Here is a 57,671-nt window from a genome sequence, read left to right as displayed (position 1 = left end):
CAGATCGATCGACGGTGCGGGTCCGGGTTGCAGGCGGTGCTGTATGCCGCCGGGCAGGTGGCCACGGGCGCGGCCAACGTGGTGATCGCCGGCGGCGCGGAGTCGATGTCCAATGTCGAGCATTACGCCCTCGGCCTGCGGACCGGTGTCCGCCAAGGTGGTATCGCACTGTTGGATCGCCTGGACCGCGCTCGCGAAACCGCCGGCGGCAGTTCGCATCCCATTCCCGGCGGCATGATCGAGACCGCCGAGAACCTGCGCCGCGAATACGGCATCACCCGCGAAGAGCAGGATGAGCTGGCCGTACGCTCACATCACCGCGCGATTGCCGCACACGAATCCGGTCGCTTCGCCGACGAGTTGGTGCCGCTGACCGTGCCGGGCAGACGCAGTGAGCCTGACATCCTGGTCGATCGCGACGAGCACCCTCGGGCGGATATCAGTGTCGAGAAGCTGGCGGCCCTGCGACCCATCCGGGCCAAGATCGATGCCGAATCGACGGTCACCGCCGCCAACGCATCCGGCCAGAACGACGGTGCCGCACTGTGTGTGGTCACCACCGCCACCGACGCGGCCCGGCTGGGTTTGACGCCGATGCTGGCGCTGCGTTCGTGGGCGGTGACCGGCTGCGGCCCCGAAGTCATGGGCATCGGTCCCGTGAATGCCAGCGCAGCGGCGCTGCAGCGTGCCGGACTCACCCTCGACGACATCGACCTCATCGAACTCAACGAGGCCTTCGCCGCGCAGGTGCTGGCAGTGCTGGCCGAGTGGAAGGTCGATCCCCTCGATGAGCGGTTGAATCCGAACGGGTCCGGGATTTCGTTGGGGCATCCGATCGGCGCCACCGGCGCCCGCATTCTGGCGACCGCGGCCTATGAGGCCCGGCGCCGTGATGCGCGCACCGTCCTGGAAACCATGTGCATCGGCGGTGGCCAGGGCTTGGCCGCGGTGTTCGAGGTGGTCCGATGATGGCCACCATCTGTGACACCACTGCCGAGGCAGTGGCCGACATCAAAGACGGCAGCACCGTCCTGATCGGCGGCTTCGGAATGGCGGGCATGCCCGTTGCGCTCATCGACGCGCTGATCGATCATGGCGCAACAGATCTCACCGTCGTGTCGAACAACGCCGGCAACGGCGACACCGGTTTAGCTGCACTGCTTGCCGCCAAACGCGTACGCAAGGTGATCTGCTCGTTCCCCCGGCAGTCCGACTCCTGGGTCTTCGACGGCCTCTACCGCGCCGGCGACATCCAACTCGAGGTCGTACCGCAAGGCACCCTCGCCGAGCGGATGCGCGCCGCCGGCGCCGGCATCGGTGCGTTCTACTGCCCCACCGCAGTGGGGACACCCCTGGCAGAAGGCAAGGAGGAACGCGTGATCGACGGACGCGCCTACATTCTGGAGTATCCCCTGGCTGGTGACGTCGCCCTGATCGGTGCCTACCGTTCCGACCGGATGGGCAACCTGGTGTACCGCAAGACCGCTCGCAACTTCGGGCCCGTGATGGCCACCGCCGTGGCCACCACCATCGTCCAGGTGAACGAAGTGGTCGACACCGGCACCCTCGATCCCGAAACCGTTGTCACTCCCAGCATCTACGTCGACAAGGTGGTGGCAGTATGAGCGCACTGACCAAAGAACAGATGGCCGCCCTCGTCGCGCGTGACATCCCGGCCGGCTCGTATGTCAACCTCGGGATCGGTCAGCCCACCACCGTGGCCGACCACCTTCCGGCCGGCGCCGGCATTGTGTTGCACACCGAAAACGGCATGCTGAACATGGGGCCGGCCGCCGTTGGCGATCAGATCGACCCCGACTTGACCAACGCCGGGAAGATCCCGGTCACCGAGCTTCCCGGAGCCGCGTACTTCCACCACGCCGACTCGTTCGCGATGATGCGCGGCGGCCATCTCGATGTCTGCGTGCTCGGTGCGTTCCAAGTGTCAGCCAAAGGAGATTTGGCCAACTGGCACACCGGCGCTGCCGACGCGATCCCCGCCGTCGGGGGCGCCATGGACCTGGCCATCGGCGCCAAGCAGGTGTTTGTGATGATGACGCTGTTCGCAAAAGATGGCTCGCCGAAGCTGGTTCCGTCGTGCACCTACCCGCTGACCGGCCTCGGCTGCGTCTCCCGCGTCTACACCGATCTGGCGGTTTTCGACATCGCGGCCGACGGCGTGACCATCCGCGACACCTTCAGCATCAGCCGGGCCGAACTCGCCGACCGTCTCGACGTGCCGTTCACCGACGCTTGACACCAGCGTGGAACTCCACCGGTCACAGGATGTCGACGTCCCCGTCGCCGTCGGTGTCGCCGCAGCGAAGTCTGATGTCTTGCAGAGGTTTACGAATGTTCTTCAGCTCAGCGCCAACCTGTGGATTCGCGGTGAAGTACTCGTCGACCTTCGGCTGAATGGTCTCCGGCGACAACCCGTGCAGGCTGGTGAAGAAATCGTTGACCGCCGGATGGGTGAACAGATACGCCGAGGTTGCCGCCGACACACCAGAGCCCACCCCGGCAAGATCGGCAGCGCTGCAGTTCTGCGGTGGCTCGGCGGTCGCCGCTGGGACGAACAACAAGGGCGTGCTGACCGCAGCGGCTCCGACGAAGCCGGCCACCACGCGACGGGCAGTGAGCAACATGGCTGTGAAGCTACACAGACTCCCTCGTTACTCACCTGGGAACGACCTGTGGGCATGCTGTCACCGGCAGTCAGTTGGTGGACGGGTGGTCGGGGTTCGAAGGGTGTGTACCTCCACCATTTGGCGCGTTCCCCCGTGGGGCCTGGGCACGGTGGAACATCGGGTGGCGGTGTGGTCGGTGGCCGGGCCAGGGATCTGGCGGTGAGGCGGCGGCCGGCGGCGTCGCTGACGACGAGTTGGTGGGCGGGCCGGTGATGGTGATGAGACCGCGGTGATGGGCCCGGTGGTGATACGGGCACACCAGGGCCAGGTTCCACAACTCGGTCGGGCCACCGTCTTCCCAATGCTGCAGGTGGTGGGCGTCGCACGCCTGCGGTGCACTCAGGGAACTCGGCAGAGCGCTGCGCCACCGTGGTGAGGGTCTTTGCGGTGCGCGGCGAGACACCGGTTCTGGCGGCCACCAACGACGCGATCTCCACGATCCGGCCGTCGAGGGCATTACGCTGCCCGGTCAACTCCGCCAACGTATCGAACAACACGTCAAGCCGCTGCGCGGGAAACATCCCGGCATCGGCCAAAGGTGTTGCGGAAGACGTGAACCCATCAAGACAGAAGGGTGTGACAAAACCGGGCCCAGAACACAACGGGCCCACACAACACAGCGGACAAGACCGAGGCTAGCGGTCATAGCGATGGTACGTACCGGTCATCGCGCCGTCCGGGTCGAGCCGGCCCAAGATGGCCTCGCTGATGGCGGCCAGTTGCGACACCTGTTCGGGCGTCAACGCGTCGATGACCATGTCCCTGACCGTCGCGGAATGCCCGGGTGCAGCTTCGCGCACTTTGCGCCAGCCCGCCGCCGTCAATCGCGCGTTGGTCACCCGGGCGTCGTCGGGAGAGGGAAACCGTTCGACCAGCCCGCGCTCCTCGAGCCGTTTCACGACGTGCGACAACCGGGGCGGTGTCGCACTGGTATGTGCGGCAAGCTCGCTCATACGCAAGGTCCGCTTCGGCGCCTCGGACAGCATCGCCAACACGAAGTACTCGAAGTGCAGGAGTTCTGCATCCCGGCGCAGCTGCGTGTCGAGAACACCGGGGAGCAACTCCAACACCGACGCCAATCGCACCCATGCCGCCAACTCAGCCTGCGTCAACTCAGCTGTCTTCACCACACCAGTGTGTCATGAAGTTGTAGCTACAACCATTTTCTGCTAGCTTTTAGTTGTAGCTACAACCAACCACGGAGTGCTGAGTCAGATGACCGTCTCACCTGTCCGCCTGAACCACGCAGTGTTGTTCGTCGCCGACGTCGACCGGGCGGTGGACTTCTACACGACGGTGTTCGGCATGGATCTTGTAGTGCGGGAACCTGGGCTCAACGGCGCGTTCCTGCGACTCCCCCGCTCGGGAAATCACCACGACCTCGGACTGTTCGGCATTCCCGGTGCGGTCCGGCCACCGCGACGGTCCGTCGGTCTCTACCACCTGGCGTGGCAACTCGACACCGTCGACGAGTTGGTCGAATTCCGCCGGGTGCTCATCGAAGCCGGTGCCTACACCGGCGAATCGAACCACGGAGCCACCAAGAGCGTCTACGGCGCCGATCCCGACGGCAATCAGTTCGAGATCATGTGGATGCTCCCACGCCAGGAGTGGGGTCAGCATGAGAACTCGGCCGTGGTCGAAAGGCTGGATCTGGCAGCCGAAGTCAAGAATTGGTCAGGCGCCCGCACGGCCGGTGAACTCGTACACCAACCCGCGGGCAGCGCCGCCCGCGCCATTCCCGATTCGAAGGAGAACTGACCTGTGACCACACTCGATACCCGACTGAGCACGTACACACCCACCGCACTGGGGGTGTTCCGCATCGTCTTCGGCCTGCTGTTCCTGTGCCACGCGACGGCGCACCTGTTCGGCTGGCCGGGTGGCCAGGCCGCGGCGTTCGGTCAGTGGCCGTACTTCTACGCGGGCGTGATCGAGTTGGTGACCGGCGTGCTGATCGTCATCGGATTGTTCACCCGCGTCGCAGCGTTCATCGCCTCCGGCACCATGGCGTTCGCCTTCTTCATCGCGCATGTGTCAAAAGGCATTGTCCCGATGGTCAATGGCGGCGAAGCCGCGGTGCTGTACTGCTTTGCGTTCCTGTTCCTCGTCTTCGCCGGAGCCGGAGCATTTGCGCTCGACGCCCGCCGCGGAGCGCAGGTCTAGAACCGCCCAAGGCGGCCCCGAAGTCTGCTCCGGGGCCGCCTTTTTCAGCGCCTAGAGAGTCGCCGGCACGCGCCTACCGGCCAGCAGCGACGCATAACCGGACTGCTCGAGTTCGCGGCAGTAATGCTGGTACACCTGCCCGCCACCCATGTACACCTGGAACTCCTCGCGTTTGCCGGGCACGTTCTCACCCAGGAACCAGGCCTTGGCCTTCTTGCCTTCGGTGTACATCACCGTCGCCTTGCCGGTGCGTTCGGTCTCTTCGGCCCACCACTCCTCGGACTCCGGTGTGGCCTCGAAGGCGTCGACGTCGTTGTCGATTGCCCACTTCAGGGCCCGCTGCAGCCACTGCGCACCCAACTGGATGGGCACCACCAGGTTCGAGTACGGAGTCTGCGGCCCCAGCGACATGAAGAAGTTGGGAAAACCGTGGACGCTGATACCCAGGTTGGACCGCAGCCCGTCGCGGGCCCACCTCTCACGCAACGTGATTCCTTCACGCCCGACGATGTCGATGTTCGTCAAGGTGCCGGTCATGGCGTCGAATCCGGTGGCGAAGATCAGCACGTCCAGCTCGTACTCGGTATCACCGACACGAACTCCGGCCGGCGTGATCGCCGTGATCGGGGTGGACGCGGTGTCGATCAACTGCACATGGTCGAGGTTGAACGCGTCGTAGTAGCCGTGCCCGGTCGGGACCCGTTTGCCGTTGAACGAGTAGGTCTTCGGACTCAGCAGGTCCGCAGTGGCCGGGTCTTTCACGATCTCGCGGATCTTCGATCGGATGAACTCCGAGGCCAGCTCGCTGGCCTCGTGGTTGACGGCCAGGTCATTGAAACACTCGTTGGCGAAGTGGAATCCGCCTTCGTTCCATTTGCTTTCGAAGATTGCGCGACGCTGTTCGGGTGACACCTCCAGCGCGCTGAACTGCGCCGGTTCCATCGCCACGCCGAACGGGTGGTTGGCCGCCTTCTCGTAGATGGCGTCGTAGTTGTCCCGCAGCCACTGCATCTGCTCGTCGGTCACGGGGTCGTTGGTGGTCTCCACCACGAAGTTCGGGGTGCGCTGGAAGACCACGAATTCGTCGACCAGCGGCGCGATTTCGGGCAAGATCTGAATACCGGAGGCGCCCAGGCCGATCAGGCCGACGCGCTTGCCTGCCAGGTCGACGCCCTCGCGCGGCCAGTGGGCGGTGTGGTACTTCGCGCCGGCGAAGCTGTCGATGCCGGGGATGTCCGGATAGATGGCCTGCGACAGCACCCCCATTCCGCTGATCAGGTACTTGGCCACCAGCGGTGCGCCACCGTCGATGTGAACCGTCCAGGTGTTGGTGTCCTCGTCGTAGTGGGCGGACTGCACCCGGGTGTTGAGCCGGATGTCGCGGCGCAGGTCCAATCGGTCGGCGACGAAGTTCAGGTAGGCCAGCACTTCCTGACCGGCGGGATAGCGCTGCGTCCAGGTCCACTCGTCGCGTACCTCCTTCGAGAACGAGAACGAGTAGTAGCTGTATTCACTGTCGGTGCGCACCCCGGGGTAACGGTTACCCAGCCAGGTGCCGCCCACGCCGTCCTGCGCGTCGACGACCAGGGTGTCCAGACCGATCTCGCGGAGGTGGTGCAGGATCGCCAAGCCGGAGAAGCCGGCTCCGATCACGATGGCGTCATGGGTTTCGATGGTCATCAGAACTCCTTGGAGGTTCAGGCGTTGGCGGGTTGGGCGGCGTGCAGGTGAGCACCGGCGGTACGGCGGTCCTGATACCAGGCCGCCATGGTGGCGATCGCACGATCGGCGGCGACCAGTTGACCTGCCTGCAAAGGAAATACATGCTGCTGGCCGGTCGCCACATCGAAGGTGACGTCCACGCCGTCAGCGGTTGCGCGCGTGTGGAGCCGTGTTGCGTCGGCGTACAGCGATTCGATGTCGGCGGCGGTGATGTAGAGGGGCGGGAAGCCGGTGAAGTCGGCGTAGAGCGGATTGACCAGCGGGTCGGTCGGATCTGCACCGCCGGACAGATAGCGGTCGATGTTGCCCTGCAACCCTTCCCTGGTGATCAGGAAATCGGTGGCGTCGTTGGACACCAGCGTCTCCCCGGTGTTCTCCATGTCCAGCCACGGCGAGATGGCCATGACCAGCCCCGGCTTGCGGTGTAACCGCAGCGTGGTGGCGATCGCGATGTTGGCGCCCGCACTGTCACCGACGAAACTGATGTCGGCCGGCGCGATACCCGCGGCGGTCAGACCGTCGAAGACGGCGGTGGCGTCGTCCAGTTGCGCGGGGTACGGATGTTCGGGCGCGCGGCGGAAGTCGGCGACGAAACCCACGGCGCCGCAGGCGGCGGCGACATGGCCGGCGAGTTTGCGATGGCTGGCCGATGACCCGAGCGCGAATCCGCCGCCATGCAGGAACACCAGCACCTGGGTGGGGTCCGCGGTCAGCGGGGTCACCAGAATCCCGGGCACGCCGCCGATCTCGGTGGATTTGTAGGTGACGTCCTCGGGTTCGGCGGTGGCGCGCTGCCAGTCCTCGAACACCCACCGCATCAACCGCAAGGACATCTGCGGGTTGGCGACGAACTCCTCTGTCCATTCGGCATAGATGGCGCCGAGCGGATCGGTGGGCTGACCGGTCATATGCGTCTCCTGAAATCGGTTGACAGCGGCTGTGATCCGCCGCACTGCAGCCAGTCTGTGACGCTGGGAGACACCCGCCGCGAGGTGTCGCAGATTGACACACCGCTGTCTCAGCGTGACGCAGGTCACTGCGGCGGCATCGGCGCGCGCCACGCTGTCCTCACCGCATCCCCTCGATGAGAGAAGCACCCCCATGAACCGTCTGAACGACAAAGTCGCGCTGGTCACCGGCTCGTGCCGCGGCATCGGACACGCCATCGCCGAGGCGTTCGCCCGCGAGGGCGCCACCACCATCGCCACCGGACGCTCGAAGACCGACGAATCCTTCGGGCCCCGGTCACCCGGAATCGACTACCGCCAGCTCGACGTCTCCCAGGAGGACGACTGGTCGACCGTCATCGCTGAGGTGCTGGACCGGTACGGCCGTATCGACGTGTTGGCCAACAACGCCGGCATCATCGCCTACCAGTCACTGCACGAACTCAGCGTGTCCGAGTGGGAGCGCGTCATCGCCACCAACCAGACCGGTACCTGGCTCGGTATGCGTGCCGTCATTCCCCACATGGTGAGCCGGCGCACCGGTTCGATCATCAACGTCTCCTCCATTTGGGGCAATGCCGCCGTCGCGGGCGCGCACGCCTATCACGCCACCAAGGGCGCGGTCCGCAACATGTCCAAGAGCGCGGCGATCAGTTATGCCAAGGACAACGTGCGGGTGAACTCGGTGCATCCGGGCTTCATCAAGACCCCACTGACCGACGCGCAGGAAGTCGAGATCAACGAGTTCGTCGTCGCGCAGACACCGATGGGGCGGGCCGGTCTGCCCGGGGAGATTGCCGACGGCGTGGTGTTCCTGGCTTCCGATGAGGCCAGCTTCATCACCGGGTCGGAGCTGGTGATCGACGGGGGTTACCTGGCGCAGTAGGCGCACCCGGCAGGCTCGTCACCCGGAGATGTTGTAGGTCTTGAGCTTTCGGTGGATCGTCGCGCGCGAGACACCGAGCAGCTCGGCCGCCTTCGAGCGGTTGCCACCGGCCTCCTGTAGCGCTCGCCGGATGGTCTCCATCTCGGTGCGCTCGATCATCGACCACGACCGCCGGGCCCGCAGCGAGTTGGGCAGGTGATCCAGTTGCACCAGCCCGCGGACACCCTCGGAGACCAGTTGTTCGACCAGCGTCCGTAATTCGGTGATGTTGCCCGGCCACCCCGCGGTCTCCAGAGCCCGACGTGCGTCGTCACCGAGTGCCAGGCGAAGGCCTGGGGAGCGTTGTGCCACCAGCGCATTCCACAGGCCGGAGATGTCACCGGAGCGTTCGCGCAGCGGTGGCACCCAGACCATCGCCACCCCCAGCTTGGTCGCCAACGCCTCGGCCTCGGCCTGGTCGGCGGCGGTGGCCGTCAGCAGCACCGAACCGCGGATCATGGTGCGCACTGCCGCGACAGTCTGCGAGTCGAGATGCTCCACCGCACGCACCACCACACGCGGGGCGGTCGAGACGGTCTCGGCAAGCTGACGCAGCCAGGCCTGGTCACCGACGATCTGACGTTGTGCGGTGTGCACCACCTCGACATCGGGCTGCGCCACACCCGGTCGGTACGGGCGGCCCAGTGCCAGGGATGTCTTCCCGCTGCCGGCCTCACCGGCGATCAGCAGCGCGCTGCGCGCGGCGATGTGCCTGCTGACGTGGTGCGCGGCAGCCAGCCACGACTTCGTCTGCCCCACCAGCGCGTCGGCCGTCGTCCTGCCGTGACCGACGGACACCCGCGGCGCCGGACTCAATGTGGCCACCACCCCGGCCGCACCGTCGAGCACGGTCACATCCACAGCTGTTGTACCGATGGACAATTCGGCGGTCAGCCGGGCGTCGTGACGCATACCGGCGCACAGGTGCCCGATCAGATCGACGTCGGACTGGGTGAGTTCGCCGGCCCGCCGGCTACGCATCGTCAACCCGTCGGGCCCGAACGCCACCACCGGCCCGGTGTGTCTGCCCGAGGCGTCGAGGAACGCCGCCAACATGGCCCGTGCGCCTGGTTGCGCAACGTCGAGGACGTGTTGTTGCAGTTGCGAGGCAAGCGAATTCGTCAGCGGAAGCAGCAAGCCGCTGCGCTCGTCGATCTTCGTCGACATCGTCACCGCGGCCAGCAGCTTGCCCGTGATCGGATGCCAGACGGGCGCGCCGGTGCACAGTGCGTTCTGGTAGACGTCGGCGAAATGCTCGGCACCTTCGATGAGCACGCTCTTCCCCGAGGCCAGGGCGGTGCCCACCCCGTTGGTGCCGACGGCATCCTCGGCCAGCACCGCGCCACGGACGGTGCCCAGGCGATCGAGTTGATTCATGGCGGCGGAGTCCTGCGACCACCGCTGCACGATGCGGCCCTGGGCATCGGCGAGCAGCAGGCCCATCCCCGACCCGGCCAGATCCTCCGCGGCGCGGGCCATCGGCGCCTGGAACATCTCCAGTAAATGGTTGTCGAGCAGGTCCTCGTCGACCCGCGGCACGTCACGCACGTTGGCCGGCGCCCCGAGAGCGCTCTTGGACCGCAGCCAGGACTCCAAGAGCTCGGTGGGCACCGCCTGACCTGCATCGGAAGCAGTGAGGAACTGCGCGCGGATCTCCTCTATCCGCGATCCAGTGGGTCTCACCGACACCTATGACTCCTTGCGTCACGCCTTCGACAGCAACCCGAATGCGATCTGGGTCACACAGTACATCCTGGGCCGTCTCCCCCGGGCGATCGCCAACTGTCTCAAAAAGACGCAGTCGTCGGTGGGGTCACATCGGCGTCTTAGCGTGATGTGAGACCGCGGTGGAGTAGCCCGCGGCAGCCACTTCCTCAATCCCTGAAAGACGGAGAACCATGACGACGACTCTGGTCAGCCCTTCCGACACCGCCGCCGTCCACGGTCGCCGGGTCCCCACGGGCTTGTTCATCGACGGACTCTGGCGGCGGGGGGAGACGACGTTCGCCGTGCTCGATCCCGCCACCGGCGCCGAGATCGCGGCGGTTTCCGACGGCACCGCCGACGACGCGCTGGCCGCCCTGGATGCGGCGGCGGCGGCCCAGTCGGCGTGGCGTCACGTGGCCCCACGGGACCGTGCTGAGCTGTTCACTGCCGCCCACCGGCTGCTGCTGTCGCGGGCCGAGGCGTTCGCCGACGTGATGACGGCCGAGAGCGGGAAGCCGCTGGCCGAGTCACGCGCAGAGTTCGCCCTGTCCGCGGAGTTCTTCCTCTGGTACACCGAACAGATCGCGCACCTGCACGGCACGTTCGCACCGGCGTCGCACGGCGGTTACCGCGTGATCACCACCCATCAGCCGGTGGGCCCCGCCCTGTTGATCACGCCGTGGAACTTCCCGATGCTGATGATCGCCCGCAAGGCCGGTGCAGCGCTGGCCGCGGGCTGCCCGGTCATCGTCAAGAGCGCCAAGGAAACTCCGCTGACATGCGCTCTGTTCGTCGAAACTCTGCGCGAGGCAGGGTTTCCCGACGGGGTGGTGAACCTCGTGCACACTTCGTCGTCAGCTGCGGTGTCAGCGGCACTGATGGCCGATGACCGCCTGCGCAAAGTCAGCTTCACCGGATCGACCGGCGTCGGTGCCACCCTGCTGGAGCAGGCGGCTCCTGGCATCATCAACACCTCCATGGAACTCGGCGGTGACGGGCCGTTCATCGTGCTCGACGACGCCGACGTGGAACTCGCGGCACAGCAGGCCGTCGTCTGCAAGTTCCGCAATGCCGGGCAGGCGTGCGTGGCCGCCAACCGGATCATCGTGCACAGCTCCGTCGCGCAACGGTTCACCGACCGCTTCGTCGAACTCACCGAAGCGCTGAACGTCGGCAACGGCTTCGACGACGGCACCGATGTCGGACCGATCATCTCAGCGCGGCAACGTGATTCGGTGGTCGATTTGGTGCAGACCCTACGCGGGACCGGCGCCGAGCTGCTCACCGGCGGTGCGCCACTTCCCGGCGACGGCTACTTCTTCTCCCCCACCGTGTTCCGGGTGCCGGGCCGGCCCGCAGAGCTGTGCAGTCGCGAACTGTTCGCTCCTGTCGCCACCGTCTACGAAGTGGGGTCCACCGCCGAGGCCATCGCCTTCGCCAACGACACCAGCTACGGGCTGGCAGCGTACGTATTCACCAAGGACCTGTCGCGCGCGCTGGCCGTCGGGGAGCGACTGGACTTCGGCATGGTCGGCATCAACCGCGGCATCATGGCCGACCCGGCCGCCGCGTTCGGTGGCGTCAAGGCCTCCGGTCTGGGCCGCGAGGGTGGCCACGATGCCATCTATGACTACCTCGAACCCAAGTACCTCGCCGTGACCGTCAATGAGGAAGAAGGCCTGTCATGACCACCTTCGCCGCGCCGCCCGCGCTGCACACCGCCAACGAGCTCGGCCTCGGGTTGCTTCGTCAGCCGACGATGGTGCTCTTCGGAGCAGGCCAGCGTCGCCAGATCCCGCGCGTCGTGGCGGGAATCGCGACGCGGGTGCTGATGGTGACCGACGCCCGTATGGCCGCCAGCGCCGAATTCGGGTTGCTCGTCCAGGCTTTGGTGGACCACGGGTTGTCGGTGTCGGTTTATGACGGCACCGAACCCGACCTGCCGCGCCGCAATGTCGTCGATATCGTCGAGCGATTCGGCGCCTCGACACCTGAGGCGATCGTCGGGATCGGCGGCGGATCGTGCATGGACCTGGCCAAGGTGGCCTCGGTGGTGCTCACCCACGGCGGCGATGTGCGCGACTACTACGGTCAGTTCCTGGTCCCGGGACCCGGGATCCCGGTGATCACCGTGCCCACCACCGGCGGCACCGGCGCCGAAGTCACCTGCATCTCAGTGGTTTTCGACGAAGACCAGGGCATGAAGGTGGGCGTGGCGAGCCCGCATCTGGAAGCTCACGCCGCCGTCATCGACCCCGAACTGACGCTCACCTGCCCTCCCGGCTTGACCGCGGCCTCCGGCGCGGACGCCCTGTCGCATCTGATCGAGTCGTTCACCGGCCGAGCCAAAAATCCTGACGCCGACCAGCTGGCCACCACCTTGTACGCCGGTAAGAACGTACTGGCCGACGTGTACGCACGCACCGGGCTGGCACTGCTGAACCGGTCACTGCCGGCGGTCGCCGCCGACCCCGGCGACCTTTCGGCCCGGTCGGACACGCTGTTCGGCGCGTACTGCGCCGGGATGGCGATCAATACCGCCGGCACCGCGGGAGCGCATGCCATCCAGTCTCCGATCGGCGCGCTCACCCACACCCCACACGGTTTCGGCATCAGTGCCCTGCTGCCCTACGTCATGCGGTACAACCTGCCCGCCCGGGTGCCGGAATTCGCGGAGATCGGCCGTATCCTCGGGGTGGCCGAGCCGACGGATCCCGAAGAGAGGCAGGCACGGTCGGCGATCGACCGGATCGAGGAGATCCTGTCTGCTCTCGGCGCTCCGCTGGATCTGCGGACCTTGGGTCTGGATCCCGGCGACTTCACCTACGTCGCGCAACAGAGCATGCTGGCCACCCGGCTGACGGCCAACAATCCGCGCACGCTGACGCCGGAGTCGGTGATGTCGATTCTCGAGCACGGTTACGCCGGCGACCGGGGCTGGTGACGACGTGGCTATCGCGGTGCTGGGCGCCGGTTCCATCGGGGTGGCGTTCGCAGTCTTGTTCGCCCGGCAAGGCGTGGAGGTGTCGGTCTACGATCCCGTCGATGCCGCGCTGCCGCGGGCTGCCACGGAGCTGGCAAGTCGGCTGGAACAGTTGGGTGTTGTTTCGCCGCCCTCCGTGCGCTTCACCTCGGACCTCGCGTCTGCGCTCGACCGTGCCCAGTTCGTGCAGGAGTGCGCTCCCGAGCGTCTCGACGTCAAACAGGACTTGTTTCGCCGCGCCGCCGCACTGACGTCGGCTGACGTTCCCCTGGTGAGCTCGAGTTCGGCGATCGTGCCGAGCGCGTTGGCTGCGGGTCTCAGCGCGGACGTCGCCGCGCGGGTTCTTGTCGGGCATCCGGGCAATCCGCCGTATCTGCTGCCGGTGATCGAAGTGGTGCCCTCGCCCGTTTCTTCCGAAATCGTTGTGCAGCAGACGGTCTCGCTGTACCGAGCGGCCGGGATGCGACCGGTGCTGGTGCGCCGCGAGGTGGAGGGCTTCCTGTTCAATCGGCTGCAGGGCGCCTTGTTGCGCGAGGCCTACTGCCTGGTGCGCGACGGGGTGGCGACCGTCGACGACATCGATGAGGTGGTGCGCAGCGGGCTGGGCCGGCGCTGGAGTGTCATCGGCCCGTTCGAGACCGCTGACCTCAACACCCGTGGCGGCATCGAGTCACACGCCGCCAAGATGGGTCCTGCTTATGCCCGCATGGGGTCCGAACGCGGACAACATGATCCGTGGACCCCGCAACTCGTGGCCGAGGTGACCGCACAACGACGCGCAATCCTGGACCTCGACGATTGGGACGAGCGGGTGCGGTGGCGGGACCGGAAGCTGATGGAGTTGGCCGCGGTATTGGAGGAAGGTAGCACTGTCGGCGTAGTGTGACTGCCTTGTGAACAGGTGGCTACCCAGGCCGCTGCAGGCGGTCTCGCTGGTCGCCGGTCAGTGGATTTTCGGCACCGGCGAAGCCATGCTCGTCGCGGCTCACCTGGGTAACTCACCTTGGACGGTATTCGCGCAGGGGCTCGCGAGCCTGACTCCCCTGTCGGTCGGGGTGATGACCAACATCATCGGTGCGGCCGTGCTGCTCCTGTGGATACCGCTGCGCCAGCGACCCGGACTCGGGACCGTGGCCAATGTGATCCTGGTCGGCACCGCCCTGGATGTCTCCCTGAGGTGGTTGCCTCAGCCGGATGGCTTGGTGGCCCGGTTGGCGTTGTGCATCGGCGGCATCGCGGTGGTTGCTCTGGGAAGTGGCTTGTACCTGCGATGCGGGCTGGGGCCCGGCCCGCGCGACGGGCTCATGACGGGGCTGGCCCGCGTGACCGGGTGGCCGCTGGGAGTGGCGCGAACTGCAGTCGAGGCCACCGTGCTGGTCTGCGGATGGCTTCTCGGTGGCGTCGCCGGCCTCGGCACGCTGCTGTTCGCGGTTTTCATCGGTCCCGGCGTGCACGCCGCTGTTCGTTTGCTCAGCCGCATCCCGGACGACGAGCTGTAGGTGTGGAGCACACGTGACTGGCGCGTCCGGGACTTCGCTGCGCGTCATCGGCCCCGGGACAGTGCAGTCAGATCACCGCTCCACCGTTGGGACTGATTATCTGTCCGACCATATAAGTGCCTGCGTTGCCCGCCAGAGCTTCGGCGACTGCGGCGATCTCATCAGGTGTGCCGTAGCGTCCGATCGGCAGACGTTGCGCTTCCGCGCCGGACGCGTATTCATCGACTGCCATCAACATCGCGGTGGCAACCGGTCCGGGGGCAATCGAGTTCACGAGAATTCCAGCGTGGGCGTACTCGCGCGCGAGTGCCTTCGTCAAGCCGACGATTGCCCCCTTCGACGCGCAGTAGGCCGCGGATTCGGCGGCGCCGGTGATACCCAACTCACTGGCAATCGTGATGATTCTTCCCGCTCCCCTACCGAGCATCCCGGGCAACGCGGCCTTGATCACTGCGAAACACCCATTGAGGTTCGTGTCCAGGATGTTGTCCCACACCGACCATTCGACAGTTGCCGACGGCCCGTGTTGGTGAATACCGGCACAGGGCACGACGAGGTCTATTCCACCAAAGTGTTTCTCGACTTCTTCGACGAAGGAGGTGACCGAGTCACGTTGTCTCACATCCAACCTGCGCACCAAGACCCGTGGGGTCGGGTTCGAGGTGGTGTAGATGCCACCAAAACTGAACTCATCGGAAATATCGGCCACGGCGATCCGCCAGCCCGACTCGGCGAGGCGATGAGCTATCGCCGCGCCGATACCGGTCGCTCCGCCGGTGATCAACGCTGTCTTGTCCGAACCGAATGTGCTGTCAGCGTCCACGCCAGAAACCTCCACTCACGTTCAGGACCGTGCCCGACAACCAGTTCCCTCCGGGGCCGAGCAGATAATCCACTGCATGTGCAATGGGTTCCGGACCGCCGAACCCCAATGCCTGCGCGTCCCCATAGTGCTGCGCCTGCCCTTCCGTCATCGGCTCGCCTGTTGATCCCGTGGCTCCCGGCGCTATCGCGTTGACCAAGATGCCGTTGCCTTCCAGTTCGGTCGCCAAACTCATTGTCATGCCGATTATCCCGGCTTTGGCTGCGGCGTAGGCCACCGAGACGCCAGGTGTTGGCACCACGCCGCAAATCGACGAGATGTTGACGACGCGGCCGGAGCCAGCGGCAATCATGGCCGGAAGGCAGGCTCTGGTCATGTTCCACGTGCCCGTGAGATTCACGTCGATAATCCGACGCCAATGCTGGTCGTCGATAGAAGTGGGAGCGACGAACTGGGCGTCGATACCCGCCACGTTCACCAGGAAGTCGATACCACCCAAGTCGCGGATCGCTGCAGACACAGCTGCATCCACCGACTCCGTCGACGCGATGTCGACGGCGTAAGCCTTCTTGCCCAGAGCCTTCGCAACCTGACCCACCTTGTCGAACTGGATATCGGCCAATGCGACATCAGTGCCGCTGTTGGTCACGAGGTGTCTGGTCACGGCTTCGCCGATACCCTGGGCCGCGCCGGTCACCAAGCCTTTGAGAACCGGTCGTTTCATGGGCGATCACCGACACTCGTTGCTGCCCCGGGCCGAGAGGTCAGCGGCGCTCGAACACCGCCGCTGATCGGCGGCGCGACAACATCTTTTGTCGGGACCCATCGTGGCCCCTTCGGCCCGTGAACGTACCGGGGTTCAGGGGACACCACCAGCAGCGCGTAGTACACGATGCCGGTGACGATGAAGGTGAAGAAGAAGCTGACATCAACACCGGCAAATAGGGCGTTGAGTGGGCCGACGATCATCGGCGTGTTCGCAGTCAACAGCCCGAGCACACATCCGATGAACCAGGCCGTCAGGGCGCGGACATTGAAACCGGCCACTGACCAATAAATGCCACCCCGCTGCCGCCTGGCGAACACCTGCAGATCATCACTCTGGTAGTAGGCGCGCCGTGTGATGAACCCGACGAGCATGATGGCAATCCATGGGGCGGACAAGATCAGAATCAAACTCAAGAAGCTGTTGACCGTGTCGACGAGATCGAAGACGAACCGCCCCAGGAAGACGACCACAATGGAAATGGCCCCGATGATGAAGGTTCCCTGCACCCGACTCACCGTGTGCACCAGCGACGAGAAGTCCAGGCCGGTACCGTACAGGGAGGCCACCCCGCCGGAGACTCCGCCCACGAGCCCAATCATGACGATCGCCGGAACGAACCACGATGGTGCCACCGAGATCAGACCATTCATGTAGTCCGCTGCATCGGGGACAAGGGTGGCCGTCGCCGCGCCGAAGAAGAATGGCACAAGCGAGATGACGTGGGCGAGAAAAGTCAGCAGCGCGAGTCTGGCGCCGCTGGTCTCGGACGGTAGGTAACGAGACCAGTCCCCGAGAAATGGTCCGAAGGACAACGGATTTGCCATGGCCACCAACATCGCGGCCACCCACGTCGAAGTCGCTGACCCGAATGCGTAGCCAGCCGGGTGACCTGAGTACGTGAAATCTATTTGGCCCCAGAACGCGGCGACGCCTACAGCCAGCACAACGAAGAGCGCGGGTGCGATGAAGGCGTTGACCCGCAGCACGCTCCGGTACCCCGCAATACAGATCAGGTAGATCAAAGCGGCGGTGGCGGCGTAACAGATCGCGGTCAATGCGTCTCCGGCGGCCTGCGGCGCGATGCGTGAAATCGCCGCCGCCACGGAGTCCCCGCCGACCCACACGGAAACGGTGAAGAAGGTCATGGCGATCAGCAGTGACAGCGACGTTCCGACAATCCGCCCGCGGACGCCGAAGTGCGCGCCGGATGTCACGGCGTTGTTGGTGTGTGTCTTGGAACCGAATATCGAAAGAGGAGCGAGGAAGACCGCGCCGACGAGAGTGCCGACCGTGATCGCCGTTACCGCCTGCCACAGGCTCAGTCCCATTGCTATCGGCAATGTTCCGAGAATCACCGTGGTGGTGGCCAGCGCCGCACCGACAGCGATTCTGAAGAAATCCGAGGGTCTCGATGTCTGTTGATCGGGTGGGATCGGTTCGATCCCGATGACTTCGACCAGTCGCCGGCTGTGGCCATCCGCACCGGAATGCTGACCGGCGGCGGCGTTGTGTGCCCCGCGGGGGTCCTCCGGGGGAAGTAGATGCGTCATCGAACCTCCTCGGTGCACGAGACCCCAAGGAGCCTGTGCGCTCTGCGCCCTAACGGGTGCCCATCGCACACCATTGAAGTCGCACGCGTTTCCACTGTCAATACCGCGATCGTTCAATCATTCACAGCGACAACGCAGTTGCCCGCCGTCCGACGACGCGGGCGGCGGGCAACAGGTGAACTGCCAGAGACCGAGCGGAGCGATCACATCGGACGGTCCGACTCACCGTCCGCGCAGTCGTCCCCCGCTGACGTTGAGGATGGCACCGCTGACCCAGTCTCCGGACGAATCGAGGAGATAATGGGTGGCATCAACCAGCGGCTGAGGACCCCCGAACCCCAGCGGGTGGTTCTTCAGATAGGCCGGCACGTCGCTGGGATCCATCGGTGTACCGGTGTTACCGGTCGGTCCTGGCATCAGGCAGTTCACCAGGATGTTGTGCTGTTCCATCTGAGTGGCCAGCGCCACGGTGAGACCGATCAATCCTGACTTGGCGGCGCAGTAGGCCGGTGAGATGTTCTGGCCACCGATGTACACCGACGACGAACTGACATAGACAATGCGGCCGAACTCGCGTTCCACCATGCCGGGCAGGACAGCCTGTGTGCACCACCACTGGCCCGTGAGATCGATGTCGATCAGTGTGTTCCAATGTGCCCCGTCTATTTTCAGTGCATGTCCGGGCTGGGCATCGAGACCGCCGTTGTTCACCAAGGCGTCGATACTGCCGAAGTCGCGTGTCACGGCGTCGACGAGTTCGCTGACGCTGGCCTGATCCGCGACATCGACCCGGTAGGCGCGCACCTTGCCACCGTCGTCGGCCAGGGATTCGCCGACTTCACTCACCTTATCGAAGTCGATGTCCGCCAGAGCAACGGTGGCGCCGCGCATCGCCAGCGATTCAGCAATCGCCTTTCCGATGCCCTGGGCGGCACCGGTGACGAGCGCGACACGTTGGAAAGTGGTCATGAAATATCTCCTGAGGATCGGGACCCTGTGGCCTGAAAGTTGTTGATTGACAAACGCTTCACGCGGTGAATTCGACCAGTGGCTCGTATCCTGGTGCCATCAGCGGCCACGGGTGAGCACGCTCCCAGGCGTCGACTACATCAACAAGCCAGAGGTCACGGCCACGGGGACCGATGATCTGCATACCGAAGGGCATACCGTTGACGAAGCCGGCTGGAACGCTGAGCCCGGGGTGCCCGGTCAGGTTCAGCGCCGCCGTATTGAACAGATCCATCGGCACCGATTCACCTGGCGCGATGTCGATCCTGCCGTCGGCGGGCAACCCCACCGTGTTCAGCGTCGGTGACAGCAGGATGTTGTTCGACAGCAGGAGATCGTCGAGCGCACGCACGTATTCGCACCGCTCCCGGCGGGCCGAAAGATACTGCTCGAGCGTTGTCGCCATCCCCTTGTCCACCCACGGAGCGATACGCGGATCCAGTAGGCCGTAGTGTTCCCTGGCAACATCCCAGCCCAGCGCAAAGGAATCCTCGGCGGCATAGATCGTGGCCCACGTCTCGTCGACGCCGCCGTCGAGGACGCCTCCATCGAGGACCTCGACCTCACGACCCAGTGTCGTTCCGAAATGCTCTGCCGCGGTGAGGAATGTCTCTTCGACCTCAGCGTCTACGCCTTGGTCCCCGGCGATCCGTCGCACCGCGAAGACTCTGCCCACCGGACGGTCCAGACCTTCAGTGTCTGGTCCACCGACACACGACGGGTCGCCGTGAGCAGGCTGCAAGGTCAGCCGGGCCAGCAGCCTCAGGTCGGCCACCGTGTGCGCCAGCGGGGCCGTCGAGGACAGATCGATCGGCAGCCGTGCGGCGGCGCTTCCTGCCACGCCACTGGTCGGCTTCAATCCCAGCAATCCGCACAGCGCGGCTGGGATCCTGGTGGAGCCGCCCCCGTCGGTTCCGGTGGCGATCGCTGCCAAGCCAGCGGACAACGCCGCGGCGGAGCCGCCACTGGACCCGCCGGGCGATCTCCCATGTCTCCACGGATTGTGGGTAGCGCCGAAAACGAGGTTGTCGGTAAAGGATTCCATCGCGAACTCGGGCAGATTGGTCTTCCCGACAATCACTGCACCGGCGGCTCGCAGCTGCGCGGTCACGGTGTCGTCGCGGTCCACCACCTCGCTCTCGGCGTGCAAGAGTGAGCCGTGGGTGGTCCGCAGACCGCGCACGTCGGTGTTGTCCTTGATCAACACCGGCACCCCGGCCAGGGCGGGTAGCTCAGCGCCGGACTTCCGAAGTGCATCGATTTCACCGGCGCGCTTCATTGCGCGCTCGGCGTCGACGGCGACCACGGCGTTCAGCTCGGCCGCCGCTGCGATCCGATCCAAAGATCGTTGCGCGAGTTGGGTGGCGGTGACCTCACCACGGTCCTGTGCGGAGGTCAGTGCGCCGAGCAACCCGTGGGTCCGGGTGACACTCACACCGAGTACCACGATGTCGCACCGCCGTCTACGCGCAGCACCGACCCGGTCATGAACGACGATTGGCCAGAGGCGAGAAAGGCTGCGACCGAGGCAATTTCACTCGGTTCGCCGTTGCGACCCAGTAGGATCAAACGGTCCTGCGCCTCGGCCAGTCCCGGGTCCTCCTGGAACAACGCCAAGCCCCGCTCGGTGGCGATGGGACCCGGAACGATGCAATTGGCTCTGATGTTCTGACCGGCGTGATCCACGGCGAGCGCACGCGTCAGGTTGATGATCCCAGCCTTGGTGGCGCAGTAACCCACCGAACGTCTGGCCCCGAGCAGTCCGTACTCCGACGCCGTCGTGATGATCACTCCGCCGCCCACCCGGCGCAAAGCCGGGATACCGTACTTGGCGAGGTAGAACACGCCGCTCAGATTCACTGCCAGGCTGGCAGCCCAGTCGTCGAGTCCTGTTTCTGTTGCGTCGCCCCAGTGGTGGATTCCGGCGTTGGCATACAGAACGTCGATTCGCCCGAAATCGCTTTCCACATCGGCGATCAACCTCTCCACTTGGCTGGGGTCCCCCACATCGACCTTGTAGGCTCGCGCCATCGGCAGTCCTGTAGCCGCGATCTCCTCGACCACGGGGGTGGCATCGGTCAGGTCGGCGATGGCGACGCGGGCACCCGCCGCGGCGAACTTCAGCGCTCCGGCGCGCCCGATCCCGGTGGCCCCTCCGGTGATGATGGCGACCTTGCCATCGAGGTCCGGAAGGTTTCCGACAACCGTGGCGGCCGGGGATGCGTTACTCACGTTGATTCCTTGCAGTGTGTTGTAGTGATGTGGGGTGTCGCAGTCGCATGGACTGCCTAGCGTGAACCCTCGGGTGGGCTCACCACGACGCCGGACTCGGCGGCGTCGACCGATGGCACTCGACCTTGTATCCGGTCGAGCGGTTGCAGCAGCACGTACGCAAGTGCAGAGACAACGAGGCCCAGGGCCCACGAGATATCGGCTCCGTGAACGAATTTGGCGAGCGGCCCTTCATAGAACCCGTGCACCACGAGGAACGGCGCCATGGAAGCGATTCCGATGGCGTAGGCCGTGAGTCCCCGTGCAGACCACATCCCATAGGAGATGCTCGGCCTCAGTAGGTCGGAGATGATGAATCGCCCCCGCTTGAGCAGGAAGTAGTCGACGAGGTTGATGGCGGTCCAGGGAACCAGCACGGCGAGGTTCAGCGTCAGCGCGTTCCCGAGTGCGGTCAATACATCCCCGGTGATCGAAGTGCCGACGGCGCCGACGAACAAGCACACCAGGATGATCGTGACGATGCGCGATCGCCCGGTGAAGATAGGCCGGCCGAAGGAACTGCGGACCGTCACCGCTGACAGCATCGCGCTGTAGGCACTGGTGGCGTTGGCTGCGATGAGCGCCATGACCGAAGTCAGTGCGGCGAGGTCGCCGAGGTGGGGGACGACGCCGTTTCCGACGTTGCGTAACCCACTCAGCGCGTCGCCCACCCCCAGATACGAAGCGAGCCAGGACCCCACGCCCATCATCCACAGCCCCGACATGGCCGCTCCACCACCGACGGCCAGGACCATCTTCTTGGAGCTGGTGCTGGACCTCATGTACCGCGTGTAGTCGGATACGTAGGGAGCCAATGTGATGTTGTAACCCGCTGCGGCGGTGGCCTGGAAGATGAAGCCGACCAGTGTGAATCCCAGTGCCGACGACGCGCCGGCGTCGCTGTGCTGGAAGGGAAGTGCGACGGTGAGGATGATGATGAACGGAAGCGAGAGGTACAACACCGTTGTGTAGATGCGGTGCAGCCAGTCGTAGCCCGACAGCGCCATCACCATGGCGACGCCGGTGATGAGCCAACCGCCGGCGAACGCGGGGATGCCGAACACTTTTTCCATGCCGTCACTGGCGATGACAACCACCATGATGCTCGATGCGACGAAGACGAACACCGCAGACAGAATGGGAACGACGACGCCACGATGGCCGAATTGCGCTCGGGATTGGATCATCTGAGGTAAGCCGAGGTGCGGCCCCTGCGAACCGTGCAAGGCCATGAACGTCGTGCCGATCACCAGTCCACTGAGCGTCGCCAGGACAGACCAGCCGAAGCCCAACCCCATCGAGGGACCGATGAAGCCGATGGACATCGCGTAGAACTGGAAGTTGCTGAGAAACCAGAAGCGGAACTGCTGCGCGATGGTGCCGTGGCGTTCTTCGGCCGGCACGTACGACACGACGCGCTCGGGATCGTTGTCGATGGGCGCCTGCTCGTCAACGATGGTTCTGTCAGCCCCGGATGTCACGCGGTGCACTCGTTGCCTCGGGGGCGCGGCCGCTGGCCTCGCCGTTGGATGCCGATCATGGGGTCTCCTTCTGACGAAGAGAAGTTTTGTGCGCAGTGCGCGTATTTCCTCGTTATGCGCACAACCAGATTCCCACAGTGCCGCGCATCACGCAACGCCTGAACTGAGACACGCCCCGGGCGCGTTCTGTCGGAGGTGTTTCACCCGCCTCCGATCTGCGAGAGACACATACCGGTACCTTCATCAGCAGACCCGCGACACTGAAGTCACGGCATGGAACGGAAAGGGCAAGGGGTGGAAGAGGACCGCGAGCGCTATTTCGTTCAGTCGTTCGCGCGCGGTTTGGAGGTACTCCACACGTTCTCTCGGACACAGGATCGCCTGACTGTCGCCGAACTGGCGGAAATCACGGGATTGCACAGTGCCGCCGCACGTCGATTCGTCCTCACGCTCAATGATCTGGGCTACTTGCGACCTGAGGGCCGTCACTACACGCTGACCACCAAAGTGCTGGAACTCGGGCACGCCTACCTCGCCTCTGACCCGTTACACACGACGGTGAAGCCGTACCTCGACCATTTGGTCGAGACCATCATCACCACGACGTCACTGCGGGTGCTCGACGCCGGCGTGGCCGTCCGCGACCGGGATGCGGTGGTGTACGTCGCCTACGCCCGAGCGGAGTCCCTGTTCGTACTCAACGTGTCGGCCGGATCCAGCTATCCCGCGTGGGTGGCCTCGACCGGCCGGGTCCTTCTGAGCGCGGACAGTCCCGGAGAACTCGACACCTATCTCGACGAAGTCGAACTGGTCCGATACACGCGCAAGACGGTGGCAACCAAGTCGGCGCTGCGGCGCAGCATCACCGCAGTCGCGGAGCAGGGTTGGGCGATGGTCGACCAGGAATTCGATGAGCGCCTGTGTTCGTACGCGGTACCCATCCTCGATGAATCGAACAACGTCGTTGCCGCGCTGAACCTTTCAGTGATGCACAACGACGACTACGGCACTGAGCACCACTTCGCGGTGGTCACCGAACTCAAGCAGGCAGCGTCCTTGATTCGAGCCGAGGTCGGTCGACACAGCGGCGCGGACGCGGCCGGATGAGTCCGCGATTTCACCGTGAGAAACGTTCTGCCCGAGTGTGTTTGTCTGCGCCCGCGGCGTCAGCCGAGAAGTGACGAGGCTCCGACGGGTGAAGCCGAACTCGCGCCAGCAGAGCTCGAGTGGCGGGCTCATCGACATTGCCTGCGTATCCGTCAAGCCAGCGACACAACGCCGAGACCAACGCAAGCGGGACGACGTGTTCTTCCCGTATTGCCACGGAGAGCATCCTCGTGATGACGTCCCAGTACTGGCCGCAGCCGAGTTCCAGAAAGACGGCTGCGCGCTCAGCGGCCGATAGGTCTCCGGCTAGATCGTCTGCCAACCGCCACGCCAGGTCGTCGCTACGCAACGGCGATTCCATCTTCACTCACCCCTAGCCGGATCTGTACTGCAGTAGGGACGCTGATCCGCCAGCGCGCAGACCAGCGCCCCGCCCGCGCTTACGCGTTGATCTTGCGATCGGCGATGAGAGCGACGATCTCATGCATGACCGCTGCGGCCACCATTGCGGTGACCTTGCTGGGCAGGTCACGGGTGGGCATCAAGCACACCACGTCGCCTCCGACGACGTTCTTACCCCGCATGGCCCGGAGGATCTCGGTGACCTGGTCCACGTTGAAGCCCACTGTTCCCGCTTCGATGTTCGAGACGCCTGGCGCCACGGTGGCGTCTAGGCAGTCCAGATCGAAAGTGATGTACAGCGGGGTGTCTCCGATGCGCTTCTGGATCATGTCGATGACCGCTGCCGCACCTTCCTGCTGATAGCGCTTCATCGTGACCACGTCGTAGCCGAGTTCGTACGAGCGGTCCAACCAGCCTGGGCTACGGGGATTTCCGCGCATACCTATCTGAACGCTCTTGGACGCATCCACGTTGCCCTGATGAACAAGGTAGGCCGCCCAGTTGGCCGCTGACTTCTTGGCACCGAGCCAGTGGTCGAGACTGTCGTAGGCATCGGTGTGCGCATCGAAATGCAGCAGCGCAACCTTCTCCCCGAGCGCTGAGTTCTCATCACCGGCGATACCCTGCACGATGCCGCCGGTGATGCCGTGATCACCGCCGATGGACACCGTGCGGGCTCCCGCCCGAAATACTCGGTCGTAGAACGCCGAGATCCGTTCGATGCTCTTTTCGTTGTCGGCATACTCCGGTAGCGGCACATCGCCGAGGTCGGCGACGTTCACCGCGTCCCAGGCCATGAAACCGAATGCGTCGTGGTAACGACGGGCATTGGCAGAGATGTCACGGACAGCCCGCGGGCCATGATGCTGATCGCGCAAGGTGGTGTTGTTGCCGGACGAATGCGGAACACCGACCAGCGCTATGTCGACGCCTTCCGGACTCTTGACGTGAGGGGCGCGGAACAAGGTCGGGATGCCCCACCACTCCAGCATCTCCACCATCATCGTGTCGGCCTCGTCGTTATGACTCACGGTCGGACCCTCTCTCAGGAAGTGCGTAAAGCGCACGTTTGGTCGTTATACGCCCTTAGGTTGCTTGGTTCCGCCGGATTCGTCAAGGGCGAAAGCCGTGAAACCCCTTGGTATTACTGCGCACACGCCCACGCGCGCCCGCAAGGGACCGAAGGGCGGTGTCCATCCCAGCCGGTTAAAGCTGGGTAAATTCGCCGGATGTGTCGCTTGACACACCCACGCACCGGCGCCCACACTTGTGCACCACTAGAACGCACTTTTGTGCGCAGTGCGCACACTGAAGGGATCTGCGCGATATGACCGGCAATTCAGTGATCGACGACTCACCCATACTCGGGTTCCACCGCAAGTTGCGCTGGCAGTGTTCGGGCGGCACCTTCCTCGATGGGTACCTGCTCAGTTCGATGGCTGTCGCCATCCCCGGTGTGATCAACGAGTTTTCGTTGTCGTCAATGCTGCTGAGCGTCATGGCCGTTGCCGCCCTGGTGGGCATCTTCGGCGGGAGCTTGATCTTCGGCTGGCTCAGTGACCGGGTCGGTCGGCACACGTTGTTCACCATCGACCTGGTGGCCTTCGCTGTCGCAGCGTTGCTCACCTTCTTCGTCACCGAGGCCTGGCAACTGATAGCGCTGCGGTTGATCGTGGGCCTGGCTGTCGGCGCCGACTACCCCCTGGCGATGACCATGGTCACCGAATGGATGCCCACCAAACACCGGGCCGGCGGCATCGGTCTCCTGGTCATGTCGTGGTTTGGTGGCGCCGTCACCGCCTACGTCGTCGGCTATTTCATCGTTGCGGGGGCCGGCGACGGAGCGTGGCGGTGGGTCCTGGGCAGTGCTGTCATCCCCGCGGTGATCACGTTGATCCTGCGCGTCGGAATGCCGGAGTCGCCTCGGTGGCTGCTCTCGAGAGGTCGGCGCGACGAGGCATTGCAGATCATCCGCGACGTGTACGGACCCGACGCCACCCTCTCCGGTTTGACCTCTGTTGATTCCGGTGCACAAGGGCAAGGCCGGCTCCGCGAGCTCTTCTCCCGGCGATACCTCCGCCGAACCGCCTTCGCCACTGGCCCTTACACCGCACAGACCACCGCCTTCTTCGTGATCCTCACCTTCGAACCGACGATTCTGCTGTCATTCGGGCTCGAGCACGGCAACGCGAGCTACCTGGGGTCCGCCCTGACCAGTCTGCTCTTCCTCTTGGGTTGCCTACCGGTGCTGCGCTGGGCAGAGACGGTGGGACGCCGGCGCCTCTACATCTGGTCATTCGCCCTCATGACCCTGCCCCTGCTGATCCTGGGGATGGTTCCCCTCGAGGCGGCAGCGCTGGTGGTGGCGTGTTTCTGCTTCTACGCTTTCGTCTCCGGACCCACGAACGTGTTGTCGTGGTCCTACCCGAACGAGTTGTTCCCCACCCACATCCGCGCGACCGCAGTAGGATTCGCCACCACCATGACCCGCATCGGCGCCACGGCCGGCACCTTTTTGCTCCCGATCCTGCTGGAGTCCATCGGCACCCGCCCGACCATGCTGATCGGCGCCGCCGTCGTCGGATCCGGACTGCTGATGTGCATATTGTGGGCACCAGAAACCAGCGGACGCCCACTCGACGATGTCTCGAGTGAGGGAAGCGGTGCACTCGAGGGAGCCGCCCATCATGACTGATCTCACCGGCACGTGGCCATACCTGCACGAACAGCTGGGGTCCGGACGCCCCGCCGTCCTGGCGATCGGATCATTTGAAGCACACGGACCGCATCTGCCCGCAGATACCGACACCGTGATCGCTGCGGCCATGGCACACGAACTGGCCCGCCGCGCTTCCGGTATCGCGTTGCCCGTGCTCCCCTACGGCGCCACCTCGCGACCCCGCTCCGGCGGCGGCGACGTGTTTCCCCTGCCAGCCTTGCGCATTCCCACCCTTTTCAGTGCGGTCAGCGAGATCGTCGCAGGCGTCGTCGCGGCGGGCGCCCGGAAATTGGTGGTCCTCACCGGCCACTACGAGAACGCGTCCGTGCTGTGGGATGCCGTCTACGAGGCGACACGGGAAACACCCTGTTGTTCCGTGGTTTTCGATGCACCATGGGAACTGATCGACGCCGATATCCTGTCCGCGACGTTTCCGGGCGGGGTGAACTGGGCAGCTGACCACGGCGGTCTCCTCGAGACCGCCATCATGCGCCACCTGGCACCCGATCGAGTCGGCGACGCTCCCCCGCCGTGGGATCTCACTCCTCGCAATTACGACGTTCTGCCCACCCCGAAGGACGCTGTGCCGCCCAGCGGCATCGTCAACGACGCCCGATATGTCACCGCTGATGACGGCGCCGTGCTCTTCAACGCGATGCTCGACGGTCTCGAGGCCGCCCTGCGTCGCGAACAGTTCCTCACCTGACCCCTTCTCCTTCCGGAAAGCCACGATGCCCGAACCACATTCACCGTCTGCGCAGAAACCGCTCGTCGAGTCCTACGGCGTGGAACCGATCCCGCCCGAGGCTCGCACCTCGACTCCATGGGACTTCCTGCGGATCGCCACCGGCTCGGTGCTCACCACCGCCACGGTGCTGCTCGGAACACTGCCCATCGCGTTGGGGCTGAGCTTCGCCGCGGCCACCACCGCCATCGTGGTGGGCGTGGGGATCGGCGCCCTGCTACTGGCGCCGCTGGCCTCCATCGGTCAGCGATCCCATACCAACAACGCCGTGTCCTCGGGTGCACATTTTGGTGTCACCGGCCGGGTGGTTGGGTCCATACTGTCGTTGCTGGTCGCCATCACGTTCTTCACGCTGTCGGTGTGGGTGTGTGGCGATGCCGTGGTGGCCGCGATCGGGCTGGTGGATCCGGGCCTGGCCACCAACCTCACCGCGGCCATCGCCTACGGGTTGACAGCGTTGGCCACCTTTGCCATCTGCGTCGTCGGCTACCGTTGGCTGCTGGCCGCCAACAAGTTCCTGGCCCCGGCCATGCTGATCCTGATGGCCCTGGGTTTCGTGGCGCTGGGCGGACGAATGGACTTCGGGTACAGCGGAACCGGCGAGTATCTACTCGGCGGTTTCTGGACCACCTGGGTTGCAGCCCTGCTCATCGTCATGGCCAACCCCATCTCCTACGGCCCTTTCCTGGGTGACTGGTCTCGCTATGTGCCACAACGGTTTCCGGCTCGACACCTGCGCCTCGCCGTCATCGTGGCACAGATATCGTCATTGATCCCATTTATCTTCGGTGCCGCCACCGCATCGCTGGTGCCCGACGCCGCGGCGTACATCGCCGGCCTGGTCGAGATCTCCCCCGCGTGGTACGTGGCTCCGTTGATCGTCGTCCTCATCGGCGGGAGCCTCGGCGGCAGCACCTCCTCGCTGTACGGAACGGGCCTGGATTTTTCCTCGGTGATTCCCCGGCTGAACCGGATGCAAGCCACCGTCGCGGTCGGCGCCATCTCGATCGTGCTCGTGTTCCTCGGCAGGTTCGTCTTCAATCTCGTGGACACCGTCAATGCCTTCACCACATTGATCCTCGTACTCTCCGCACCGTGGGTGTCGATCCTGCTGGTCGGCTACCTGACCCGCCGGGGTCACTACCTCGTCGAGGACCTGCAGGTGTTCAACCGCGGCCAGGAAGGCGGCGCGTACTGGTTCACCCGTGGCTTCAACGTCCGCAGCATGGTCGCCTGGTTCATCGGCGCGGCACTGGGCCTGCTGACCGCGCACACGGCGCTGATCTCCGGGCCGTTGCAGAACATCGCCGGTGGGATCGACGTCAGCTTTTTCCTGTCCTTCCTCGTCAGCGGTTCGGTTTACTACGTGGCATTGTGGCTGTTCCCGGAGCCCAGGTACGTGTTCCCAGAAGCCGGCCCTCGCCTGGCACCAGCGAACCACGATGCCGTCACGGCCCCGGAAATCGTGACTGTCGACGCCAAACTGGCACGCCGACGGCTGCCCTCCGCTCAGGAGCTCGAGGAAGAACGCCGGCAGCGCCACGGCCGATCGGAAGCGACGAACATCGCGACTCCGACGCCGGACTGAACCGCCCCGCTGTCACCAACGGCGCGCAGTGCTCGATGCCTGCGCGCCGTTGCTTAGTGTGCTGTGACGGACCGGATTTCGAGCCGTAGCACCACCGGCGGCGGGCCCACCCGGCCGTCTCGAGAGCCCGCCTACCGCACCAGGGCGGCAGCGCACCGATCGGTCGATAACTCTGTCCGAAGCCGAATGTCGTCGGCCTTCGAAACGTCAAGCCCAGCTCGGTCGACTCGTGGTTCACAGCTGGATCAGCGCATCCGGGGGCCGCACACGCCGATCACGATGTCACCGATGGCCGCGACCTGCTCGTCGGTCATGGCCGTCGACAAGGCCAACAGACCGTTGGTGCCTGCCAGCACACCGGCGCGGTAGAGCTCCCACCACGCGGCACCGGGGTGATCGACGATCAGCCGGATCAATGAGCCGCTGCCGTTCGCGGTGACCCCGTGCTGATTGAGCCTGCTGCGCAGAGCATCTCCGCGCGCGTTGAGGTTGTTGATGCTCTCGGCCGTGAGTCGGCGCAGAGCCACCATGCCCGCGGCCATGGTGACGGGATTGGCGCTGAAAGTGCCTCCCCATGCCACCGGCCCGTCGGCCAACGGGCTGAAGGAGGACAAGACCTCGGCGCTACCGCCGACGGCCCCGACGGGGAATCCGCCGCCGATGACCTTTCCCAGCGAGACCAGGTCGGGCTGCAGACCATAGCGGGCATGCAGGCCACCGGGTTCGAGACGGAAGGTGATGACCTCGTCCACTGCGAGCAGGACGTCGTGCGCACGGGTGAGTTCGACCAGCCGGGCGACGTCGCGCGCATCGGCGGGGTTGAGGCCGGCGCGGTTGGGCATCAGGTCGATGAGTACGGCAGCGACGCGGCCTCGGTGATGATCCAAGGCACGCTCAACGGCATCGATGTCCGCTTGTGGCACTTCGATCACCGAGTCTCCCAGGCTGACGGGAACCCCTTTGGCGGTGGACGAGACGGCGGCGTCGTACGTGCCGTGGTAGCTGCCTTCGAAGCGGATGATGGTGTCACGTCCCGTATGGGCCCGTGCGGCGCGGATGAGCATCATCACCGCCTCGGTGCCGGAGTTACAGAACCGCCATTGCGCGATGCCGCCGGTCCGTTCCCGCAGCAGTTCCGCCATTTCGACCTCGTAACGGGTCGGCAGACCGAATGCAGTTCCAGCAGTCGCGACTTCACGCGCGGTGTGCAGGATCTCGGGGTCGGCGTGACCGTGGATCAACGCGGTGTAGTTGTTGTTGCAATCGATGACCACGTGCCCGTCGGCGTCGGTGACCTCCGCCCCCTCGCCGCGCACCGCATACGGTGGGTGTGGGGCGACGAACAACGTGGAGCGGGTGTTCCCGCCGGGCATGACCTCGAGTGCGCGCTGATACAGCCGTTCATCGGTGCGTGGCATAGTGCGAGTCTCTCCATGAGTGAAGGTGGTTCTTTTCAGAGCGTTGACGGACCCGCGCTACTGGTGCCGGGACCGCGCTCCAGGGGCACGCGATCCCGGCACCCGCTCAGGTCAGGCGAGTTCGCCATCTCCCGCGCCACTCAGCTCAGCCATGCACTCTTGGCTGCTCAGCACGTCACAGACGATCATCTGGCAGTTGCGCAGTGAGGCGAAGTGCATCTCTTCGGCGGTGACGTGATGCTCTTCCTTGGTGATCGGGTGCAACGTGGTGCCGCCGATCGTTCCGAGGCAGTCATGCACCATCACCGCGTTGAAATTGCGGAAGTTGGCGTCACGAGCCGTTGATTCGCAACACGATCCCGTGGCCACTCCGGTGATCAGCACCGTGTCGCGGCCGAGATCGCGAAGGAGTTGCTCGAGCCCGGTCTGGTAGAAACCGCTCATCCTCTTGCGCTCGATGAACCAGTCGCCGTACTTCTCTGCGGACAGGGGCAGCTCCGGGATCACCTTCACCCCGAATGTGCCCTCCCGCAGCCCTTTACCACCGTCGTCACGCAGCGCCGGCCGCTTGTCGAAGACCGGCCCGCCGTCGATCCGGCCCCGGCATACATACGTCAGACAGATGACCGGGATGTCATGCTCGTGGCAGAAGTCGACGAGCTCGACGGTGGGTTCGACCGTCCGTGTCATGTGTGAGATGTCGAATCCGGTGCGGGCGTATGCACCTTCGGGGTGAAACCACTCGTTCTGGAAGTCGATCAGGATCAGAGCCGTCCGCTCGGGCGACAACGTGGGTGAGATCCGAGCGATGCTGGCGGCCCCGGCGGGTGTGTTCGCCGGCCGAGGCGCATTCGCGCGTGTCTGGGTCATGGTGGTCTACAGACCGGTCTTTGCGATGACGCGGCCACGCTTGCGAAGCTCCTGGTGCAGCCACTCGTAGTGGTCGAGCACCGGGAACGGTTCGGCGTCGGAGTCTTCGAAGATCTCGACCTTGACCGGCGTGCAGTTGCCCGCATTGCAGGCGGTCGTGATGTCTTCGGGGCAGTTGGCGAAGGCGACCAACACGTCCATCTCGGCACGGAACTCGATGTAGTCGCCTGCCTTGGTGATGGGCTCGTTGATGAAAAACCCGTCACGCTCGACGTCGTAGGGGTAATTCATGAAGACGTTCATGGGATCGGGCACCTCGGAGTAGTCGACGCCGAACGGCGCGATGGCCTTGCCGATGATCTCGTGGCAGCCGTCCACATCCACCCCACCCAAGACATTCATCATGAAGCGGTTACACATCCGGTGATGCAGATCGTGCACACCCTTGCGCTCGGCCGTTTCCTTGAGGATCGTCATCAGCGGACGGCAGCTGGTCGACATCACCCAGTCACCTTCGCCGATGGTGTTGCGCGGCAGATACTCCGATCCCTGCGGCGCGAAGTAACGGGAGCGTGAGTAGCTTGCCGACAGCTTCTCTCGCCGATCGTTGTTGTTCCAGACGACGAAATCGATGACCTGCTTTCCTTCGACGTCGGTGAGGCGAATGATCTGACCCTGCTTGACGATACCGGCGTAGCCCTGTTTGGCCCCGACGACCTGCTCTTCGATCTTGGTCAGTGACATGCGATTCTCCTAGGTGATAACGGTTGTTTGAGTTACTTGCCGACCGGGAGGGTGCGGCTCTGCTCGCGCGCGAAGCCCTGCAGGTACCACGGGCCGAGGCCGCCCTTGCCCGAAGAACCGCTGGATTTCCATCCGCAGAACGTCTGGATGCCGGGCCAGGCGCCGGTGGTGGCCCCGGTGCGGCGGTTGACGTAGAGCACGCCGGCCTCGATGCGGTCTAGGAAGTCCTCGACCTCGTTCTCATCGGCGCTGAAAACCCCGGCGGCCAAGCCGTAATCAACCGCGTTGGCCTCGTCGATGGCGGCGTCGAACGAATCCACTTTGGTGACCGTGACGAACGGCAGGAACAGCTCTTTGCGGGTGAGTTCGTGCCCGACGGGCAGCTCGGTAACCACGGTGGGATTGACGAAGTAGCCTTCCCGGTCGGGCCGGTCTCCCCCCACGATGGTGGCTCCGGCGGCGCGCGCGGACGCCACCGCGTCCTCGAAACGGTCCACGGCAGCCTGGTCGATGACGGGGCCCATGAAGGCATGCGCGTCTTCGGGCGCTGATACGGTCAGCGCCCGCACTCGCTCGGCCAGCTTCGCCACGAAGTCGTCGTGCACGTCGGCCTGTACCACCACACGGGAGCAGGCCGAGCACTTCTGCCCCGACAGCCCATACGCCGACCGGGCCACCCCTTCGGCCGCGGCGTCGATGTCGGCGTTGCTCGAGACCACCGTGACGTTCTTGCCGCCCATCTCGGCCAGCACCGGCCGGCCGAACGGGCCGTCGTTGAGCGCCCGGACCATGTTCCACCCGATGTCGGCCGACCCGGTGAAGGCGATACCGTCGACCGGCGCGGCAGTCAGCGCCTTACCGGTGGCCGCGCCCCCATGGATGAGGTTGACCACGCCGGCAGGGGTGTGCCGGGCCAGGATCTCGGTCACGATCGCGCCGGAGCGCGGCGCCTTGTCGCTGGGCTTTATCACCACGGTGTTGCCCATCAAGAGTGCAGCCGTTGCCATCCCGATGTTGAGAGCGGCCGGGAAGTTGAACGGACCGATCACGGCGAACACCCCATAGGGACGCAGCAGGTCGGTGTTCTCCTCGTTGGGGTCGGCGGTGTTCATCCGCGTGCGGAAGTCACCCGACTTCTCGAACTGCGTGGTGTACGTGTCGACCAGATCGACGACTTCCTGAGCTTCCCCGAGCGCCTCCAGCCTCGACTTCCCTGTCTCGGCTGACAGGATGCCGGCGATCTCGATCAAGCGGTCCTCGAAGTCTTGCTGTGCGGCGCGCAGTGCAGCGGCGCGCTTGATCGTCGAGGTCCGGCGCCAATCCTTCTGCGCCTCCTTGGCCGCGGCCACTGCATCGGCAACCAGCGCCTCGTCGGCCGCGTGGGCCCGCGTGACAACCTCGCCGGGATGCGCCGGATTGACGCGGGTGAACACGTCGCCGGAGTCGATCGCGCGGCCGCCGATCAGATGCGCCAGTGTGCCGCCGGTGGTGCGGCCCTTCTCCAGCGCGGCTTCGAAAGCCGCCCCTGTGTCCGCGTCGGTATGCGTGCTGGCGTAATTCACGCGTGCATTCACTGTTGTGCTCCTTGCAGGTTGGCTCCGGCGACTGCCGGATCGGATGATGCGAGACGGGCGGGATCCCACTTGGATCCGGGACCCGCCAATGTCGGCGTGAGACCTTGCAGGTACTCGGTCACCGTCAGGCCGATGGCCGGGGACAGCTGAATACCGTTGCCGCCGGCACCGATTGCGCAGATCACCCGAGGGTTGGCCGGGTGCGGCCCCACGACAGGCTGCTGATCGAACGACATGGGGTACATGCCGGCCCAGCCGCGGCCGATCCCTGCGCCGTCGAGTTTCGGCAGGCGCTCTGCGAGTGCCTCGGCGATCTGCTCGGTGAACGGCTCATCGGCGTTGTAGGAGACGCTATCGGGGTCGCTGGCGTCCTGAATGGTCTCCTCGGTATGCAAACCAGCGAACAGGGAGAACTCGTTCTCGTGCCGGAAGTACAGACCGGCGCGCCCGCTACCGGGCACATAGTCCATCACCGAGGTCATGACGTACCCCAGCGGCTTGCTCAACGTCACCGTGATTGCTTGGTGACGTTGCGGATTCAGCGTCACCGGCGCACCGAGGAGGTTTCCGACCTTGCCGGCCCATCCCCCGGCAGCATTGACGACGATGTCGGCGACGACCTCGCCGCGGGTGGTCTGCAGTAGGAATTCTCCACCGCTGCCCGAGGTGGCTCCCAGCAGCTTGGCCTTCTGGAGAATCGTCGCTCCGTTGCGACGCGCGATGTCGCCCATTGCATTGGAGAACAGATGTCCGTCGACGTAACCGTCGCTGGGACCGTACAGGCCTCCGATCCGGTCGCCCATCTCCAAGTGTGGGATGAGCTTGGCGATGTCGGCTTTGTCCAGCACGCGGGCGTCATCGACCCCGTGTTTCCTCTGTAGGTCGACACTGCGGGCGTAGCTTTCGAGCGCCTGTTCCGAATCCCCCAGCCGCAGATAACCGTTGGTGTTGAAGTGCAGACCGTCGGTGACAGCCAACTTCTTGGCGAATCGAAGCCCGAACGCGCGCACCGCGATGTCGAATTCGTTCATGTACTGGGTTTCGATGATCCCTATCGACCGGCTCGACGACCCTTCGGCGATGTGTTCAGCCTCCACTACGGTCACCTCGAACTGCCCCGCCTCGGCCAGGTGCAACGCCGTCGACAGGCCAAGCGCACCGGCACCCACAATCGCCACGCGCGTCCTACTCATCTGATCCTCCATTCCCCGAGCGGTACAGGGATTTGTTCGCAATGCGCCCGTTACGTCGTTATGCGCCCGCCCTAGTGTGCCTACCGACGTTGCGGTCGTCAATAGGGGCCTGAGCTCGTGCGATCAGATAGCCATCTGCACGCAGAGCGAACACCAGCGCAGAGCGCACGTCAGCGGGCTGTCGGCCCGGTATGTTCTAAGTGGCCGACTCACACGTGGCGAGACACAGAGAAGAGAATCCGATGGAAGACGAGCGCGAACGCCACTACGTGCAATCGCTCGAACGCGGACTGGCTGTCATCCAGTCCTTCAGTGAGTCCCGGGATCGGCAGACCATCGCGGACGTCGCCGAGGCCACCGGATTGACCCGTGCCGCGGCCCGTCGATTCATCCTCACCTTGGTGGACCTGGGGTACCTGCGCGCCGATGGGCGCTACTTCGCCATGACTCCCAAGATTCTCGAGCTGGGGTACTCCTATTTGACGTCAGCTCCGCTGTCAGCGACCGTACTGCCACATCTGACCGACCTCATTTCGAAGGTGGGGGCCGACACCCCGCTTTCGATCCTCGACGCCGGCCTCACGGTGTTGCACGGTTCCGAGATCGTCTACGTCGCACACGCGCGCGCGGAGAACCTGTTCATGCTCAACGTCTCGACCGGCACCCGTTTTCCCGCCTGGATCACCTCGACCGGTCGCGTGCTCTTGAGTGCGCTGACCGACCACGAACTCGACGAATACCTCAAGGGTGTCGAGATCGCCAAGTACACCGATATGACCGTCACCTCGAAGTCACTGTTACGCAAGAGTATTCGCGAGATCAGCGCCCGTGGGTGGGCTGTGCTCGACCAGGAGTTCGACGAACGCCTCTGCGCCTACGCAGTTCCGGTATACGATCGCTCACAGCACCCGGTAGCTGCACTGAACCTCTCGGTGATGCACACATCTTCGCGTCCCGAGGAGTACGAGTCGGCGTTGATCAGCGCGATGACCAATACCGCCGCCCGTATCGAGGCCGACCTACGTTTGCGCCGCGGGCCCGCAGACCTGACCCAATCCATCTAGCGAGAAGGTTCCGGGGTGCCTACCGCCGTATGACGATGGCGATAGACCCCTCCCTCATCTCTCGTCCCGGGCCAACCTGCAAGCACGCCATAATCGCTTGGTGGTAGTCAGCTGCGACACAATCTTTTTCGTTACTCAACTCTCCCTGCGCCGGGAACACCACCGGAATGTTGGCCGCTTCCCAGACGTTGACACCAGTCGTACGGAAACTCGATACGGAGGCGGCTCATGAAGATCGGAATCATCGGAGCGGGTCATATCGGCGGCACACTGGTGCGCCGACTGAGCGCACTCGGACACGACGTAGCCGTGGCGAACTCGCGCTCACCCGAGACGCTCGCCGACCTGGCGAGCGAAACCGGAGCGACGGCGGTGTGGGCCAAGGACGCCGCAGCCGACGCCGACCTGGTGATCGTGAGCATCCCGCAGAAGAATGTGCCCGACCTCGCCGACGGCATCGTCGCTGCGCGCAAGCCGGGTGCCCCGGTTATCGAGACCAACAACTACTACCCGCAGCAGCGCGACGGTGAGATCGCGGCGATCGAGGACGGTCAGACCGAGAGCGCCTGGGTGGCAGAGCAAATCGGGGCGCCGGTGTACAAGGTGTTCAACGGAATCTTCTGGAAGCACCTGCTGGAACGCGGCACTCCCAGCGGGACACCCAACCGCATCGCGTTGCCGATCGCCGGTGAAGACGGAGCTGGCCGCGAATTGGTGTACGGCGTCGTCGACCAACTCGGATTCGACCCCGTCGACGCCGGGCCGATCTCGGAATCATGGCGCCAGCAGCCCGGAACACCGGTGTACGGCAAGGACTTCGATGCGGATCGCACTCGCAAAGCACTTGCCGAGGCGACGCCTGAGCGAACCGCCGAATGGAGTGCGCGGACGGCATGAGTCAAAGCTAGGACCTCACGTGTCGGCGCCTGGACCCACGGTCGATTGAAGTTCGGCTTGCTCCCTCGAGATACAGACCTACTGACCTGGGCCGTGGTCGCCTCGACCTTTTTCTGTTGCGAATAGCAGCATCAGTTCGGCGTCCATGCCTGAATCACGCGCTCGGGCCAGCGTCCGCCACCAGGATGTGGTGACCGCGGCGATCAGGGCGGCCAGTGCGCACCACATGATGAATGCCGTGATCGAGGCGTCGATGAGTGCCTGCCGCGCCGGATCCGAAGTGCGCAGATACTGGCCTTGGCGGTCGATCCAGATCGGCACCTGCTCGCCTGGGGTGACCGGGTGGTGGAGGTCGATGGTGTCGCAGCGCTGCCGGCCAAGAGCCAGCCAACAAGCATAAACATGATGGGTCGATTGATGGGTGTCCACCGGCATCGCACTAAACTCAGTTGCCTTGGCCCACACGAGAGTCCACGACGTCTTCTCGGCCCGGTAGTGCTCGACACGAGCCGAGTACACCGCAGCGCCGACGCCCGCGCTGAGCACCGCGGCGACCACGAGAAGCAGCACCGATGCGACGACGACCCAGGCCTCATACCGGTGCTGGCGACCGATCAGCGGATTGCGGCTGACCGCCACTGCGAGCCACGACCGAGCGCCCCATCTGCTGCGCGCGGCCCTTAGCCGACGTACTTGGTGTCCCAGATCGCTCATGAGGGTTCTCGCCCGAGCATGAGACTGCGGCGGTGAAACTCGTAGAGTCCGGTGAAGATCGCCGTAGCGACGGTCAGCGTGTCCTCGTCGGTGCCGGTCATCGAGAGTCCGCGCAGCACGGTGTCCAAGCCGGGGGCTTCGGGCGCGTCGTAGCGGCCGTCGTCCAGGTCGGCTTCGTGCACGATCTCGCCGATGCGCCACAGCACCGGGTCGGTCAATTCATAACGGCGCAGGATGGTCTCGAACGAACAGTCGCCGTGATGGTGGGAAAGTTCAACGCCGCGCATGTCGAAGGCGGTGGCGTCGTCGGGAACCTCGGAAGGGTCACTGACGAACAGAAACTCCGCTTCAGGGTCGATGTATCGGCGGATCAACCAAGCACAAGCGGCGCGGTCGATGTGGATGCCGGCGCGGGTAGCCCATTTCATCGCCGCGCCTCCTGCTCATCGCCGCGCGGCAGCGCCTCTTCCGTCAGCGTGCGCAAGGCTTGCCGCGCCTGCTCACGCTCCGGAGGCGGAAAGAAGTCGCGGCGGGTGATCTCCCGCCAGCGCGTGCGCAGGCGCTTCACCGCGGCCGCGCCGCCGCCATCCGAGTGCGCAGCGATTGCGGCCTCGGTCAAGCTTCGGTATTCGTCCGCCCGGGCCTCGGCCATCTCAGCGGCCAGCTGTCGCTGCTGCGCCGCAGTCGTGGGGCGGGCCACCCACACCCCGGCCTGACCACCCGATTCAGTGACCTCTTCGGCAAGCCACTCGAACTGCTCACGAGTGCGGGCATCCGCCGGCAGCGCCACCACGCCGTCGGAAAGCTGTGCCACGCCCAGCTTCTTGAGCTTGCGCCACACGGTGATTCGCGGCGTCGACGGCTCGCGGGGCAACCGGTAACTCAGCAGCACCCACTCACCGACCTCACCGTCCGTGCCCATGCCAGTATGTAACCACGGTTACAAACGCTCGTCCAGAGGGATTTGGGGCCGGCTAGGGCGATGGTCGGCGGAGCAATCTGTCGTAGAGCGCCGTCACAAAGTCCCGAGGATCGAGGGGGCGAATCGACAGGCCGTGGTTCCGGTCGGTGTGTCCCACCGATGCGGCGCCGAACATTCGCTGTGCGCGGAGAATGAAGCGGAGTCGACGTTTCCGGCACTTCCCCGCCCAATGAGAAACGGCTCCCGGAGTTACCTCCGGGAGCCGTCCTACCTAGTAGCGGGGACAGGATTCGAACCTGCGACCTCTGGGTTATGAGCCCAGCGAGCTACCGAGCTGCTCCACCCCGCGTCGGGTGAACACTAGGTTACTGATCTCGCCCCGGAGCTCCAAATCGTATGGTCAGAGTCCTTTTTTCGTGCGAACGCGCAGGCCCATGCGACTGACCCGCGCGTCCGTAGTGACCGAAATTACAGCGGGTAGCGTGCCACCTGGCCGACGCGCAAGACCCCGGCCGGGTCATAGCGCTCAGCGAGGGCCGCCAGCCAGTACAGCGTGTCCTCGTCGTAGCAGCGGGCCAATCGGGCCGCGTCGGTGGCGGGCGCGAAGTTCGGCAGAGCGCCGCCGGTGGACCACGGCGCCACAGCCTCGATGACCCGGGCAGCGTGGCCGGGCACCAGATCGGCGATCTCCGGGGCCAGCGCACCGATGGTGGCGAGCGCAAAACCGGCATCACGATGGCAGAACGCGCTGCGGTGCGGCGCGGGACGGGCCATCACGCCCCCGAGCTGGCGCACCTCGACGATCGCCTGCACCGACCCGGAATCCGGTCCCGCGACGGCCAGCAACGCGTCCACCGTCTCGGGTGTCAGCTCCCGCAGCAGCGCGTGATCCTCGTGCACCGGCATCGGATTGGGCGGATCGGCGTGCACCGCCCCGATGGCCGCGTACGGCATCACCGTCACCGCATCGATCAGCGGCGTGGCCACCGCCCGCATGGGCGCCAGCAGTCGCTCGGCCTCGGCCACATCACCGAGGGCGACGACCCGTACCGCCAGGGTGAACTTCCCGGCCAGCGGCGCCGGCACCTCCGGCAGAGGTGGAAGTTGCTGCAGCGCAACCGACGTCGTGACGCTTTCCGGCAGCGACAAGCACCAGCCCTGCCAGGTGTGCAGCACCGCCGCAGCGTCGGCGCCGTCGAAGAACAAGGCGCCGCCGTAGAACTCGGCGATCGGCAACAGGTCGATCTCGACGGCGGTGACGATGCCGAGTGTAGCCTTGCTGCCGCGCAGACCCCAGAAGATCTCCGCGTGCTGTTGTGGTGTCACCCAGAGGATTTCGCCGCTACCGGTCACCAGCTCGAACCCGCGCACGTGATCGGAGGACAGTCCGATGCTGCGCACCAGTGGTCCGATACCACCCCCGGTCAGGAACCCCACCACACCGACACCGGGCGCGGATCCGCACGCCGGGGCCAGCCCGTACGGGGTGGCGGCGTCGAGCACCTGCTGCCACTTCACGCCGGCCCCCACATAGGCGGTGCGGTTGAGGGCATCGACATGACAGCCGGACAGATCGCCGGTGTGTACCAGCAGCGTCGTGGGCCCGATGGGCAGCGCGCCATGCCCGGTCGACTGCACGGCAACCGTGAGCCCTCGTGCGGCGGCGAACTGCACTGCCTCGGCGACATCCTGGGCGTTGGCCGCGAACACCGCAGCCGCGGGACGGATCGGCACCGCCACGTTCCACGGGGTGACGCGCTGATAACCGGCGTCGTGGGGCAGCGCAACGCTGCCGGCGACGCGGGCGCGCAGCGCGGCCACGGTCTGGTCGTCGAGTTGCTCACCGGTCAGGTCGGTGACGGTCATGCTGGATCCTTTCGAGCAGGGTGGTTCAGTGAGACAAACCTCACGCACCGCCCTTGGCCTTCTCTTGGCGAAAACTTGGCGGCTGCGGCCGCCCGGTCTCCAAGCAGATCAGCGCTGGTCAGCCGGCTGCTGCCGTGGTCTCCGCCAGCTGCCGCGCCTCGTCGGCCAGACCCAGCATGCCGAGTCGGCGCGCGTCACGCTCCAACGCACGCGCCCGCACGCTCACCTCGGCGTCGTCGTCCATCTCGAGCTCCAGCAGTCGGCACCGTAACAGTGTGGGTGCTCCGCCGGTCCGTTCCGCGATACCCACCGCCGTCGCCAGATCCCTCTGGGCGGCGCCCAGATCACCGAGCAGGTTGTGCAGGCGCGCCGTGGCGTAGGCGACGGTGCCGGCCAGACCCACCTGACCGATCACCGCGATCCGGTCGCGGAACGATCCGAGCACCTCGAGCAAAGCCCGCGCGTAGTCGGTCATCTCGTGGTCAGCACACAGGTGCGCCAGCAGCACGTAGTTGCCCAGCGACATCCAGTTGTGGGTGTGGGTCCCGGAAAGACCGTGGTGCAAAAGGTCTTCGGCGACGGCTGGGTCACCGTCGCGTACTGTCTCCAGCGCCACCCGGACCACCGCCACCATGTCCTCACCGCCGGTGTCCGGCACGTCCCGCGACAGCAGCCCGGTCTCGGGGATGCGGCCCCTCTCCCGGATCAGTGAAGCCGCCGCCAGCATCCCGCTGCCGGCTTCGTAGAGTTCTGTCTGTTCATGCACCGACGCCGCAATGGTGTGGTGGCGTTCGGTTTCGGCGAAATCGCCGCGCCACAGTGCGATCACCGCCTCTGTCCACCGCAGCTGGGCGCGCAGCACCGGCAGCTGCAGTTCCTCGCTACCGTCGATACCGGCCCGCAGATGCTCCACCGCCCCGTCGATGTCGCCGAGGTTGATGGCGGCCATGGTCGCCACCGAGTGCGCGATCACGGTGTCCTCACGAATTCCCCTGTGTTGCAGAGTTATCAGTTGTTCGACCCATTCGAGTGTGTGGGCGCTCAGCGGTGCCACGCCGGAGTAGGTGATCAGCGAACCCATCAGGGCGTCGGCAAGGATCTCGGCGTCACCGGTGGCGTCGGCGAGTTCCCGGGAACGCGCCAAATGGGCCGCGGCCACCGAGGCATCCGGGTGATAACAATGCCCGACGGCCAGCGCGGCCCGAATCCGGGCCTCGGCCGCCGGATCACCGGCTGCCAGCTCGGCCGCCTGATTGAGCACCGCCAGCAGCGGACCGGGATCCACGCCGGGAGCCAGCCACGGCCAGCCACCGCTGACCCGCAGCAGCGCGCTGGCCAGCCGCCCGGCGGTGGCGGTGCGGCCGGTGCGCAACGCTTCCAGGATGTGCCGCTGCACCGTCTCGAGTACCGTCTGCCCGCGTCCGGCCCGCGCCAGCGCACCCAGCATCGCCACGGTCAACGCGTCGCGCTCGGCGTCGCTGCGCTCTGCCGCCGGCAGCAGGTCATAGGCGTCGAGGGCGGCCTGCCACCAGCGGGCGGCGGTCTCCGAACTCCAACGCTGCGTTGCCTGTTCGGCCGCAAGCCGGCACGCCTGCACCACCTGAGCCGGCTCGACGAGCGGCAAGGCGGCCACCAGATGCTGGGCTCGGCGGGTCAACGCATCGTCGACGACGCCGTGGGCGAGCACTTCGGCCACCTTGGCGTGCAGGCGCTGGCGGCGCAGTGCGGGGAGGTCCGCCAGCAGCTGCGTGCGTAGCAATCCGTGGGCGAAAGCGTAGCCCTCACCGTCATGGGCGGGCACCACGATCCGCTCGTCGGCGGCGTCGTCGAGGTAGTCGGCCAGGGTGTCGAAGTCCAGCCGGGTGGTCGCAGCCAGAACCGCGAATTCGACCACGTCACCGATCACGGCGGCAGCCCGGAGTACTTGCAGCACAGCGGGATCCAGACCGGCAAGGCGGCGATCGAGCACGGAGCGAATGGCGCCGGGGATCTCGGTGCCCGCACGTTCGGCGCGGGGCAGCCGGGCGTATTCGGAGACGAAGAACGGGTTGCCGCCGGTCCGGTCGGCCAGCACCGCCGTCTCGGAGTCGGTCAGACTGTCCTCGGCCACCTGGTTCGCCAGTGCTTTGACCTCATCGCGGTCCAGCGCAGGCACTTCCAGATGCCGGTTACCGTCGCCGCGGGCCGCCGTCGCCAGGAAGCGGGACAGTTCAGGACCGTGGTCGACATCGCGGACCGTCACGACCACCAGGATCGGGTGATCACGCAGCGCGCCGGCGACATAGGCCAGGCAACTCGCCGAGGTGGGGTCGGCCCACTGCGCGTCGTCGATCACCACCACCAGAGGCTGTGATCGCGAAACCCGTTCCAACAGAGTCTGAATACGTTCGTAGACGTGAAACCGCGCGGTATCGGAGTCGACCTCCGCGGGCACCTGCAGCACCTGGTCGGCGTCGGCGCCCAATGCCCGCACCAACTGGCGCATCGGCCACCACGCCGGAGTTCCGCGCTCGTCCGGGCAGCCGACCCACACCACGTCGGCGCCACGGCGACCGCCACGGGCGGCCGCTTCTTCGGCCAGGCGGGTCTTGCCGATTCCCGGGGGTCCGGTGAGCACCAGCCAGCGGGTGGCTCCCCCGGTCATGTCGTCGAGCAACCGTGTCACTGCGGCCAACTCGCGGGTACGACCGATCAGCCCGGACGCCGGCACCTCGGGTGCGGGGGTAGATGACAGGGCTGGGGCCGGGACGCTGCCTGCGCCGGTCCACTCCGGGGACCGCGGCCAGGCCGCCAGTTCGGGAGCTTGCCGCAGGATCGAAGTCTGCAGCTCCCGCAACTCGGGCCCGGGCTCCAGCCCGAGCTCGTCGTCGAGAAGCTGTGCGTGCGAACCGAAGACGTCCAGCGCCTCCGCGGTGCGCCCGGAGCGGTAGAGCGCGAGCATCTGCAGCCAGGCACCGCGGTCACGAAACGGGTCCGCCGCCCGCAACTGGGCGGCCTGGGTTGCCGCATCGGGGACCCGCCCGAGCGCCAGCAGTGCCGTCACGCGGTGTTCCTGGCATTCGGCGCGCAGGTCCTCGACGCGGCCGGCTTCCTCATGCACCCAGGGCTGGTCGCGCATGTCGGCGAGCAGCGGGCCCCGCCACAACGCCAGGGCCTCGTCGGCCGCGGTCAGTGCTGTGCGCCAGTCGCCGGCCTCGATGGCGGCGCGGGAGGCGGCGCAGCCGTCGACGAAGGCACTCAGATCGGTGTGTTCGGCGTCGAGGTAGTAGCCGGGTGCCTGCCGCACGATCGGCGAGGCCGCCCCCTCCCCCATCCGCAAAGCCTTGCGCAGATTGGAGATATAGGCCTGCAGGCTGGCCAGCGCGCTGCCGGGTGCGTCGTCACCCCAGACCGCATCGATGAGCCGATCGGTGGACACCACCCGGCCCTGGGCGATCAGCAGGACAGCGAGCACCGCGCGTTGTTTGGGCGAGCCGATGTCGATGAGGTTGTCGGCGTGCGCCACCTGCAGTGGACCGAGCAACCGATAGTGCACGGGTGGAGTCTAAAGACGCCTGTCAAGACCCGCACGAACGCGCGTGTTTGTACGGATTCGACGGAATGTCGCCGTACAAACACGCGCGCTCGGCCTAGAAGGGGTCAGCGGGTTTGGCGGTACTTGTTCATCGCGTCGTCGAGGCGCTGCAGCGCTTCACCGAACTCGGCGAAGTTGCCACTGGTCTGCGCCTCCTGCATACCGTCGAGTGCGGTCTGCACCTCACTCAGCGCCGCGGCCTTGGCCGGCGACAACGTGACCGGTTGGCCACTGGGTGCCGGCGGCGTGGCGGCCACCGGAGTGGGCACCTCGGGCTGGGCGGCAGGCGGCTCGACCGACTGCTGGGCATTCGGCGGCGGCGAGTCACCCGGCGCGTTGGCCGGCACCGCGGCACCCGGCGTCGGGGCCGGACCGGTGGCAGTGGCACCGGCGCCCGCACCGAAGATCTCGTCGAGCGCGTCGCGGACCGTCGGCCCGTAACCCACCTTGTCGTTGTACATCATCGCCACCCGGATGAGGCGCGGGTACGACGAGGCGGCGTCACTGGCGCCCGGCGAGGCGTAGATCGGCGCGACATAGAGCAGACCGCCCTGGCCCACCGGCAGCGTCAGCAGGTTGCCCCACCGGATGCGGTTCTGGTTGTCGCGGCCGATGACACCGAGGTCCTGGCTGACCGCGGTATCGGTACTGATGGCGTTGAACGCCAACTTCGGACCGTTGACCTGGCCAGGAATGGTCAGCACCGTGATCTGGCCGTAGTTCGCCGGATCCGACGACGCACTGATGTAGGCCGCCAGGAAGTCGCGGCGGAACCGGTTCATGGCACTGGTCAGCTGGAACGAGGCCGAATTGTCGTTCTCGGCAACGTTTTTCGCGACGATATAGTACGGCGGCTGGTAGCTGCTGGCCGTGGGGTTCGGGTCCAGCGGCACGTCCCAGAAATCCGAGGTCGAGAAGAACGTCACCGGGTCGTCGACGTGGTACTTGGCCAACAGCTGGCGCTGCACCTTGAACAGATCCTCGGGGTAGCGCAGATGCTGGGCCAGCTCCTCGCTGATGTCGGACCTGGGCTTGACGGTGTCCGGGAACACCTTCATCCACGCCTGCAGCACCGGGTCGGTCTCGTCCTGGGCGTACAGGGTGACAGTGCCGTCATAGGCGTCGACGGTGGCCTTCACCGAGTTACGGATATAGGAGACCTGCTTGTCGGGCAGCAGCCGGTTGGCGGCGGCCTCGTTGGAGTCGGCCGTGGCACTCGACAGTGAGGTCAGCTCCGAATAGGGATAGTTGTCCAGCGTGGTGTAGCCGTCGACGATCCACACCATCTTCTTGTTCACGATCGCCGGGTACACGCTGGTGTCGGTGGTCAGCCACGGCGCCACCGCCTCGACGCGCTCAGCGGGGTCGCGATTGAACAGGATCTTGCTGTTCTCGTTGATGACGCTGGAGAACAGGAAGTTGCGCTCGGCGAACTTGGCCGCGAACACCGACCGGGCGAACCAGTTGCTGATCGGCACGCCGCCGGCGCCCGTATAGGTGTAGTTGCGGGTGTCGGTGTTGGTCTCGTAGTCGTACTCGCGAGCCGGGCCGCCGTTGCTGCCGACAATCGCGTAATCGGCGGGTGCCGAGGCGATGACGGGACCGTAGTAGATGCGTGGCTGATCGAGCTGCGCGGGTCCGGGCGACACCACCGAGCCGTTGCCACCCACGACGCTGGCCAGGAACTCCGGGTAGCCGCCGTTCTGGTTGGGATCGTTGGCGATACCGCGGACCGTGTTGGCCGGCGAGGCGATGAACCCGTTGCCGTGGGTGTACACGGTGTGCCGGTTGATCCAGTCGCGCTGGTTGTCGATCAGGCGCTCGGGGTTGAGCTCGCGGGCGGCGACCACGTAGTCGCGCAGCGTGCCGTCCTCACCGGTGTAGCGGTCCATCGACAGCTGCTCGGGGAAGCTGTAGAAGTTCTTGCCCTGCTGGAACTGGGTGAACGCCGGGCTGACGATGGTGGGATCGAGCAGCCGGATGTTCGACGTGGTGGCCCGGTCGGCGGCCACCTGCTGGGCGGAGGTGTCGGCGTTGCCGCTGTAGTCGCGGTAGGTGACGGTCCGATCGGTCAACCCGTAGGCGTCTCGGGTGGCGGTGATGGAGCGGGCGATGTACTCGCTTTCCTTCTGCGCCGCATTGGGTTTGACGCTGATCTGCTCGACCACCAAAGGCCAGCCGGCACCGATGACGATGGAGCTCAGCAGCAGCAGCACCAGGCCGATCGCCGGGATGCGCAGGTCACGCAACACCAGGGCGGAGAACACCGCCGCGGCGCAGATGACCGCGATGGCCAGCAGGATCAGTTTGGCGGGCAGCACCGCGTTGATGTCGGTGTAGCCGGCGCCGGTGAAGGGCTTGCCACCACGGGTGTGGCTGAGCAGCTCGTACCGGTCCAGCCAGTAGGCGAAGGCCTTCAGCAGTACCAGGACACCGACGAGGGTGATCAGCTGGATGCGCGCCGGCTTGCTCAGCGCCCCGGCGCGTCCGGCCAACCGGATGCCGCCGAAGATGTAGTGGCCGAGCACGTTCGCGATGAGCGCCAAGAACAGGGCGACCATCACATAGGACAGCACCAGCCGATAGAACGGCAGATCGAAGGCGTAGAAGCCGAGGTCGAGGCCGAACTGCGGATCGGTGACGCCGAATTCGCCACCGTGCAGGAACATCTGGATGCGTACCCAGTAGCTCTGCGCGATCAGACCGGACAGGAACCCGATGACGACGGGCATGCCGATCCCGATGAGCTTCAGCCGCGCCAACACCGCGGTGCGGTACCGCGCCACCGGATCATTGGGTCCGGCGGTCGGTGCGAACACCGGGCGCGATCGATACGCGAGCGCCAGGCCCGCGAACACGATGGCACCGACCACCACTGAGACCACCACGAACACCGCGACCCGCGTCAACAGGACGGTGGTGAACACCGAGCGATAGCCGAGCTCGCCGAACCACAACCAGTCGACGTATCCGTCGACCAGCCGAGGGCCGACCAGCAGCAGCACCACTGCCACCAAGGCGATGGCGATCAGAATCCGGCTGCGCCGAGTCAGCTTCGGCATCCGCGCGGCGGGCCGCATACCCACGTGTTAACTCCCTGGTGGTCATGGTGGTGACAGGTGTACTGTGACGGCCCCAACTGTACTTAACGCCGTTGGGGCAAACGTCGGATCGGCGTCAGCAACGAGGCGGTTCGCCACCGGCTGAAAGCACTTCGAGCGCGTTCACCGCCCCTTCGAGATTTTCCACCCGCACCATCTCCAGGCCGTCCTGCGGGTCGGACTTGGCCTCCTCGCAGTTGTCGGCCGGCACCAGGAACACGGTGGCACCGGCTTCATGGGCGGCCAGCATCTTGTGGGTGATCCCCCCGATGGGACCGACCTCGCCGTCGATGTCGATGCTCCCGGTGCCCGCGATGAACTTCGATCCATTGAGGTCACCGGTGGTGAGCTTGTCGATGACGGCCAGGCTGAACATCAGGCCTGCCGACGGGCCACCGATATTGGCGAGGTTGAAGTCGATGGTGAATGGCGCCCACGGCACGGTCAACACCGAGACGCCGACCAGACCGGAGTCCTTGTCGGGATGCTCACCGAGAGTGATCGTGGTGGTGCCGGCGGGAGAGTTCTTCCGGCGGTAGTCGACAACGATCTCGTCGCCGGGCTTGGTGTTTTCCAGCAAACGGGTGAATTCGTCGGTGTTGGCGACCGGCCTGCCGTTGACGGCGTCGATCGCATCGCCTTCTTGGAGCTTCCCCATCGCGGGGCCCGGGTCGTTGACCGTCGCGACCGTCAGGGCCGGGGCGTAGTCGAGGTAGCCCAGCGCAGCGTATTCGGCGCTGTCCTCGGACTGCTTGAAGTCGGCGGTGTTGGCTTCCTGAACCTGCTCACGGGTCTTGTCCGGCGGGTACACCAGATCGCGCGGCACCAGCTGTTCCCGACCCGACATCCAGAGGCTCAGCGCGTGCCCGAGGGTCAGGCCGTCACGCTGGGAGACCGTCGTCATGTTCAGATGCCCTGAGGTGGGCTTGGTTTCGGTGCCCTCGATGTCGACCACCTGCTTGCCGTCGAACTCACCGAGGGTGTCGAACGTCGGGCCGGGTCCCAAGGAGACATACGGCACCGTCACGACGGCCAGCAGTACGCCGAAGGCGACTATCGGCACCAGCGCCACCAACAGCGTCATGATCCGCCTGTTCACGCCCGCAAGAGTAGGCGACGTTCGAATACGGGGATTTGGGCGCGCTCGCAACCGCTCAGCGGTTACCACCGCGCCCAAGTCACACGCTGGTTCACCGAGAGCGTGAACCGGGTGCGCGCAACCCCGCGGTGTGGTGAGTACCGTTGGAGTCATGGCTGACCTGCCCTTTGGCTTTTCATCCGGCGAAAGCAAGGATCCCGACAAGGACCCCGACAAACGGAAGGACCCGAACTCCGGGCCCAACCCGTCGGATCCGTTCGGCTTCGGCGCGGGCGGCGGCGACTTCAACATGAACGACCTGGGCCAGATCTTCACCCGCCTGGGCCAGATGTTCTCCGCCGGCGGCGCGGGGATGGGCGGCACCGGTGGCGGCCCGGTCAACTACGACCTGGCCCGGCAGTTGGCGTCGAATTCCATCGGGTTCGTCGCGCCGGTACCGGAACAGACCACCAAGGCGATCGCCGATGCGGTGCACCTGGCCGACCTGTGGCTCGACGGGGTGACGGCGCTGCCCGCCGGTACCTCCAAGTCGGTCGCCTGGACGGCCACCGACTGGATCGACAACACCATCGACACCTGGAAACGGCTGTGCGATCCGGTGGCCCAGCAGATCTCCACCATGTGGGCGTCGGCGCTGCCAGAGGAAGCCAAGAGCATGGCGGGTCCGCTGCTGTCGATGATCTCGCAGATGGGCGGCATGGCCTTCGGCTCCCAGCTCGGACAGGCGCTCGGCAAGCTGTCCAAGGAGGTGTTGACCTCCACCGATATCGGGCTGCCGCTGGGTCCCAAGGGCGTGGCGGCGCTGATGCCCGAGGCCGTCGAGGAGTTTTCGTCGGGCCTCGAGCAACCGCGCGCCGAGATCCTGACGTTCCTGGCCGCCCGTGAAGCCGCCCATCACCGGTTGTTCACCCACGTGCCGTGGCTGGCCAGCCAGCTGCTGAGCAATGTCGAGGCCTACGCCAGGGGCATCGAGATCGACATGAGCGGAATCGAGGAGCTGGCCCAGGGGTTCAACCCGGCGGCCATGGCTGACCCCGCCGCCATGGAACAGCTGCTCAACCAGGGCATCTTCGAGCCGAAGGCCACCCCGGAGCAGACGGCGGCGTTGGAGCGGCTGGAGACGCTGCTCGCCCTGATCGAGGGCTGGGTGCAGACGGTTGTCGCGGCCGCGCTGGGTGATCGCATTCCGGGTGCGTCGGCGCTGTCGGAGACCCTGCGCCGACGCCGGGCCACCGGCGGACCGGCCGAGCAGACCTTCGCCACGTTGGTGGGCCTGGAGCTGCGGCCCCGCAAGCTGCGTGAGGCGGCAGTGTTGTGGGAGCGGCTCACCGAGGCCGCCGGCGGCGACGCGCGCGACGCCGTGTGGCAGCACCCGGATCTGCTGCCCAACTCCGAGGATCTCGACGAGCCGGCCGGCTTCATCGACCGTGTGATCGGCGGTGACACCAGCGGGATCGACATCGACAAGGCCATCGCCGAGTTCGAGAAGGAATTGGGGCGGGGCCAGGACGATTCAGACGATCCCCCTGTGGACAAGTAAAAACGCAACCTCTCGCGCCGTGTCACAGTCGGCGCCATGGTCGCGCGATACAGCCTTGATCCGGCGATGCCGGTGCTGCTGCGTCCCGACGGCACCGTTCAGGTGGGCTGGGATCCACGTCGGGCGGTGATGGTGCGGCCGCCCGGCGGATTGTCGGCGGCCGCGCTGGCCGCCGTGCTGCGCAGGATGCAGGCCAATGCCGGAATGGACGACCTGGCCAGGGAAGCGGCGCTTCACGGTGACGTCGGCGCCGACGAACTCGACCTCCTGATCGCCGCGTTGATCAGCGCCGGGGTGGCGCGGCCGAGCCGGACCGCGCAGCCGGGTCGTGCCCCGGCGATCCGGGTGCACGGCCGCGGGCCGCTGGCCGATCTGATCGTCGACGCGCTGCGCTGTACCAGCACCCGGATCCGGCAGAGCAGCCACGCGCACGCGGTGGTGCAACCCGACGGCACCGACCTGGTGGTGCTGACCGATTTCCTGGGCGTCGAGCCGCGGCTTCTGCGTGACCTGCATGACGCTCGAATCCCCCACCTGCAGGTCCGCGTTCGTGACGGGGTGGGACTGGTGGGTCCTATGGTGCTTCCCGGGCTGACGAGCTGCTTGGGCTGTGCCGATCTCCACCGCAGTGACCGCGACGCCGCCTGGCCCGCGGTGGCAGCCCAGTTGCGCGACACCGTGGGGTCCGCCGACCGGGCCACCGTGCTGGCCACGGCGGCACTGGCGCTGGGTCAGATCGACACCGTGCTGGGCGCCGTGCGCGGCGAACCTGTCCGCGCCCCTGCCACCCTGTCGACGACTCTGGAATTCGACGCATCCACCAGCTCGATTGCGACGCGGCACTGGCCTCGGCACCCGCTGTGTCATTGCTGACATCGCCGGTTGCCACATCGGTGCGTGTCGGCGCCGCCCGGTCATGGATGATGGTGAGGTGGCAGACATCAAACGTGGACGGGCCGCTCGCAATGCGAAGCTGGCGACGTTACCGGTGGGCTTCGCCGGCCGGGCCGCGCTCGGCGTCGGCAAGCGGCTCACCGGCAAGTCGAAAGACGAAGTCAACGCCGAATTGATGGAGAAGGCCGCCAATCAGCTGTTCACCGTGCTGGGTGAGCTCAAGGGCGGCGCCATGAAGGTCGGACAGGCCCTGTCGGTGATGGAAGCCGCCGTGCCCGAGCAGTTCGGCGAGCCCTACCGCGAGGCGCTGACCAAACTGCAGAAGGACGCCCCGCCGCTGCCGGCGGCCAAGGTGCATCGGGTGCTCGACGCCCAGCTGGGCACCAAATGGCGTGAGCGTTTCACCTCGTTCGACGATCAGCCCATCGCCTCGGCCAGCATCGGCCAGGTACACAAGGGCGTGTGGTCCGACGGGCGAGAGGTCGCCGTCAAGATCCAGTACCCGGGCGCCGACGAGGCCCTGCGCGCCGACCTGAAGACCATGCGGCGCATGGTGTCGATTTTCAAGCAGCTCTCCCCCGGCGCCGACGTCCAAGGCGTCGTCGACGAGCTGATCGAGCGCACCGAGATGGAACTGGACTACCGGCTCGAAGCCGACAACCAGCGCGCGTTCGCCAAGGCGTACAAGGACCACCCGCATTTTGTGGTGCCGGCCGTCATCGCCAGCGCGCCGAAGGTCGTCATCGCCGAATGGATCGAGGGCATCCCGCTGGCCCAGATCATCCGCAACGGCACCCAGGATCAGCGAGATCTGATGGGCTACCGGCTGTTTGAGCTCACCGACGATGCCCCGCGCCGGCTGGAGATGATGCACGGCGACGCGCACCCCGGCAACTTCATGCTGCTGCCCGGCGACAAGATGGGTGTCATCGACTTCGGTGCCGTGGCGCCGCTGCCCGGCGGAATGCCGCCCGAACTGGGCCAGCTGCTGCGCTACGCGGTGGACAAGAACTACGACGAACTACTGCCCACCATGGAGAAGATCGGCTTCATCCAGAAGGGTGAGAAGGTCTCCATCGCCGATATCGACGACATGCTCAAGCAGTACGTGCAACCGCTGCAGGTCGACGTCTTCCACTACAACCGCAAGTGGCTGCAGAAGATGGCCGCGGTGGACCTCGACCGCGCCGCCGGTCAGATCAGGACCGCCCGGCAGATGGACATCCCGGCCAAGCTGGCCATCCCGATGCGGGTGATCGCCTCCATCGTGGCGATCTCCTGTCAGCTCGATGCGCATGTACCGGTGCGCAAGATCGCCACCGAGCTGGTGCCCGGCTTCGCGAACCCGGACTGACCGAGTACGCCGACACCGCCGTTCGGGCACGCAAAACTGGTCTGCGCCCAAACGGCGGTGTCGGCGGGTGGCCGTCAGGCCGCGTAGGAATCCTTGCGCGGACGGCCGCGCGGCCGCTTGCGGGCGACAATCGAGCCGCGCTCGACGATCTCACCGCCCCAAACACCCCACGGCTCTTCGCGTTCCAGCGCCGCGGCCAGGCACTGCCGGCGGATCGGGCACTCCGCGCACAGAAGCTTGGCGCGCTCCAGATCGGCGGGGGTTTCGGCGAACCACAGATCGGGGTCACCGATATGGCACGGCAGCACCGGCACAGTTTCCTTTCGGACTGTCAGGGCTGACATGTCCTTCACCTGCTTCCTGGTCTCGTGGCTTTCGTCTCTGCTTCGAGATCCGGACCAGGTGCTCGGGGATTCGGTCCCCGGAAACACTGATGGCCACGGATCCGGTTGACTTCGGGTCCGTGGCCATTGGGCTGCTGCGTCGGGCTTCTAGATGAAACCTCGATCCACGGACGCGTCTGTCGCGGCGGCGGTGCGGCGCTTGCGCTGCGGCGCAATGGCGTCGACCGCCCAGGCGGCGTGAGCCGCGGGGGCGCGATGCCGACCCGTCATCACCGCGGATGCTTTCCCGCTGGACAGGAAGACACCGGGAGCCCCAGCCGCACGCGCCGAACCGGCAATGCTGCCTACTGCGCCGAACGTCATGAAGTCATTCATCGGGGCTCCCTCCTTCCTTGCACTTGCGGTACGCAGGCCACTTCACGGCCGTGGGTCGTATGCGTTTGAGGCTAAACGGTGCCCGCATGTCAGCACAAGCAATTTTCTGACCTGCATGAACAAGATTCCGCCACCGATTTGAGTCCCGCGCCTGCGCAGTCTTTGGCCAGGGCCGTCGATACCGCCCCCACACAGGGAAAGCCTCTGCGCCGCAGTTGCTTCTGCAGGGGTGAACGCTGCGTCACACCCGCGCGCGCACCAACTCCAGCAGATCCGCGCCGTATTGTTCGAGCTTGCGCGCCCCGATACCGGGAATGGCCACCAGTGCAGCGTCATCGGTGGGCAGCGTTTCGGCGATGGCGATCAGTGTGTTGTCGCTGAACACCACGAACGCGGGCACCTTCTGTTCCTTGGCGGTTCGTGAACGCCAATCCTTGAGCTGCCCCAGCAGTTCGTCATCGATGTCGGAGGCGCAGGTTTCGCAGCGACGCAACATGATTGCGGCCGGCGTGTTCAGCTCGGCGTTGCACACCCGGCAGCGCTTGGCCGGCCCGCGTTGCCGGCGTTGCCCACCGGATCGGTCCGCCGGCGGCTTCGGGGCGATGCTGGCCAGGAAGCGCGACGGCCGCCGGTTCTGCCGGCCACCCGGGGTCCGCGACAGCGCCCAGCTGAGGGTCAAATGGACTCTCGCCCGGGTGACCCCGACGTAGAGCAGACGACGTTCCTCTTCCACGGCCTCGCTGTCAGGACCGTGCGACAGTGCGTGCGAGATCGGCAGAGTGCCGTCGGCCAGGCCGACCAGGAACACCGCGTCCCACTCCAGGCCCTTCGCCGCGTGCAGCGACGCCAGGGTGACGCCCTGCACCACGGGTGGATGGCGCGCGTCGGCGCGTATCCGTAGTTCGGCGACCAATGCCGTCAGGTCCAGCTCCGGGCGGGTGGCCACCTCTTCGTCGACCAACTCGGCCAGCGCGGTCAACGCCTCCCACCGTTCCCGGGCGCTGGTACCACCCGGCGGTTCGGCGGTGAGACCGAGCGGCTCGAGCAGCGCGCGGACCACGGTGGGCAGGTCATCGTCGGCACTGCCCCGCTCGGCGGCCCGCTGCAGCGCCACCAGAGCCTGGCGGATCTCCTGGCGGCTGAAGAAACCTTCCCCACCGCGGACCTGGAAGGCGATGCCCGCTTCCGTCAGCGCCTCTTCGTAGACCTCGGACTGGGCGTTGATCCGGTAGAGGACCGCGATTTCGGCTGCCTCCGTACCGGATTCGATGAGGCCCTTGATGGCGCGGGCGACGGCGGTGGCCTCAGCCACCTCGTCGGGGTACTCGCGCAGCGCCGGGCGTGGCCCTGGGGGGCGCTGACCCACCAGGTGCAGCCTGCTGCCGGCCACCCGCCCGCGGGCGTCGGCAATGACCCGGTTGGCCAGCTCGACCACCTGCGGCGTGGAGCGGTAGTCACGTTCGAGGCGCACCACGGTGGCGTCGGGAAAGCGGCGAGAGAAGTCGAGCAGATAACGCGGTGAGGCGCCGGTGAACGAGTAGATGGTCTGGTTGGCGTCCCCGACCACCGTCAGGTCATCACGTTCACCCAGCCAGGCCGACAGCACCCGCTGCTGCAGAGGGGTGACGTCCTGGTACTCGTCGACCACGAAGCAGCGGTACCGGTCCCGGAATTCGGCGGCCACGGCCGCATCGTTCTCGATGGCCGCGGCGGTGTGCAGCAGCAGGTCGTCGAAATCCAGCAGCGCCACTTCACCGCGGGCCTTGAGCGACTCGTACCCGGCGTACACCGCGGCGATACGGCCCGCGTCCTTGGGGATGTCACGGCCGGTCTCGGCCACCGCGGCGGCGTACTGCTCAGGGGTGATCAGCGATGCCTTCGCCCATTCGATCTCCCCTGCCAGGTCGCGGACGTCTTCGGTGCTGGCCTGCATCTTGGCGCGATTGGCGGCCTGGGCGACCACGGAGAACTTGCTGTCGAGCAGCTGCCAGCCGGTGGAGCCGACCACCCGCGGCCAGAAGTAGGACAGCTGCCGCCGGGCGGCGGCGTGGAAGGTCAGCGCCTGCACCGATCCGACGCGGGCTCCGGTCTGTGCGTCGGCGTCGAGCCCGCGCAACCGGCTGCGCATCTCGCCGGCGGCGCGGGAGGTGAACGTCACCGCGAGAACCTGGCTGGCGGCGACGTGTCCGGCGCCGACGAGATGCGCGATGCGGTGGGTGATGGTGCGGGTTTTGCCGGTGCCTGCGCCGGCCAGCACACAGACCGGCCCGCGCCCGGCCAGCACGGCCTCGCGTTGTTCGTCGTCGAGACCCGCGGTCAGGACGCTCTCGGTCGGCATGGGATTCATCATCGCAGCGGAGTCGGACAAGTTCTCCACCGCGCCCTCAGGCAAGATTGATTCATGACCGCTACCGAACTCACCATGTACTCCACCACCTGGTGTGGATACTGCAAGCGCCTCAAGACCGCCTTGAAGGCCAAGGGCATCGGTTACACCGAGGTGGACATCGAACTCGAGCCGGAGGCCGCGAAGTTCGTGCAGTCGGTGAACAACGGCAATCAGACCGTGCCCACGGTGAAGTTCTCCGACGGGTCGACGATGACCAACCCCAGCATCCGGGACGTCGAAGGCAAGATCGCCGAGCTCTCCGTGGGGTGATGCTCCGGGCGCTGCCCGACGTCCCGTTGCGTGACCAGAGTTACACCTGGGATGCTTTTGCATAGCACTTCTAACGATCTAAAGTGCTTAGCATGTCTTACCAATCTGGTGTGTCTGCGCGCACCACGCAGCCCGGCGTACTGATCGCCGTCCTGGCGGCCGCCGGCATCGCGGTCTCGATGATGCAGACGCTGGTCATCCCGCTGGTGCCGCAGCTGCCGACGTTGTTGAACACCAGCGCGGCCAACGCATCGTGGGCGATCACGGCCACCCTGTTGACCGGCGCCATCGCCACACCGACGCTCGGCCGACTCGGCGACATGTTCGGGCCCAAGCCGATCCTGATCGCCTGCGCCGTCGCGCTCACGTGCGGATCGGTGATCGCGGCCACCACCAGTTCCCTTGTCCCGCTGATCATCGGTCGTGGGCTGCAGGGGTTCGGCGCACCGATCATCCCGCTCGGCATCAGCGTCCTGCGTGCCTCACTGCCGGCAGAACGAGTGGGCAGCGCCATGGGCTTGATGAGTGCCTCGTTGGGCGTCGGCGGTGCGCTCGGATTGCCGCTGTCGGCCGTGATCGCCGAACACTTCAGCTGGCACGCCCTGTTCTGGTGCGCCGCAGCACTGGGCGCCGCATCCGGTGTGCTGTTCGCCGCGCTGGTCCCGCACATCCCGGCCACCTCTCGTGACCGGTTCGACCCGCTCGGCGCCCTGGGCCTGGCCGCCGGTCTGGTGCTGTTGCTGCTCCCCCTGTCCAAGGGCGCGGCCTGGGGGTGGACCAGTGCGACCACCCTTGGACTTCTCGTCGCGTCCGTCTTCGTCTTCGCCGTGTTCGTCCGCTGGCAGCTGCACACCTCCTCGCCGCTGGTGGACATCCGCACCACGGTGCGCAAACCCGTGCTGCTGACCAACCTCGCCTCGATCGCCGTCGGGTTCGGCATGTTCGCCATGACGCTGGTGGGGCCGCAGATCCTGCAGATGCCCAGCGAAACCGGTTACGGCTTGGGGCAATCCATGGTCAGCGCCGGGCTGTGGATGGCGCCAGGTGGGTTGGTGATGATGGTGTCGGCACCGTTGGCCGCGATGATCATCGCGCGCCGGGGCGCCAAATTCGTTCTGGTCACCGGATCGGCGATCATCGGCAGCGGATACCTGCTGGGCACCCAACTGCTGGGCAGCGCGGCCGGCATTCTCACGTTCAGTGTCGTCGTCAGCTTCGGTGTCGGGTTCGCCTTCGCGGCGCTGCCGGCGCTGATCAACGGTGCCGTGCCCGTGTCGGAGACCGCCGCCGCCAACGGCCTCAACACCCTGGCGCGGTCACTGGGCACCTCGACCTCCAGCGCGGTGCTCAGCGCGGTCCTGGCCGGGTTGACCGTCACCTTCGCCGGCCACGCGCTGCCGTCACTGGCTGGATTCCGTACCGCCCTGTTCATCGCCGCCGGCGCCGCCGTGGTGGGCGCATTCATCGCGATGGCCATTCCCGCCGAGCGCCGAGAAGAGCCGGCCGCGGCCGACCTCGTCACCCCGGTGCGGCCACGGGCCCAGGACCTGGAGCAGGCACTGGCGTCGGTGACCCAGCCGTCCGCCGCTGAACTGCTGTCCGCGGCGCCCTCATCGACGCGACACACCTGGCTCGACCGGGTGTCCTATCTGGTGCTCCGGCGGATCGACGACAGCGGTCCCATGACACTGGCGCAGCTTGCGGCGACCTTCGGGGTGGACCCCGCCGTGTTCGGGCGCAGGATCTCGGGGCTGGTGCGCGACGGACTGGTGCACACCGTCGCGGATGCCGGTGATATCGCGCGGTTCACGCTGACGGAGGCCGGCCGGCACCGGGTGCGGGGTCAGCGGGCCTACCACGTCGCGGGTCTGCAGCGCGTCACCGCCGGCTGGGATGACGGCGACGTCGCCGCGCTGAGCGGCTACCTGGGCCGACTCAACCACGGCATCCAGCAGGCTCGGCACAATGACCGTCCGCACCGCGGCGAACCGGACACCGAACGGCTACGCCCGCTGCGCCCGGCGATCCGGCACGCGCCGGCAGAAGCGGCCACCCGCCCGCTCGTCACCGTCCCGCACGGTCAGTGGAACCGGCCACGGCAGCCGATCAGTCCTGCGCCCAGGCCCAGGACTCGATGATCTCACGGGCGATCGAAATCGAGCCGGGCAGAAGCAATCTCGACTGCGAAGCGGCGGCACTGCTCCAGTCGCCGATCTCCAGCGCCGCCCGGACCTCGTCGCGGGTGAACCAGTGCGCCTCGGCGATCTCGCCGTCGTTGAAGGCGAACGGCTGGTCCGGATCGCCGACGGCGTGGAAGCCCACCATGAGTGACCGCGGAAACGGCCAGGGCTGGCTGCCCAGATAGCGCAC

General features: G+C 66.0%; 50 protein-coding genes, 1 tRNA gene and 1 pseudogene (2 of these 52 only partly in view). 21 read left to right on the top strand and 31 right to left on the bottom strand.

Annotation, left to right across the window (positions count from 1 at the left end; all coding sequences use genetic code 11):
• The 3 genes in view from NL241_RS10950 to NL241_RS10940 are tightly spaced (each overlapping or abutting the next) and all read left to right on the top strand, a layout consistent with a single transcriptional unit that may run on beyond the window.
• Window positions 1-969, top strand: partial view of an acetyl-CoA C-acetyltransferase gene (locus NL241_RS10950; protein WP_494397526.1) — the 3' portion only. It extends 243 nt beyond the left edge of the window; 969 of the gene's 1,212 nt are visible here — the last part of the coding sequence; the start codon falls outside the window, past its left edge; the stop codon is at window positions 967-969.
• Window positions 966-1,625, top strand: a complete 660-nt coding sequence (locus NL241_RS10945; protein WP_494397525.1) for a 3-oxoacid CoA-transferase subunit A — start codon at window positions 966-968, stop codon at window positions 1,623-1,625. Before NL241_RS10950 ends, NL241_RS10945 begins: the two co-directional genes overlap by 4 nt.
• A complete protein-coding gene (locus tag NL241_RS10940; RefSeq protein ID WP_494397524.1) occupies window positions 1,622-2,257 on the top strand; it encodes a 3-oxoacid CoA-transferase subunit B in 636 nt (211 codons plus the stop codon). The genes NL241_RS10945 and NL241_RS10940 overlap by 4 nt, the downstream gene beginning before the upstream one ends.
• Window positions 2,258-2,279: 22 nt before the next feature.
• Here the strand turns inward: NL241_RS10940 and NL241_RS10935 are convergent, their stop codons facing one another.
• From NL241_RS10935 to NL241_RS10925, 3 genes and pseudogenes are all read right to left on the bottom strand, one after another.
• Entirely contained in the window at window positions 2,280-2,645 is a 366-nt protein-coding gene (locus NL241_RS10935) for a heme-binding protein (protein WP_494397523.1), read from the bottom strand.
• A gap of 83 nt (window positions 2,646-2,728) precedes the next feature.
• Window positions 2,729-3,009, bottom strand: a pseudogene (locus NL241_RS10930) (HNH endonuclease signature motif containing protein); the annotation flags it as partial.
• A 313-nt stretch (window positions 3,010-3,322) separates the two neighbouring features.
• Window positions 3,323-3,814, bottom strand: coding sequence for a MarR family winged helix-turn-helix transcriptional regulator (locus NL241_RS10925; protein WP_487697196.1), 492 nt, complete (start codon window positions 3,812-3,814; stop codon window positions 3,323-3,325).
• A gap of 88 nt (window positions 3,815-3,902) precedes the next feature.
• Between NL241_RS10925 and NL241_RS10920 the strand changes: the two genes are divergently transcribed.
• Window positions 3,903-4,448, top strand: coding sequence for a VOC family protein (locus NL241_RS10920; RefSeq protein WP_494397522.1), 546 nt, complete (start codon window positions 3,903-3,905; stop codon window positions 4,446-4,448).
• A 3-nt stretch (window positions 4,449-4,451) separates the two neighbouring features.
• Window positions 4,452-4,853, top strand: a complete 402-nt coding sequence (locus tag NL241_RS10915; RefSeq protein ID WP_487697193.1) for a DoxX family protein — start codon at window positions 4,452-4,454, stop codon at window positions 4,851-4,853.
• Between the two features lie 51 nt (window positions 4,854-4,904).
• On the opposite strand, the gene NL241_RS10910 is transcribed toward NL241_RS10915, so the two are convergent.
• Together NL241_RS10910 and NL241_RS10905 are read right to left on the bottom strand one after the other, a co-directional pair.
• Window positions 4,905-6,533, bottom strand: a complete 1,629-nt coding sequence (locus tag NL241_RS10910) for a flavin-containing monooxygenase (protein ID WP_494397521.1) — start codon at window positions 6,531-6,533, stop codon at window positions 4,905-4,907.
• Window positions 6,534-6,550: 17 nt separating this feature from the next.
• A complete protein-coding gene (locus NL241_RS10905) occupies window positions 6,551-7,483 on the bottom strand; it encodes an alpha/beta hydrolase (RefSeq protein WP_487697189.1) in 933 nt (310 codons plus the stop codon).
• A gap of 193 nt (window positions 7,484-7,676) precedes the next feature.
• On the opposite strand from NL241_RS10905, the gene NL241_RS10900 reads away from it, so the two are divergent.
• Window positions 7,677-8,408 (top strand): SDR family NAD(P)-dependent oxidoreductase, encoded by a 732-nt coding sequence (locus tag NL241_RS10900; protein ID WP_494397520.1) that lies wholly within the window; start codon window positions 7,677-7,679, stop codon window positions 8,406-8,408.
• Window positions 8,409-8,426: 18 nt separating this feature from the next.
• Here NL241_RS10900 and NL241_RS10895 read toward each other — a convergent pair whose 3' ends face one another.
• Entirely contained in the window at window positions 8,427-10,130 is a 1,704-nt protein-coding gene (locus NL241_RS10895; protein WP_494397519.1) for a sigma-54-dependent Fis family transcriptional regulator, read from the bottom strand.
• A 215-nt stretch (window positions 10,131-10,345) separates the two neighbouring features.
• Here NL241_RS10895 and NL241_RS10890 point away from each other — a divergent pair, with 215 nt between their 5' ends.
• From NL241_RS10890 to yczE, 4 genes are read left to right on the top strand one after another with little or no spacing between them, the layout of a single operon-like run.
• Window positions 10,346-11,842 carry an NAD-dependent succinate-semialdehyde dehydrogenase gene (locus tag NL241_RS10890; protein ID WP_494397518.1) on the top strand — a complete coding sequence of 499 codons (1,497 nt, stop codon included), beginning with the start codon at window positions 10,346-10,348 and terminating at the stop codon, window positions 11,840-11,842.
• Window positions 11,839-13,098 carry an iron-containing alcohol dehydrogenase gene (locus NL241_RS10885; protein WP_487697181.1) on the top strand — a complete coding sequence of 420 codons (1,260 nt, stop codon included), beginning with the start codon at window positions 11,839-11,841 and terminating at the stop codon, window positions 13,096-13,098. Before NL241_RS10890 ends, NL241_RS10885 begins: the two co-directional genes overlap by 4 nt.
• A 4-nt stretch (window positions 13,099-13,102) precedes the next feature.
• Window positions 13,103-14,023, top strand: coding sequence for a 3-hydroxyacyl-CoA dehydrogenase (locus tag NL241_RS10880; protein WP_487697180.1), 921 nt, complete (start codon window positions 13,103-13,105; stop codon window positions 14,021-14,023).
• A 7-nt stretch (window positions 14,024-14,030) separates the two neighbouring features.
• Window positions 14,031-14,636 (top strand): membrane protein YczE, encoded by a 606-nt coding sequence (gene yczE, locus NL241_RS10875; protein ID WP_494397517.1) that lies wholly within the window; start codon window positions 14,031-14,033, stop codon window positions 14,634-14,636.
• Between the two features lie 67 nt (window positions 14,637-14,703).
• Here the strand turns inward: yczE and NL241_RS10870 are convergent, their stop codons facing one another.
• The 7 genes from NL241_RS10870 to NL241_RS10840 all read right to left on the bottom strand — a co-directional run bounded on the left by NL241_RS10870 (window position 14,704) and on the right by NL241_RS10840 (window position 22,538).
• Window positions 14,704-15,459, bottom strand: coding sequence for an SDR family NAD(P)-dependent oxidoreductase (locus NL241_RS10870; RefSeq protein ID WP_494397516.1), 756 nt, complete (start codon window positions 15,457-15,459; stop codon window positions 14,704-14,706).
• On the bottom strand, window positions 15,449-16,183 hold the full coding sequence (locus NL241_RS10865; protein ID WP_494397515.1) for an SDR family NAD(P)-dependent oxidoreductase: 735 nt from the start codon (window positions 16,181-16,183) through the stop codon (window positions 15,449-15,451). The genes NL241_RS10870 and NL241_RS10865 overlap by 11 nt, the downstream gene beginning before the upstream one ends.
• Complete coding sequence (locus NL241_RS10860) at window positions 16,180-17,895, bottom strand: purine-cytosine permease family protein (protein ID WP_494397514.1); 1,716 nt, start codon at window positions 17,893-17,895, stop codon at window positions 16,180-16,182. Before NL241_RS10860 ends, NL241_RS10865 begins: the two co-directional genes overlap by 4 nt.
• A gap of 105 nt (window positions 17,896-18,000) precedes the next feature.
• Window positions 18,001-18,747 (bottom strand): SDR family NAD(P)-dependent oxidoreductase, encoded by a 747-nt coding sequence (locus NL241_RS10855; RefSeq protein ID WP_487697172.1) that lies wholly within the window; start codon window positions 18,745-18,747, stop codon window positions 18,001-18,003.
• 58 nt (window positions 18,748-18,805) lie between these two features.
• A complete protein-coding gene (locus NL241_RS10850) occupies window positions 18,806-20,221 on the bottom strand; it encodes an amidase (RefSeq protein WP_494397513.1) in 1,416 nt (471 codons plus the stop codon).
• Window positions 20,218-21,018: an SDR family NAD(P)-dependent oxidoreductase gene (locus NL241_RS10845; RefSeq protein WP_494397512.1), complete on the bottom strand. Its 801-nt coding sequence runs from the start codon at window positions 21,016-21,018 to the stop codon at window positions 20,218-20,220. Before NL241_RS10845 ends, NL241_RS10850 begins: the two co-directional genes overlap by 4 nt.
• Window positions 21,019-21,074: 56 nt before the next feature.
• Window positions 21,075-22,538: a purine-cytosine permease family protein gene (locus NL241_RS10840; protein ID WP_494397511.1), complete on the bottom strand. Its 1,464-nt coding sequence runs from the start codon at window positions 22,536-22,538 to the stop codon at window positions 21,075-21,077.
• Between the two features lie 273 nt (window positions 22,539-22,811).
• On the opposite strand from NL241_RS10840, the gene NL241_RS10835 reads away from it, so the two are divergent.
• Window positions 22,812-23,645: an IclR family transcriptional regulator domain-containing protein gene (locus NL241_RS10835; RefSeq protein WP_494397510.1), complete on the top strand. Its 834-nt coding sequence runs from the start codon at window positions 22,812-22,814 to the stop codon at window positions 23,643-23,645.
• Window positions 23,646-24,085: 440 nt separating this feature from the next.
• Here the strand turns inward: NL241_RS10835 and NL241_RS10830 are convergent, their stop codons facing one another.
• Complete coding sequence (locus NL241_RS10830) at window positions 24,086-25,078, bottom strand: arginase family protein (protein ID WP_494397509.1); 993 nt, start codon at window positions 25,076-25,078, stop codon at window positions 24,086-24,088.
• Between the two features lie 296 nt (window positions 25,079-25,374).
• Here NL241_RS10830 and NL241_RS10825 point away from each other — a divergent pair, with 296 nt between their 5' ends.
• Genes NL241_RS10825 through NL241_RS10815 form a run of 3 tightly spaced genes read left to right on the top strand, consistent with a single transcriptional unit; the run spans window position 25,375 to window position 29,099 of the window.
• Window positions 25,375-26,742, top strand: a complete 1,368-nt coding sequence (locus NL241_RS10825) for an MFS transporter (RefSeq protein ID WP_494397508.1) — start codon at window positions 25,375-25,377, stop codon at window positions 26,740-26,742.
• Window positions 26,735-27,472, top strand: coding sequence for a creatininase family protein (locus tag NL241_RS10820; RefSeq protein ID WP_494397507.1), 738 nt, complete (start codon window positions 26,735-26,737; stop codon window positions 27,470-27,472). The genes NL241_RS10825 and NL241_RS10820 overlap by 8 nt, the downstream gene beginning before the upstream one ends.
• Window positions 27,473-27,497: 25 nt before the next feature.
• Complete coding sequence (locus NL241_RS10815; protein ID WP_487697158.1) at window positions 27,498-29,099, top strand: purine-cytosine permease family protein; 1,602 nt, start codon at window positions 27,498-27,500, stop codon at window positions 29,097-29,099.
• Window positions 29,100-29,344: 245 nt separating this feature from the next.
• Here NL241_RS10815 and NL241_RS10810 read toward each other — a convergent pair whose 3' ends face one another.
• The 5 genes from NL241_RS10810 to NL241_RS10790 form a co-directional block, all read right to left on the bottom strand.
• Window positions 29,345-30,517 carry an aspartate aminotransferase family protein gene (locus NL241_RS10810; protein ID WP_494397506.1) on the bottom strand — a complete coding sequence of 391 codons (1,173 nt, stop codon included), beginning with the start codon at window positions 30,515-30,517 and terminating at the stop codon, window positions 29,345-29,347.
• A gap of 111 nt (window positions 30,518-30,628) precedes the next feature.
• Window positions 30,629-31,387 carry a cysteine hydrolase family protein gene (locus NL241_RS10805; RefSeq protein ID WP_487697155.1) on the bottom strand — a complete coding sequence of 253 codons (759 nt, stop codon included), beginning with the start codon at window positions 31,385-31,387 and terminating at the stop codon, window positions 30,629-30,631.
• A 6-nt stretch (window positions 31,388-31,393) separates the two neighbouring features.
• On the bottom strand, window positions 31,394-32,131 hold the full coding sequence (locus NL241_RS10800) for a DUF1989 domain-containing protein (RefSeq protein ID WP_487697153.1): 738 nt from the start codon (window positions 32,129-32,131) through the stop codon (window positions 31,394-31,396).
• Window positions 32,132-32,163: 32 nt separating this feature from the next.
• Window positions 32,164-33,705, bottom strand: coding sequence for an aldehyde dehydrogenase family protein (locus NL241_RS10795; RefSeq protein WP_494397505.1), 1,542 nt, complete (start codon window positions 33,703-33,705; stop codon window positions 32,164-32,166).
• Window positions 33,702-34,898: an NAD(P)/FAD-dependent oxidoreductase gene (locus NL241_RS10790; RefSeq protein ID WP_494397504.1), complete on the bottom strand. Its 1,197-nt coding sequence runs from the start codon at window positions 34,896-34,898 to the stop codon at window positions 33,702-33,704. Before NL241_RS10790 ends, NL241_RS10795 begins: the two co-directional genes overlap by 4 nt.
• Before the next feature lie 242 nt (window positions 34,899-35,140).
• On the opposite strand from NL241_RS10790, the gene NL241_RS10785 reads away from it, so the two are divergent.
• Together NL241_RS10785 and NL241_RS10780 are read left to right on the top strand one after the other, a co-directional pair.
• A complete protein-coding gene (locus NL241_RS10785) occupies window positions 35,141-35,962 on the top strand; it encodes an IclR family transcriptional regulator domain-containing protein (RefSeq protein ID WP_487697149.1) in 822 nt (273 codons plus the stop codon).
• Between the two features lie 213 nt (window positions 35,963-36,175).
• Window positions 36,176-36,859 carry an NADPH-dependent F420 reductase gene (locus tag NL241_RS10780; RefSeq protein ID WP_494398281.1) on the top strand — a complete coding sequence of 228 codons (684 nt, stop codon included), beginning with the start codon at window positions 36,176-36,178 and terminating at the stop codon, window positions 36,857-36,859.
• 78 nt (window positions 36,860-36,937) lie between these two features.
• Here the strand turns inward: NL241_RS10780 and NL241_RS10775 are convergent, their stop codons facing one another.
• The 8 genes from NL241_RS10775 to NL241_RS10740 all read right to left on the bottom strand — a co-directional run bounded on the left by NL241_RS10775 (window position 36,938) and on the right by NL241_RS10740 (window position 48,135).
• Window positions 36,938-37,498 (bottom strand): Rv1733c family protein, encoded by a 561-nt coding sequence (locus NL241_RS10775; protein WP_494397503.1) that lies wholly within the window; start codon window positions 37,496-37,498, stop codon window positions 36,938-36,940.
• A 71-nt stretch (window positions 37,499-37,569) separates the two neighbouring features.
• Window positions 37,570-38,001: a chromate resistance protein ChrB domain-containing protein gene (locus tag NL241_RS10770; RefSeq protein ID WP_494397502.1), complete on the bottom strand. Its 432-nt coding sequence runs from the start codon at window positions 37,999-38,001 to the stop codon at window positions 37,570-37,572.
• Window positions 37,998-38,495, bottom strand: a complete 498-nt coding sequence (locus NL241_RS10765) for a Chromate resistance protein ChrB (protein ID WP_487697143.1) — start codon at window positions 38,493-38,495, stop codon at window positions 37,998-38,000. Before NL241_RS10765 ends, NL241_RS10770 begins: the two co-directional genes overlap by 4 nt.
• Window positions 38,496-38,770: 275 nt before the next feature.
• Window positions 38,771-38,844, bottom strand: a tRNA-Met gene (locus NL241_RS10760).
• A 119-nt stretch (window positions 38,845-38,963) separates the two neighbouring features.
• A complete protein-coding gene (locus NL241_RS10755; protein ID WP_494397501.1) occupies window positions 38,964-40,361 on the bottom strand; it encodes an FAD-binding oxidoreductase in 1,398 nt (465 codons plus the stop codon).
• Between the two features lie 118 nt (window positions 40,362-40,479).
• The gene (locus NL241_RS10750; RefSeq protein WP_494397500.1) at window positions 40,480-43,896 is read right to left on the bottom strand and encodes an ATP-binding protein; all 3,417 of its coding nucleotides are present in this window, start codon (window positions 43,894-43,896) and stop codon (window positions 40,480-40,482) included.
• 104 nt (window positions 43,897-44,000) lie between these two features.
• Window positions 44,001-47,021 (bottom strand): UPF0182 family protein, encoded by a 3,021-nt coding sequence (locus NL241_RS10745; RefSeq protein ID WP_494397499.1) that lies wholly within the window; start codon window positions 47,019-47,021, stop codon window positions 44,001-44,003.
• Window positions 47,022-47,112: 91 nt separating this feature from the next.
• Window positions 47,113-48,135, bottom strand: coding sequence for a YlbL family protein (locus tag NL241_RS10740; RefSeq protein WP_487695636.1), 1,023 nt, complete (start codon window positions 48,133-48,135; stop codon window positions 47,113-47,115).
• Window positions 48,136-48,286: 151 nt separating this feature from the next.
• Here NL241_RS10740 and NL241_RS10735 point away from each other — a divergent pair, with 151 nt between their 5' ends.
• The 3 genes from NL241_RS10735 to NL241_RS10725 are packed head-to-tail and all read left to right on the top strand — an operon-like array spanning window position 48,287 to window position 51,923.
• Window positions 48,287-49,675, top strand: coding sequence for a zinc-dependent metalloprotease (locus NL241_RS10735; RefSeq protein WP_494397498.1), 1,389 nt, complete (start codon window positions 48,287-48,289; stop codon window positions 49,673-49,675).
• A 36-nt stretch (window positions 49,676-49,711) separates the two neighbouring features.
• On the top strand, window positions 49,712-50,548 hold the full coding sequence (locus NL241_RS10730) for a bacteriocin biosynthesis cyclodehydratase domain-containing protein (RefSeq protein WP_487695640.1): 837 nt from the start codon (window positions 49,712-49,714) through the stop codon (window positions 50,546-50,548).
• 43 nt (window positions 50,549-50,591) lie between these two features.
• Window positions 50,592-51,923, top strand: coding sequence for a macrolide-binding ATPase MABP-1 (locus tag NL241_RS10725; protein WP_487695641.1), 1,332 nt, complete (start codon window positions 50,592-50,594; stop codon window positions 51,921-51,923).
• A 74-nt stretch (window positions 51,924-51,997) separates the two neighbouring features.
• Here NL241_RS10725 and NL241_RS10720 read toward each other — a convergent pair whose 3' ends face one another.
• The 3 genes from NL241_RS10720 to NL241_RS10710 all read right to left on the bottom strand — a co-directional run bounded on the left by NL241_RS10720 (window position 51,998) and on the right by NL241_RS10710 (window position 54,989).
• A complete protein-coding gene (locus tag NL241_RS10720; protein ID WP_487695642.1) occupies window positions 51,998-52,267 on the bottom strand; it encodes a WhiB family transcriptional regulator in 270 nt (89 codons plus the stop codon).
• Window positions 52,268-52,414: 147 nt separating this feature from the next.
• Window positions 52,415-52,642, bottom strand: a complete 228-nt coding sequence (locus tag NL241_RS10715) for a hypothetical protein (protein WP_494397497.1) — start codon at window positions 52,640-52,642, stop codon at window positions 52,415-52,417.
• Between the two features lie 241 nt (window positions 52,643-52,883).
• Window positions 52,884-54,989, bottom strand: coding sequence for an ATP-dependent DNA helicase UvrD2 (locus tag NL241_RS10710; protein WP_494398280.1), 2,106 nt, complete (start codon window positions 54,987-54,989; stop codon window positions 52,884-52,886).
• 54 nt (window positions 54,990-55,043) lie between these two features.
• Between NL241_RS10710 and NL241_RS10705 the strand changes: the two genes are divergently transcribed.
• Complete coding sequence (locus NL241_RS10705; RefSeq protein WP_487695646.1) at window positions 55,044-55,301, top strand: mycoredoxin; 258 nt, start codon at window positions 55,044-55,046, stop codon at window positions 55,299-55,301.
• Between the two features lie 92 nt (window positions 55,302-55,393).
• Window positions 55,394-57,439 (top strand): MFS transporter, encoded by a 2,046-nt coding sequence (locus tag NL241_RS10700; protein WP_494397496.1) that lies wholly within the window; start codon window positions 55,394-55,396, stop codon window positions 57,437-57,439.
• Here the strand turns inward: NL241_RS10700 and nudC are convergent.
• Window positions 57,408-57,671: the 3' end of an NAD(+) diphosphatase gene (gene nudC / locus NL241_RS10695; RefSeq protein WP_487695650.1), read on the bottom strand. The gene runs 669 nt beyond the window's last position; 264 of the gene's 933 nt are visible here — the last part of the coding sequence; its start codon lies beyond the right edge, outside the window — the gene reads right to left on this strand; its stop codon occupies window positions 57,408-57,410. The two genes, NL241_RS10700 and nudC, sit on opposite strands and share 32 nt — an antisense overlap.

It is taken from the genome of Mycolicibacterium sp. SMGY-1XX (assembly GCF_059132455.1).
This window is presented reverse-complemented; position numbering and strand designations above follow the sequence as displayed.

Excerpts from the sequence above, each read along its gene's own strand:
- NL241_RS10945 (WP_494397525.1), top strand. The coding sequence starts at position 966 with ATGATGGCCACCATCTGTGACACCACTGCCGAGGCAGTGGCCGACATC.
- NL241_RS10940 (WP_494397524.1), top strand. The coding sequence starts at position 1,622 with ATGAGCGCACTGACCAAAGAACAGATGGCCGCCCTCGTCGCGCGTGAC.
- NL241_RS10935 (WP_494397523.1), bottom strand. The coding sequence starts at position 2,645 with ATGTTGCTCACTGCCCGTCGCGTGGTGGCCGGCTTCGTCGGAGCCGCT.
- NL241_RS10920 (WP_494397522.1), top strand. The coding sequence starts at position 3,903 with ATGACCGTCTCACCTGTCCGCCTGAACCACGCAGTGTTGTTCGTCGCC.
- NL241_RS10910 (WP_494397521.1), bottom strand. The coding sequence starts at position 6,533 with ATGACCATCGAAACCCATGACGCCATCGTGATCGGAGCCGGCTTCTCC.
- NL241_RS10905 (WP_487697189.1), bottom strand. The coding sequence starts at position 7,483 with ATGACCGGTCAGCCCACCGATCCGCTCGGCGCCATCTATGCCGAATGG.
- NL241_RS10900 (WP_494397520.1), top strand. The coding sequence starts at position 7,677 with ATGAACCGTCTGAACGACAAAGTCGCGCTGGTCACCGGCTCGTGCCGC.
- NL241_RS10890 (WP_494397518.1), top strand. The coding sequence starts at position 10,346 with ATGACGACGACTCTGGTCAGCCCTTCCGACACCGCCGCCGTCCACGGT.
- NL241_RS10885 (WP_487697181.1), top strand. The coding sequence starts at position 11,839 with ATGACCACCTTCGCCGCGCCGCCCGCGCTGCACACCGCCAACGAGCTC.
- NL241_RS10865 (WP_494397515.1), bottom strand. The coding sequence starts at position 16,183 with ATGAAACGACCGGTTCTCAAAGGCTTGGTGACCGGCGCGGCCCAGGGT.
- NL241_RS10855 (WP_487697172.1), bottom strand. The coding sequence starts at position 18,747 with ATGACCACTTTCCAACGTGTCGCGCTCGTCACCGGTGCCGCCCAGGGC.
- NL241_RS10835 (WP_494397510.1), top strand. The coding sequence starts at position 22,812 with ATGGAACGGAAAGGGCAAGGGGTGGAAGAGGACCGCGAGCGCTATTTC.
- NL241_RS10825 (WP_494397508.1), top strand. The coding sequence starts at position 25,375 with ATGACCGGCAATTCAGTGATCGACGACTCACCCATACTCGGGTTCCAC.
- NL241_RS10820 (WP_494397507.1), top strand. The coding sequence starts at position 26,735 with ATGACTGATCTCACCGGCACGTGGCCATACCTGCACGAACAGCTGGGG.
- NL241_RS10815 (WP_487697158.1), top strand. The coding sequence starts at position 27,498 with ATGCCCGAACCACATTCACCGTCTGCGCAGAAACCGCTCGTCGAGTCC.
- NL241_RS10810 (WP_494397506.1), bottom strand. The coding sequence starts at position 30,517 with ATGCCACGCACCGATGAACGGCTGTATCAGCGCGCACTCGAGGTCATG.
- NL241_RS10805 (WP_487697155.1), bottom strand. The coding sequence starts at position 31,387 with ATGACCCAGACACGCGCGAATGCGCCTCGGCCGGCGAACACACCCGCC.
- NL241_RS10800 (WP_487697153.1), bottom strand. The coding sequence starts at position 32,131 with ATGTCACTGACCAAGATCGAAGAGCAGGTCGTCGGGGCCAAACAGGGC.
- NL241_RS10790 (WP_494397504.1), bottom strand. The coding sequence starts at position 34,898 with ATGAGTAGGACGCGCGTGGCGATTGTGGGTGCCGGTGCGCTTGGCCTG.
- NL241_RS10785 (WP_487697149.1), top strand. The coding sequence starts at position 35,141 with ATGGAAGACGAGCGCGAACGCCACTACGTGCAATCGCTCGAACGCGGA.
- NL241_RS10770 (WP_494397502.1), bottom strand. The coding sequence starts at position 38,001 with ATGAAATGGGCTACCCGCGCCGGCATCCACATCGACCGCGCCGCTTGT.
- NL241_RS10765 (WP_487697143.1), bottom strand. The coding sequence starts at position 38,495 with ATGGGCACGGACGGTGAGGTCGGTGAGTGGGTGCTGCTGAGTTACCGG.
- NL241_RS10755 (WP_494397501.1), bottom strand. The coding sequence starts at position 40,361 with ATGACCGTCACCGACCTGACCGGTGAGCAACTCGACGACCAGACCGTG.
- NL241_RS10735 (WP_494397498.1), top strand. The coding sequence starts at position 48,287 with ATGGCTGACCTGCCCTTTGGCTTTTCATCCGGCGAAAGCAAGGATCCC.
- NL241_RS10730 (WP_487695640.1), top strand. The coding sequence starts at position 49,712 with ATGGTCGCGCGATACAGCCTTGATCCGGCGATGCCGGTGCTGCTGCGT.
- NL241_RS10725 (WP_487695641.1), top strand. The coding sequence starts at position 50,592 with ATGGATGATGGTGAGGTGGCAGACATCAAACGTGGACGGGCCGCTCGC.
- NL241_RS10720 (WP_487695642.1), bottom strand. The coding sequence starts at position 52,267 with ATGTCAGCCCTGACAGTCCGAAAGGAAACTGTGCCGGTGCTGCCGTGC.
- NL241_RS10715 (WP_494397497.1), bottom strand. The coding sequence starts at position 52,642 with ATGAATGACTTCATGACGTTCGGCGCAGTAGGCAGCATTGCCGGTTCG.
- NL241_RS10710 (WP_494398280.1), bottom strand. The coding sequence starts at position 54,989 with ATGAATCCCATGCCGACCGAGAGCGTCCTGACCGCGGGTCTCGACGAC.
- NL241_RS10705 (WP_487695646.1), top strand. The coding sequence starts at position 55,044 with ATGACCGCTACCGAACTCACCATGTACTCCACCACCTGGTGTGGATAC.
- NL241_RS10700 (WP_494397496.1), top strand. The coding sequence starts at position 55,394 with ATGTCTTACCAATCTGGTGTGTCTGCGCGCACCACGCAGCCCGGCGTA.